The 57,242-nt window shown below is 65.9% G+C and carries 54 protein-coding genes (2 of these 54 only partly in view); 37 read left to right on the plus strand and 17 right to left on the minus strand.

Annotation, left to right across the window (positions count from 1 at the left end; translation table 11 throughout):
• The 4 genes from H7J73_RS16665 to H7J73_RS16680 form a co-directional block, all read left to right on the plus strand.
• Positions 1-412: the 3' end of an AurF N-oxygenase family protein gene (locus H7J73_RS16665; protein WP_264068619.1), read on the plus strand. Its footprint begins 605 nt before the window's first position; 412 of the gene's 1,017 nt are visible here — the last part of the coding sequence; its start codon lies beyond the left edge, outside the window; the stop codon is at positions 410-412.
• Positions 413-419: 7 nt separating this feature from the next.
• Positions 420-2,063, plus strand: coding sequence for a 4Fe-4S binding protein (locus H7J73_RS16670; RefSeq protein ID WP_264068620.1), 1,644 nt, complete (start codon positions 420-422; stop codon positions 2,061-2,063).
• Positions 2,064-2,385: 322 nt separating this feature from the next.
• Positions 2,386-2,832 (plus strand): MmpS family transport accessory protein, encoded by a 447-nt coding sequence (locus tag H7J73_RS16675; RefSeq protein ID WP_264068621.1) that lies wholly within the window; start codon positions 2,386-2,388, stop codon positions 2,830-2,832.
• Entirely contained in the window at positions 2,829-5,705 is a 2,877-nt protein-coding gene (locus H7J73_RS16680) for an MMPL/RND family transporter (protein WP_264068622.1), read from the plus strand. Before H7J73_RS16675 ends, H7J73_RS16680 begins: the two co-directional genes overlap by 4 nt.
• Here the strand turns inward: H7J73_RS16680 and H7J73_RS16685 are convergent.
• The gene (locus H7J73_RS16685; RefSeq protein WP_276031376.1) at positions 5,692-6,165 is read right to left on the minus strand and encodes a hypothetical protein; all 474 of its coding nucleotides are present in this window, start codon (positions 6,163-6,165) and stop codon (positions 5,692-5,694) included. The genes H7J73_RS16680 and H7J73_RS16685 overlap by 14 nt on opposite strands.
• 33 nt (positions 6,166-6,198) lie before the next feature.
• Positions 6,199-7,320, minus strand: coding sequence for a citrate synthase 2 (locus H7J73_RS16690; protein ID WP_264068623.1), 1,122 nt, complete (start codon positions 7,318-7,320; stop codon positions 6,199-6,201).
• A gap of 75 nt (positions 7,321-7,395) precedes the next feature.
• Here H7J73_RS16690 and pdxH point away from each other — a divergent pair, with 75 nt between their 5' ends.
• From pdxH to H7J73_RS16720, 6 genes are all read left to right on the plus strand, one after another.
• Complete coding sequence (gene pdxH, locus H7J73_RS16695; protein WP_264068875.1) at positions 7,396-8,022, plus strand: pyridoxamine 5'-phosphate oxidase; 627 nt, start codon at positions 7,396-7,398, stop codon at positions 8,020-8,022.
• On the plus strand, positions 8,019-9,308 hold the full coding sequence (locus H7J73_RS16700; RefSeq protein WP_264068624.1) for an MFS transporter: 1,290 nt from the start codon (positions 8,019-8,021) through the stop codon (positions 9,306-9,308). Before pdxH ends, H7J73_RS16700 begins: the two co-directional genes overlap by 4 nt.
• Positions 9,309-9,377: 69 nt before the next feature.
• Positions 9,378-10,022 carry a TetR/AcrR family transcriptional regulator gene (locus H7J73_RS16705; protein ID WP_264068625.1) on the plus strand — a complete coding sequence of 215 codons (645 nt, stop codon included), beginning with the start codon at positions 9,378-9,380 and terminating at the stop codon, positions 10,020-10,022.
• A gap of 155 nt (positions 10,023-10,177) precedes the next feature.
• Entirely contained in the window at positions 10,178-11,488 is a 1,311-nt protein-coding gene (locus tag H7J73_RS16710) for a citrate synthase (RefSeq protein ID WP_264068626.1), read from the plus strand.
• A 59-nt stretch (positions 11,489-11,547) separates the two neighbouring features.
• The gene (locus H7J73_RS16715) at positions 11,548-13,017 is read left to right on the plus strand and encodes an MFS transporter (protein ID WP_264068627.1); all 1,470 of its coding nucleotides are present in this window, start codon (positions 11,548-11,550) and stop codon (positions 13,015-13,017) included.
• Positions 12,995-13,429, plus strand: a complete 435-nt coding sequence (locus tag H7J73_RS16720; protein WP_264068628.1) for a MarR family winged helix-turn-helix transcriptional regulator — start codon at positions 12,995-12,997, stop codon at positions 13,427-13,429. Before H7J73_RS16715 ends, H7J73_RS16720 begins: the two co-directional genes overlap by 23 nt.
• Before the next feature lie 15 nt (positions 13,430-13,444).
• Here the strand turns inward: H7J73_RS16720 and H7J73_RS16725 are convergent, their stop codons facing one another.
• Positions 13,445-13,696: a DUF2630 family protein gene (locus tag H7J73_RS16725; protein ID WP_264068629.1), complete on the minus strand. Its 252-nt coding sequence runs from the start codon at positions 13,694-13,696 to the stop codon at positions 13,445-13,447.
• A gap of 28 nt (positions 13,697-13,724) precedes the next feature.
• Here H7J73_RS16725 and H7J73_RS16730 point away from each other — a divergent pair, with 28 nt between their 5' ends.
• Together H7J73_RS16730 and H7J73_RS16735 are read left to right on the plus strand one after the other, a co-directional pair.
• Positions 13,725-14,468, plus strand: coding sequence for an SDR family oxidoreductase (locus tag H7J73_RS16730; protein WP_264068630.1), 744 nt, complete (start codon positions 13,725-13,727; stop codon positions 14,466-14,468).
• A gap of 21 nt (positions 14,469-14,489) precedes the next feature.
• The gene (locus H7J73_RS16735; RefSeq protein WP_264068631.1) at positions 14,490-14,852 is read left to right on the plus strand and encodes an FKBP-type peptidyl-prolyl cis-trans isomerase; all 363 of its coding nucleotides are present in this window, start codon (positions 14,490-14,492) and stop codon (positions 14,850-14,852) included.
• A gap of 9 nt (positions 14,853-14,861) precedes the next feature.
• Here the strand turns inward: H7J73_RS16735 and prrA are convergent, their stop codons facing one another.
• Complete coding sequence (gene prrA, locus H7J73_RS16740; RefSeq protein WP_264068632.1) at positions 14,862-15,563, minus strand: two-component system response regulator PrrA; 702 nt, start codon at positions 15,561-15,563, stop codon at positions 14,862-14,864.
• A 101-nt stretch (positions 15,564-15,664) separates the two neighbouring features.
• Between prrA and H7J73_RS16745 the strand changes: the two genes are divergently transcribed.
• The 5 genes from H7J73_RS16745 (at position 15,665) to H7J73_RS16765 (ending at position 21,857) form a co-directional block, all read left to right on the plus strand.
• Positions 15,665-16,654 carry a phospholipase D-like domain-containing protein gene (locus tag H7J73_RS16745; RefSeq protein WP_264068633.1) on the plus strand — a complete coding sequence of 330 codons (990 nt, stop codon included), beginning with the start codon at positions 15,665-15,667 and terminating at the stop codon, positions 16,652-16,654.
• A complete protein-coding gene (locus tag H7J73_RS16750; protein ID WP_264068634.1) occupies positions 16,647-17,219 on the plus strand; it encodes a chromate transporter in 573 nt (190 codons plus the stop codon). Before H7J73_RS16745 ends, H7J73_RS16750 begins: the two co-directional genes overlap by 8 nt.
• Positions 17,216-17,761, plus strand: coding sequence for a chromate transporter (locus H7J73_RS16755; protein ID WP_264068635.1), 546 nt, complete (start codon positions 17,216-17,218; stop codon positions 17,759-17,761). Before H7J73_RS16750 ends, H7J73_RS16755 begins: the two co-directional genes overlap by 4 nt.
• Positions 17,762-18,120: 359 nt before the next feature.
• Positions 18,121-20,037: an ABC transporter ATP-binding protein gene (locus H7J73_RS16760; protein ID WP_435405514.1), complete on the plus strand. Its 1,917-nt coding sequence runs from the start codon at positions 18,121-18,123 to the stop codon at positions 20,035-20,037.
• Positions 20,034-21,857: an ABC transporter ATP-binding protein gene (locus tag H7J73_RS16765; RefSeq protein WP_264068638.1), complete on the plus strand. Its 1,824-nt coding sequence runs from the start codon at positions 20,034-20,036 to the stop codon at positions 21,855-21,857. The genes H7J73_RS16760 and H7J73_RS16765 overlap by 4 nt, the downstream gene beginning before the upstream one ends.
• A gap of 72 nt (positions 21,858-21,929) precedes the next feature.
• On the opposite strand, the gene H7J73_RS16770 is transcribed toward H7J73_RS16765, so the two are convergent.
• Positions 21,930-22,793 (minus strand): helix-turn-helix transcriptional regulator, encoded by an 864-nt coding sequence (locus H7J73_RS16770; RefSeq protein ID WP_264068639.1) that lies wholly within the window; start codon positions 22,791-22,793, stop codon positions 21,930-21,932.
• A gap of 58 nt (positions 22,794-22,851) precedes the next feature.
• Between H7J73_RS16770 and H7J73_RS16775 the strand changes: the two genes are divergently transcribed.
• Positions 22,852-24,549 (plus strand): AMP-binding protein, encoded by a 1,698-nt coding sequence (locus tag H7J73_RS16775; RefSeq protein ID WP_264068640.1) that lies wholly within the window; start codon positions 22,852-22,854, stop codon positions 24,547-24,549.
• Positions 24,550-24,551: 2 nt separating this feature from the next.
• Entirely contained in the window at positions 24,552-26,165 is a 1,614-nt protein-coding gene (locus H7J73_RS16780; protein WP_264068641.1) for an AMP-binding protein, read from the plus strand.
• 19 nt (positions 26,166-26,184) lie between these two features.
• Here H7J73_RS16780 and H7J73_RS16785 read toward each other — a convergent pair whose 3' ends face one another.
• Together H7J73_RS16785 and H7J73_RS16790 are read right to left on the minus strand one after the other, a co-directional pair.
• Entirely contained in the window at positions 26,185-26,937 is a 753-nt protein-coding gene (locus H7J73_RS16785; RefSeq protein ID WP_264068642.1) for an IclR family transcriptional regulator, read from the minus strand.
• On the minus strand, positions 26,934-28,391 hold the full coding sequence (locus H7J73_RS16790; RefSeq protein ID WP_435405515.1) for an APC family permease: 1,458 nt from the start codon (positions 28,389-28,391) through the stop codon (positions 26,934-26,936). The genes H7J73_RS16785 and H7J73_RS16790 overlap by 4 nt, the downstream gene beginning before the upstream one ends.
• Positions 28,392-28,645: 254 nt before the next feature.
• On the opposite strand from H7J73_RS16790, the gene H7J73_RS16795 reads away from it, so the two are divergent.
• The 4 genes from H7J73_RS16795 to H7J73_RS16810 all read left to right on the plus strand — a co-directional run bounded on the left by H7J73_RS16795 (position 28,646) and on the right by H7J73_RS16810 (position 34,657).
• A complete protein-coding gene (locus tag H7J73_RS16795) occupies positions 28,646-30,175 on the plus strand; it encodes an aldehyde dehydrogenase family protein (RefSeq protein ID WP_264068645.1) in 1,530 nt (509 codons plus the stop codon).
• 110 nt (positions 30,176-30,285) lie between these two features.
• A complete protein-coding gene (locus H7J73_RS16800) occupies positions 30,286-31,752 on the plus strand; it encodes an APC family permease (protein WP_264068646.1) in 1,467 nt (488 codons plus the stop codon).
• Complete coding sequence (locus H7J73_RS16805; protein WP_264068647.1) at positions 31,749-33,683, plus strand: primary-amine oxidase; 1,935 nt, start codon at positions 31,749-31,751, stop codon at positions 33,681-33,683. The genes H7J73_RS16800 and H7J73_RS16805 overlap by 4 nt, the downstream gene beginning before the upstream one ends.
• 116 nt (positions 33,684-33,799) lie before the next feature.
• Positions 33,800-34,657 (plus strand): DUF4344 domain-containing metallopeptidase, encoded by an 858-nt coding sequence (locus tag H7J73_RS16810; RefSeq protein WP_264068876.1) that lies wholly within the window; start codon positions 33,800-33,802, stop codon positions 34,655-34,657.
• 382 nt (positions 34,658-35,039) lie between these two features.
• Here H7J73_RS16810 and H7J73_RS16820 read toward each other — a convergent pair whose 3' ends face one another.
• Positions 35,040-35,180: a hypothetical protein gene (locus H7J73_RS16820; RefSeq protein ID WP_264068896.1), complete on the minus strand. Its 141-nt coding sequence runs from the start codon at positions 35,178-35,180 to the stop codon at positions 35,040-35,042.
• Positions 35,181-35,863: 683 nt separating this feature from the next.
• Positions 35,864-37,000, minus strand: coding sequence for an FAD-dependent oxidoreductase (locus tag H7J73_RS16830; RefSeq protein WP_264068649.1), 1,137 nt, complete (start codon positions 36,998-37,000; stop codon positions 35,864-35,866).
• Positions 37,001-37,101: 101 nt separating this feature from the next.
• On the opposite strand from H7J73_RS16830, the gene H7J73_RS16835 reads away from it, so the two are divergent.
• On the plus strand, positions 37,102-37,656 hold the full coding sequence (locus tag H7J73_RS16835) for a TetR/AcrR family transcriptional regulator (protein ID WP_264068650.1): 555 nt from the start codon (positions 37,102-37,104) through the stop codon (positions 37,654-37,656).
• On the opposite strand, the gene H7J73_RS16840 is transcribed toward H7J73_RS16835, so the two are convergent.
• Positions 37,626-39,113 (minus strand): carboxyl transferase domain-containing protein, encoded by a 1,488-nt coding sequence (locus H7J73_RS16840; protein WP_264068652.1) that lies wholly within the window; start codon positions 39,111-39,113, stop codon positions 37,626-37,628. The genes H7J73_RS16835 and H7J73_RS16840 overlap by 31 nt on opposite strands.
• 36 nt (positions 39,114-39,149) lie before the next feature.
• Here H7J73_RS16840 and H7J73_RS16845 point away from each other — a divergent pair, with 36 nt between their 5' ends.
• Genes H7J73_RS16845 through H7J73_RS16875 form a run of 7 tightly spaced genes read left to right on the plus strand, consistent with a single transcriptional unit; the run spans position 39,150 to position 46,870 of the window.
• Positions 39,150-39,881: an enoyl-CoA hydratase gene (locus tag H7J73_RS16845; RefSeq protein WP_264068653.1), complete on the plus strand. Its 732-nt coding sequence runs from the start codon at positions 39,150-39,152 to the stop codon at positions 39,879-39,881.
• Positions 39,881-40,996, plus strand: coding sequence for an MBL fold metallo-hydrolase (locus H7J73_RS16850; protein WP_264068877.1), 1,116 nt, complete (start codon positions 39,881-39,883; stop codon positions 40,994-40,996). The genes H7J73_RS16845 and H7J73_RS16850 overlap by 1 nt, the downstream gene beginning before the upstream one ends.
• Positions 40,997-41,015: 19 nt before the next feature.
• Positions 41,016-42,620 (plus strand): serine hydrolase, encoded by a 1,605-nt coding sequence (locus H7J73_RS16855; RefSeq protein WP_264068654.1) that lies wholly within the window; start codon positions 41,016-41,018, stop codon positions 42,618-42,620.
• Positions 42,617-44,995 carry a cation-translocating P-type ATPase gene (locus tag H7J73_RS16860; protein ID WP_264068655.1) on the plus strand — a complete coding sequence of 793 codons (2,379 nt, stop codon included), beginning with the start codon at positions 42,617-42,619 and terminating at the stop codon, positions 44,993-44,995. Before H7J73_RS16855 ends, H7J73_RS16860 begins: the two co-directional genes overlap by 4 nt.
• Positions 44,996-45,012: 17 nt before the next feature.
• Positions 45,013-45,204 carry an antitoxin gene (locus tag H7J73_RS16865; RefSeq protein WP_264068656.1) on the plus strand — a complete coding sequence of 64 codons (192 nt, stop codon included), beginning with the start codon at positions 45,013-45,015 and terminating at the stop codon, positions 45,202-45,204.
• A gap of 3 nt (positions 45,205-45,207) precedes the next feature.
• Positions 45,208-45,648, plus strand: a complete 441-nt coding sequence (locus H7J73_RS16870) for a type II toxin-antitoxin system Rv0910 family toxin (RefSeq protein ID WP_264068657.1) — start codon at positions 45,208-45,210, stop codon at positions 45,646-45,648.
• Between the two features lie 7 nt (positions 45,649-45,655).
• Positions 45,656-46,870: an SAM-dependent methyltransferase gene (locus tag H7J73_RS16875; RefSeq protein ID WP_264068658.1), complete on the plus strand. Its 1,215-nt coding sequence runs from the start codon at positions 45,656-45,658 to the stop codon at positions 46,868-46,870.
• Positions 46,871-46,875: 5 nt separating this feature from the next.
• Here H7J73_RS16875 and H7J73_RS16880 read toward each other — a convergent pair whose 3' ends face one another.
• Together H7J73_RS16880 and H7J73_RS16885 are read right to left on the minus strand one after the other, a co-directional pair.
• Positions 46,876-48,372, minus strand: coding sequence for a GAF domain-containing sensor histidine kinase (locus tag H7J73_RS16880; protein ID WP_264068660.1), 1,497 nt, complete (start codon positions 48,370-48,372; stop codon positions 46,876-46,878).
• Positions 48,365-49,018 (minus strand): response regulator transcription factor, encoded by a 654-nt coding sequence (locus H7J73_RS16885; protein WP_264068661.1) that lies wholly within the window; start codon positions 49,016-49,018, stop codon positions 48,365-48,367. Before H7J73_RS16885 ends, H7J73_RS16880 begins: the two co-directional genes overlap by 8 nt.
• 126 nt (positions 49,019-49,144) lie before the next feature.
• Between H7J73_RS16885 and H7J73_RS16890 the strand changes: the two genes are divergently transcribed.
• On the plus strand, positions 49,145-49,528 hold the full coding sequence (locus tag H7J73_RS16890) for a phage holin family protein (RefSeq protein ID WP_264068662.1): 384 nt from the start codon (positions 49,145-49,147) through the stop codon (positions 49,526-49,528).
• Here H7J73_RS16890 and H7J73_RS16895 read toward each other — a convergent pair.
• The 4 genes from H7J73_RS16895 to H7J73_RS16910 form a co-directional block, all read right to left on the minus strand.
• Positions 49,517-49,750 carry an SHOCT domain-containing protein gene (locus H7J73_RS16895; RefSeq protein WP_264068663.1) on the minus strand — a complete coding sequence of 78 codons (234 nt, stop codon included), beginning with the start codon at positions 49,748-49,750 and terminating at the stop codon, positions 49,517-49,519. The two genes, H7J73_RS16890 and H7J73_RS16895, sit on opposite strands and share 12 nt — an antisense overlap.
• 2 nt (positions 49,751-49,752) lie before the next feature.
• Complete coding sequence (locus H7J73_RS16900; RefSeq protein WP_264068664.1) at positions 49,753-50,163, minus strand: DUF6325 family protein; 411 nt, start codon at positions 50,161-50,163, stop codon at positions 49,753-49,755.
• Between the two features lie 160 nt (positions 50,164-50,323).
• Positions 50,324-51,325 (minus strand): IS481 family transposase, encoded by a 1,002-nt coding sequence (locus tag H7J73_RS16905; RefSeq protein WP_264068665.1) that lies wholly within the window; start codon positions 51,323-51,325, stop codon positions 50,324-50,326.
• A gap of 121 nt (positions 51,326-51,446) precedes the next feature.
• Complete coding sequence (locus tag H7J73_RS16910; RefSeq protein ID WP_264068666.1) at positions 51,447-53,147, minus strand: NAD-binding protein; 1,701 nt, start codon at positions 53,145-53,147, stop codon at positions 51,447-51,449.
• A 27-nt stretch (positions 53,148-53,174) separates the two neighbouring features.
• Between H7J73_RS16910 and H7J73_RS16915 the strand changes: the two genes are divergently transcribed.
• Positions 53,175-53,903, plus strand: a complete 729-nt coding sequence (locus H7J73_RS16915; protein WP_264068667.1) for a 3-keto-5-aminohexanoate cleavage protein — start codon at positions 53,175-53,177, stop codon at positions 53,901-53,903.
• Here the strand turns inward: H7J73_RS16915 and H7J73_RS16920 are convergent, their stop codons facing one another.
• Complete coding sequence (locus tag H7J73_RS16920) at positions 53,904-54,344, minus strand: cupin domain-containing protein (protein ID WP_264068668.1); 441 nt, start codon at positions 54,342-54,344, stop codon at positions 53,904-53,906. It lies immediately after the preceding gene.
• A gap of 173 nt (positions 54,345-54,517) precedes the next feature.
• Here H7J73_RS16920 and H7J73_RS16925 point away from each other — a divergent pair, with 173 nt between their 5' ends.
• The 4 genes in view from H7J73_RS16925 to H7J73_RS16940 are tightly spaced (at most 22 nt apart) and all read left to right on the plus strand, a layout consistent with a single transcriptional unit that may run on beyond the window.
• Positions 54,518-56,107, plus strand: coding sequence for an ABC-F family ATP-binding cassette domain-containing protein (locus H7J73_RS16925; RefSeq protein ID WP_264068879.1), 1,590 nt, complete (start codon positions 54,518-54,520; stop codon positions 56,105-56,107).
• 10 nt (positions 56,108-56,117) lie between these two features.
• The gene (locus H7J73_RS16930) at positions 56,118-56,546 is read left to right on the plus strand and encodes a hypothetical protein (protein ID WP_264068669.1); all 429 of its coding nucleotides are present in this window, start codon (positions 56,118-56,120) and stop codon (positions 56,544-56,546) included.
• Positions 56,543-57,142 carry a GNAT family N-acetyltransferase gene (locus tag H7J73_RS16935; protein ID WP_264068670.1) on the plus strand — a complete coding sequence of 200 codons (600 nt, stop codon included), beginning with the start codon at positions 56,543-56,545 and terminating at the stop codon, positions 57,140-57,142. Before H7J73_RS16930 ends, H7J73_RS16935 begins: the two co-directional genes overlap by 4 nt.
• A 22-nt stretch (positions 57,143-57,164) precedes the next feature.
• Positions 57,165-57,242, plus strand: partial view of an LpqN/LpqT family lipoprotein gene (locus H7J73_RS16940; protein WP_264068671.1) — the beginning only. It continues 519 nt past the right edge of the window; only the first 78 of its 597 coding nucleotides appear in the window; the start codon lies at positions 57,165-57,167; the stop codon falls past the right edge of the window.

Here is a 57,242-nt window from a genome sequence, read left to right on the forward strand (position 1 = left end):
GATCATGGAGCGCGTGATGGCCATTCACGTCGCCGAGGAGGCCAGGCACATCTCGTTCGCGCATGAGTACCTGCGCAAGCGGGTGCCGAACCTGCCGCGCCGCAAGCGGTTCTGGCTCTCGCTCTACGTGCCGGTGGTGATGAGGGTGCTGTGCTCGGCCATCATCGTGCCGCCGCGCGCATTCTGGAAAGAGTTCGACATCCCGCGCTCGGTGCGCAAGGAGATCTTCTTCAAGTCGCCCGAGTCCCGGCTCATGCTGCGCGACATGTTCGGCGACGTGCGGATGCTGGCCCACGACACCGGGCTGATGAACCCGGTGTCCAAACTGGTGTGGCGGATCTGCCGCATCAACGGCCGGCCCAGTCGGTTCCGCAGCGAGCCGGCCCGTCAGCACCTGGTTTCGGTGGCCTAGAGCCGGCATGCCTCATGTGATCACCCAGTCGTGTTGCAGCGACGGGTCCTGTGTCTACGCGTGCCCGGTGAACTGCATCCATCCCTCACCGGATGAGCCGGGCTTCGCGACGGCCGAGATGCTCTACATCGACCCCGTCGCTTGCGTGGATTGCGGAGCGTGTGTGTCGGCCTGCCCGGTCGGGGCCATTGCCCCGGATACCAAGCTCGAACCCGCGCAGCTGCCGTTCATCGAACTCAACGCTTCGTTCTACCCCAAGCGTGAGGGCAAGCTGCCGCCGACGTCGAAGCTGGCGCCCGTCATCCCCGCACCTGTCGTCCGGCGCGGGACGCGCCCGCTGACGGTGGCGGTGGTCGGTTCGGGACCCGCGGCGATGTACGCCGCCGACGAACTGCTCACCCAGGACGGCGTCCGGGTTAACATGTTCGAAAAGTTGCCCACGCCATATGGTTTGGTGCGCGCCGGGGTGGCGCCGGATCATCAGAGCACCAAACGGGTGACTCGGCTGTTCGACAAGATCGCGCGCAGGCGCGGTTTCACGTTCTATCTGAACACCGAGATCGGCAAGCATCTCAGTCATGCCGACCTGCTGGCTCACCATCACGCGGTGCTGTATGCCGTCGGCGCCCCCAATGACCGCCGCCTGGAGATCGACGGGATGGGCCTGCCGGGTACCGGAACCGCCACCGAGATCGTCGCGTGGTTTAATGGCCACCCCGAATTCGCAGACCTGCCAGTCGATCTGGGCCATGAGTCCGCCGTGATCGTCGGCAACGGCAATGTCGCATTCGACGTCGCCCGCATCCTGACCAGCGATCCCGACCACCTGGCCCATACCGATATTGCCGCGCACGCACTATCGGTGCTGCGGGAGTCGAAGGTACGCGAGGTCGTCATTGCCGCCAGGCGCGGACCGGCCGAGTCCGCGTTCACACTGCCGGAGCTGATCGGGCTCACTGCGAAATCTGATGTGGTGCTCGACGCCGACGACCACGCGTTGGTGGCCCGCGACCTCGCGAGCGCGGCCGACCCGTTGGTCCGCGCCAAACTGGAGATCCTGAGCAAGCTCGGGGACGCCTCGGCGCCTGCGACGCGACCCAGGATCCGACTGGCCTACCGGCTCACCCCCCAGCGCATCACCGACGGTCGTATCGAGTTCACTCGCACCGGTACCGACGACTGTGTCGGCATCGATGCCGGCTTGATCCTGACCTCAATCGGCTATCGGGGCAAACCAATTCGTGACCTCCCCTTCGATGACGACAGGGCTGTGGTGCCCAATGATGGCGGCCGGGTGGCGGCGGGCACGTACGTGGCCGGCTGGATCAAACGGGGTCCGACGGGTTTCATCGGCACCAACAAATCCTGTGCGTTGGAAACCGTGCAGAGTCTCGTCGACGATTTCAACGACGGTCGGCTCACCGACCCGGTCGGTGGAGCGGGCGCGCTGGCCAAACTTGTCCGCGAGCGCCAGCCCAAGGTCGTCGACGCCGCCGGCTGGCGGGCGATCGATGCCGCCGAGATCAGCAGGGGAGAGGCCGGCGATCGGCCGCGGCTGAAGTTCACCGAGGTGAGTGAGATGCTCGCTGCGGCCGCCACGGCACCGAAACCGACTGTGCGTCAACGTCTGCTTGCCGGCCTGCGGGACTGAGCGACTGAGGAACCGTCGCGGGTCCGATCATTCGGGTCCTGGACCGTGCCGTATCGGTGGCACCGCGCCGGTGTGCCGCCGGGCCCTGGAACCCGGGCCGGCCCAACCGCATTGAACGCGGCTATGTAGCAGTCGACGGCCCCGGCGGCACGTTCAGCAAGTTCACAGATACGGGCCGGCCGCGACGGTTCATGTCATTGAGTCCTGTTCAGTGTTGTGGTGTTCGGCCCCGTGTCGTACGGTCAACTTAGTTGATATCGACAATCCTGAGAGGGAATCCCCAACCGTCCGCGCCTGTCGCCGCTCATTGAAAGGGTCACGGATGCAGCGGGTTTCACTCGGACGCCGGCTGAGTAAACGCTGGATGCTGATCGTCGCGGTGGTGGTGCTGGTGGTGGCTGGTTTCGCTGTGTACCGGCTGCACAGTATTTTTGCCTCCCAGGACGTCACCTCCACGCCCAGCGGCGCCGGAAACGACATCGTGCCTTTCAACCCCAAACACGTGGTCATGGAGGTCTTCGGCCCCCCGGGAACGGTGGCAACCATCACCTACCTGGACGTCAACGCCCAACCGCAGCACGCCGACGCCGTCGCGCTGCCCTGGTCCTACGACACGACCACCACCCAGCCGGCGGTCTTCGTCAACGTCCAGGCACAGGGCAACACTGATTCGATCGGTTGCCGAATCAAGATTGACGACGCAGTCAAAGACGAGAGAACGGCGAACGAAGTGAACGCCTTCATTTACTGCCTGGACAAGTCCGGATGAGCGCCCAGCGAATTCCGGATCTGCTCCGCCGGTTCTCGGTTCTGATTGCGCTGTTCTGGCTGGGCCTTGCGGTGGTCACGAACGTTTTCGTGCCCCAGCTGGAGACGGTCGCCGAATCGCACAACGTATCGCTGAGTCCGCAGGATTCACCGTCGCTGCTGGCCAGTAAGCAGATCGGCAAGGTGTTCCAGGAGTTCGACTCCGACAGCTCGGCGATGATCGTCCTGGAGGGGGATCAGCCGCTGGGTGCCGAAGCGCACCACTATTACGACGGCCTGGTCGACAAGCTCGCCCAGGACACCAAGCACGTCGAACACATTCAGAACTTCTGGGGCGATCCGCTGACCGCGGCCGGCTCGCAGAGCGCCGACGGCAAGGCCGCCCTGGTGCAGCTCTACCTCGCCGGTAACCAGGGTGAGTCGCTGGCGAATGAGTCCGTCGACTCGGTGCGCAACATCGTCAACAACACACCGCCACCGCCAGGGCTGAAGGTCTACGTAACCGGGGCCGCACCCCTGGTGACCGACCAATTCGAGGTGGGCCGCCACGGCACCCTGAAAACCACCCTGATCACTCTCGGGGTGATCGCGCTGATGTTGTTCTGGCTCTACCGCCGGCTGACGACGGTGTTCCTCGTGATCTTCACCGTGATGATCGAGCTGACGGCATCGCGTGGTGTCGTGGCCGTACTGGCGAACGCCGGCATCATCGAATTGTCGACGTATTCGACCAACCTGCTGACGTTGTTGGTGATCGCCGCAGGCACCGACTATGCGATCTTCCTCCTCGGCCGCTTTCACGAGGCGCGGCAAATCGGTGAGGATCGGGTTTCGGCGTTCAACACGATGTACCACGGGACCGCGCACATCATCCTGGGGTCCGGTCTGACGATCGCCGGAGCGGTGCTCTGCCTGACCTTCACCCGGCTTCCGTACTTCCAGAGCCTTGGTGTCCCCGCCGGTATCGGCGTCCTGGTCGCCGTGGTGGCGGCGCTGACCCTGGCGCCGGCGCTGCTGGTCATCGGTCGCCATTTCGGCCTGTTTGATCCTGCACGACCGATGCGGACCCAGGGTTGGCGGCGGATCGGTACCGCCATCGTGCGCTGGCCCGGACCGGTTTTGGTGGCAACGGTCGCCATCGCCCTCATCGGTCTGCTCGCCCTGCCCAATTACAAGACGAGTTACGACGCGCGGCCCTACATGCCTGCCACCGCCCCGGCCAACGTCGGATACGCCGCCGCCGAGCGACACTTTTCCCAGGCTCGGCTGAACCCCGAACTGTTGATGATCCAAGCCGACCACGATCTGCGTAACCCCACCGACATGATCTTGCTGGAACGCGTCGCCAAGTCGGTCTTTCACACCGACGGCATCGCTCAGGTGCAGTCGATCACGCGCCCACTGGGCACGCCGCTGGACCACACGTCGATCCCGTTCCAGATCAGTGCGGGCAGCGCGTCGCAGATCAACAACCTGCCTTTTCAGCAGGCCCGCGGCGCCGATCTGCTCAAACAGGTGGACGTTATCAACAACTCGATCGACGTTCTGCGGCAACAGTATTCGTTGCAGCAGCAGTCCAGCGCCGTCACTGATGAGCAGACCAAGGCCTTTCAGAACACCGTCGCCACGGCGCAGGATCTGCGGGACAAGATCGCCAACTTCGACGATTTCTTCAGACCGCTGCGCAATTACTTCTATTGGGAGCCGCACTGTTTTGACATCCCGGTGTGTGCGGCGTTGCGCTCGCTTTTCGACGCACTCGACGGTATCGACGAGTTGACCGACCAACTGGCCGACGTGGCGGGCAGCATCGCCAAATTGGATGCGCTGCAACCGAAGCTGCTCGCATTGATCCCGCCGCAGATCGCCAGTCAGCAGACCAATCGCGACCTGACGTTGACGAACTACGCCACCACCTCGGGGATCAACGACCAGGCGCAGGCGGCACTGCAGAATTCCACCGCCCTTGGCCAGGCCTACGACGCGTCCAAAACCGACGACTCCTTCTATCTGCCGCCGGAGGCGTTCACCAACCCCGAATTTGTGCGTGGGACGAAGCTTTTCATGTCGCCGGACGGTAAGGCCGCCAGGATGATCATCACCCACGACGGTGATCCCGCTACGCCGGAAGGTATTTCGCATATCGAGTCCATCAGGCACGCCGCGCAGGAGGCGGTGAAGGGCACGCCGTTGGCCGGGTCCAAGATCTACATCGCCGGCACCGCGGCCACCTACAAGGACATCGCCGACGGCGCCAAGTACGACCTGATGATCGCCGGGATCGCAGCGCTGAGCCTGATTCTTCTGGTGATGATGTTCATCACCAGAAGCATCGTGGCGGCGTTCGTCATCGTGGGTACCGTGGCGCTGTCGCTGGGCGCCTCGTTCGGGCTTTCCGTACTGATCTGGCAGGACCTGCTCGGTATCGACCTGTACTGGATTGTGTTGGCGCTGGCCGTCATCCTGCTGTTGGCGGTGGGATCGGACTACAACCTGCTGTTGATCTCCCGGTTCAAGGAGGAGATCGGGGCCGGCCTGAACACCGGCATCATCCGGGCGATGGCGGGTTCCGGAGCGGTGGTGACGGCGGCCGGTCTGGTGTTCGCGGCCACCATGGCGTCGTTCGTCTTCGCCGATCTGCGGATTCTCGGTCAGATCGGGACGACGATCGCTCTCGGGCTGCTGTTCGACACGTTGATCGTGCGGTCGTTCATGACGCCGTCGATCGCCGCGCTACTGGGCCGCTGGTTCTGGTGGCCGCTGCGGGTGCGTCCCCGCCCGGCCAGTCAGATGCTGCAGCCTTACGGGTCACGCCAGGCGGTGCGTCAGCTGTTGCTGTGGGAGGACGACGACCCGGTGGTCAAACGCGGCTGAGTTCGTCGGCCGGTTGTGTCTCGGACACGGTGACTTTTGCGAGCCGCTTCTTCAGGGCGGCCACCTTGCGGAGCTGCACGGCCATGTTCATCGACGTCAGCATCGGGATGCCGCCGATGAATGTCCGGAAAGACGGATTGCCTCCGTCGAGGTGGAGCATGAACAGGCAGCCGACCACGTAGAAGAACCCGATGCAGAACAGTGTTGCCGGCATCGCGTACGCGAGCGGTGAGCGGGCATCGGTCACCAGTTCGGTCGCGTAGTCGACTTCATCCTGCGACATGGGTTCGCCCTTGCGCAGTTTGGCCAGCACCGCTTTGTGGGCGCCCACTTTTTCACCCAGCGGATGGGATGTCCGATTCTCCAACCTGGTGATGTAGATGAAGACACACGTGGCCAAGGCCAATGCCGCCAGTGCGTCGAGGATCGCCAAATCTCCCCATGGAAGAAAATTCACCATGGCAGAAACGCTACCTGAACTTAGTGAATCTATCTATCGGGTGGTGATCTGGTCCCAGCCTTCGACGGATTCGGGGCTGCGCGGTGCGGGTCCGACGTAGATGGCGGCGGGTCGGACCAGCTTGCCGAGCCGTTTCTGTTCCAGGATGTGGGCGCACCAGCCCGCGGTGCGGCCGCAGGTGAACATGGCGGGCATCATCCGGGCGGGGACGCCGGCGAAGTCGAGGATCACCGCGGCCCAGAATTCGACGTTGGTCTCGATGGCCCGGTCGGGACGACGTTCGCGCAGTTCGGTCAGCGCCGCCTGTTCGAGTGCGGCTGCGACTTCGAAGCGTGGCGCGTCGAGCCGCTTGGCGGTCGCCCGCAGGACCCGGGCCCGCGGGTCCTCGGCCTGGTAGACGCGGTGCCCGAAGCCCATCAGTTTCTCTTTGCGGTCGAGGATGCCCTTCACCAGCGCGCGGGCGTCGCCGGTGCGTTCGACTTCCTCGATCATCGGCAGCACCCGGGCCGGGGCGCCCCCGTGCAGCGGTCCGCTCATGGCCCCGACCGCGCCGGACAGTGCAGCCGCCACGTCGGCGCCGGTCGAGGCGATCACCCTGGCGGTGAACGTTGATGCGTTCATCCCGTGCTCGGCGGCCGATACCCAGTAGGCGTCGATGGCCTCGACGTGTCGGGGGTCCGGTTCACCCTGCCAGCGGGTCATGAATCGTGCTGTCACCGTGGTGCATTGGTCGATCATGCGTTGCGGCACGGCTGGCTGATAGATCCCGCGAGCGGACTGCGCGACGTAGGACAACGCCATCACCGACGCCCGGGCCAACTGGTCACGCGCGGTCTCGTCGTCGATGTCGAGCAGTGGGGCGAAACCCCAGATCGGAGCGAGCATGGCCAGGCCGGCCTGCACGTCGACCCGGACGTCACCGGTGTGGATGGGCAGGGGGAACGGCTCGGCGGGCGTCAGGCCGCGGCCGAATTTGGCGTCGACCAACAGTGCCCACACATCGCCGAAGGTGACGTGCTGCGATACCAGGTCCTCAATATCGACGCCCCGGTAGCGCAGTGCGCCGCCGTCCTTGTCCGGCTCGGCGATTTCGGTGGTGAACGCCACCACGCCGGCCAGGCCTTCGACGAAATCCTTGTGCACCGCGGAAGTCATGACCTCGATTGTTGCACCGTGGCTGGAGGTACCGTTGACCGCGTGGTTGACCCTGGCGGCGCGCACCTCGCAGGCATGCGTGTGGAATATGGCTCGGTGGAGAAGGACGGTAGTCCCGACCTCTCGGCCGATTGGCTCGATGAAGGTTGGCTTGCCTTGTTGCGCAAGTGGATTGGTGATGCCGAGCAAGCCGGCGTCGCGGAGCCCAACGCCATGGTGCTCGCCACGGTGGAGGCGGGAAGACCGGTCAGCCGGACGGTGTTGTGCAAGAGCGTGGATGAGACCGGAATCACGTTCTTCACCAACTACCACTCTGCCAAGGGTGCCGCCCTGGCCGTGACTCCCTACGCGTCGGTGACTTTCCCGTGGTTTCCGCTCGGCAGGCAGGTGCATGTGCGCGGTGCCGTTAGCAAGGTCAGTGCGGAGGCGACCGCCGAGTACTGGTCGCATCGGCCGCGCGGGTCGCAGCTGGGCGCCTGGGCCTCGCACCAGTCTCAGCCGATCGCCTCACGGGAGGTCCTACTGGACCAGCTGGCCGAGGTCACCGAACGCTTCGCCGGGCTCGCCGATGTGCCGGTGCCGCCGCACTGGGGCGGCTATCTGATCAGCCCGGAGACAATCGAATTCTGGCAGGGCCGGGAGAACCGGGTACACAACCGAATTCAGGTGACAGGCAGGCGCGTCGAGCGCTTGCAGCCGTGAGGCTGTTTGCCGATACCGCACCTCTGAGGCACCCCGACTTCCGTCGGCTGTGGTGGGCTGGTATCCCGACCGTCATCGGCGCGAACCTGACGATCTTCGCCGTGCCGGTACAGCTGTACATGCTCACGCAGAGTTCGGCCTATGTCGGGCTGGCCGGGGTGTTCGCCCTCGTGCCGCTGGTGGTGTTCGGCCTGTGGGGCGGCGCGCTGGCCGACGCCATGGACCGGCGCACGCTGCTGATCATCGCCTCGTGCGGGCTGGCCGTGGCATCGGTCTTGCTGTGGGCACAGGCCGCTCTGGCGCTCAACAACGTCTGGGTGGTGCTGTGCCTGCTCGCGGTCCAGCAGGCGTTCTTCGCGGTGAACTCGCCGACCAGGTCGGCGGCGATCCCACGGATGGTGCCCGAGGATCAACTGGCCGCCGCGAACTCGCTCAACATGACGGTGCAGCAGTTCGGGGCGATCGTCGGCCCGCTGCTCGCCGGTCTGATGTTGAGCTTCATGGACCTGTCCACCCTCTATCTGATCGACGCCGCCACCTGCCTGGCCCCGATCTGGGCGACGATGCGGGTCGCGAAGATGCCGCCCACCGGATCCGCCGAGGGCGCCTCGCGATGGGGTTTCGCGGCGGTCCTGGATGGCTTCCGCTATCTGGCCGGTAACACCGTCGTCCTGATGTCGTTCGTGGTCGATCTGATCGCGATGATCTTCGGGATGCCGCGGGCGCTGTTCCCGCAGATGGCGCACCAGAGTTTTGGTGGGCCTGTCGACGGCGGCACCACGATGGCGTTGCTGGCGGCCGCGATGTCGGTGGGTGCGGTGGCCGGTGGTGTGTTCTCCGGTTGGCTGCCCCGCGTCCGCAGGCAGGGGCTGTCGGTCGTGTTGATGATCGTCGTCTGGGGTTTGGCGATGGTGGGGTTCGGAGTGGCCGCGGGTTTTGCGCACGGGCATGCCGGCCCACTGTTGTGGGTTGCGCTGGCTTTCTTGGCCATCGGTGGGGCCGCCGACATGGTCTCCGCCGCGTTCCGGTCGACGATTCTGCAACAGGCAGCTTCCGATGATCTGCGCGGTCGGCTGCAGGGCGTGTTCATCGTCGTGGTGGCCGGCGGACCGCGCGTCGCGGACACGCTGCACGGCGCCGCGGCGGCGGCCATCGGGACGACCGCCGCGGCCGCCGGGGGCGGTGTGTTGGTGGTTCTGGGCGTGGTGTTTGCCGCGCTGGTGGTGCCCGCCTTCGTCCGGTACCGCGTCAGTGACCGACAAACTGCGGATACCGACAAAGTATGAGCACCGCGAAGTGCGCATATCGGCAGTTAGCGGGTGTGCCGATCCTGAACGGGGCTACGATTCGTGACTGTGGTTGATCTCCTTGGCGACGCCACCCCCGGGCTGCGTGAACGGAAGAAACAGCGGACGAGGGCGACTCTGATCGAGGCCGCGGTACGGCTTTGCCTGGAGCAGGGCTATGACAACACCACCGTCGAGCAGATCGCCGCCATCGCCGATGTCTCGCCCCGAACCTTCAGTCGCTACTTCGCCACCAAAGACGCAGTGGTCATGACCCTGCTCGAGGATCTGGTCGACGCCGTCGCCGTGGAGTTCGCCCAGGTCCCCAACGATGTCCCGGTGTTAGAAGCGATGCGCTACGCCCACGTCGCCGTGCTGAGTCGGGTGCGCTCCGGCCAGGTCCCCGGCGTGACCGCCGACCGGGTCGTGCTGATGTTGCGGATCGTCAACTCGACCCCGGGTCTGAAGATGGCCGCCACCGAATTCCGCCCGCATGCCACGACGCTCGCCGTAGCCGAGCGCCTCGGAGTCGGGCTCGCCGACCGCAGACTGCACCTGGTGCTCGCCGTCTGGTCGGCCATCATCGTCACCGCCTGTGGCGACCTCGTCGTCGATGTCGATGGCGTGGAACTGGGCCCGGAACTGATGGTCACCCGGATCGACGCGGCGTTCGATCAGTTCGTCACGATGACCGCGGACCTGCCCAGTAGCTGACGGTAGGGGACCGACACCGTCGGTGCCGTCACGCGGTTACGGGCGCCGTGGGAGCCAAACGGGCAACCCCCCGCAGGCGCGTCGAGGGGATAGCGACTACCTTCACCTAGTGACAGACAGCGTGGTCGCTGCCGAAGAGTGCAGAAGGGGTTCCTGTGGCCAGTAGTACCTCCCCAGATCCATCTCTGGACACCGCCACTCTCCAGTACCCGGGTGGTGAGCTGGACCTGGAGATCGTCCATGCCACCGAGGGTTCCGACGGTATTGCCCTGGGTCCGCTGCTGGCCAAGACGGGCTACACGACGTTCGACGGCGGGTTCGTCAACACCTCGGCGACCAAGTCGGCGATCACCTATATCGACGGTGACGCCGGGATCCTGCGTTACCGCGGGTACCCGATCGAGCAGCTTGCCGAGAAGTCGACGTTCATCGAGGTCAGCTATCTGTTGATCTACGGCGAACTTCCCTCGGCCGAGGAACTGGACGCATTCACCAACCAGATCCAACGGCACACCCTGCTGCACGAGGACCTCAAGCGGTTCTTCGATGGTTTTCCGCGCAATGCGCACCCGATGCCGGTGCTGTCGAGCGCCGCCAACGCGTTGAGCGCGTACTACCAGGATTCGCTGGACCCACTGGACAAGGAACAGGTCGAGCTGTCGACGATCCGGCTGCTGGCCAAGCTGCCGACCATCGCCGCCTATGCCTACAAGAAGTCGGTCGGTCAGCCTTTCCTGTACCCGGACAACACGTTGACCCTCGTCGAGAACTTCCTGCGGATGACATTCGGACTGCCCGCCGAGCCGTACGAGGTGGATCCCGAGATTGTCCGGGCTCTGGATCTGTTGCTGATCCTGCACGCCGACCACGAGCAGAACTGCTCGACGTCGACGGTGCGGTTGGTGGGCTCCTCGCAGGCCAACCTCTTCACGTCGATCTCCGGCGGCATCAACGCCTTGTGGGGCCCGCTGCACGGCGGTGCTAACCAGGCCGTGCTGGAGATGCTGCAGGGCATCAAGGAGAGTGGCGGCGACGTCCAGGAGTTCGTCCGCAAGGTCAAGAACCGCGAGGATGGCGTGAAGCTGATGGGCTTTGGGCACCGCGTGTACAAGAACTACGACCCGCGGGCGCGCATTGTCAAAGAGCAGGCCGACAAGATCCTCGGCAAGCTCGGCGTGCAGGACGAGATGCTCGATATCGCCAAGCAGCTCGAGGAGATCGCGCTGACCGACGATTTCTTCGTCGAGCGCAAGCTCTACCCGAACGTCGACTACTACACCGGCGTGATCTATCGGGCGATGGGCTTCCCGACCCGCATGTTCACCGTGCTCTTCGCCCTCGGCCGGCTGCCCGGCTGGATTGCGCACTGGCGGGAGATGCACGAGGAGCCCAGCAAGATCGGTCGGCCGCGTCAGATCTACACCGGATATACCGAGCGGGACTATGTCGCGATGGGCACCCGGTAGTCGAGGCCTGAAACACCGGGAACTTGCCAAAGCAACAGTTGTAGTTTAACAATTGTTGTGTGATTGAAACTGTTAGTGGGCTCAGTCGTGGCCGTAAGGCCATCATTCTGGTCTCGTGTTGTCTGAGCCTGCTGATCGTCTCGATGGACGCGACGATCGTGAACGTCGCGATCCCCGCCATCCGCTCCGACCTACACGCTTCCGCTCAGGACATTCAGTGGGTCATCGATATCTACACCCTGGTGCTTGCGTCATTGCTGCTGCTCTCCGGCGCCACGGCCGACCGGTTCGGCCGCCGCCGGGTCTTCCAGATCGGCCTGCTGGTCTTCGCCGCAGGCTCGCTACTGTGCAGCCTCGCACCCTCGATAGACATGCTGATCGGCGCGCGGTTACTGCAGGCCGTCGGCGGCTCCATGCTGAACCCGGTGGCCATGTCGATCATCACCCAGGTGTTCACCGGTCGCGTGGAACGTGCTCGGGCCATCGGGGTCTGGGGTGGGGTGGTCGGCATCTCGATGGCGCTCGGCCCGATCGTCGGCGGCGCGCTGATCGAATTCGTCGGATGGCGCTCGGTGTTCTGGATCAACCTGCCGATCTGCGCGCTGGCGATGGTGCTGACCGCCCTTTTCGTCCCGGAGAGCAAGTCGATCACGATGCGGAACATCGACCCCATCGGACAGGCGCTGGGCGTGACGTTCCTGTTCGGCATCGTGTTCGTCCTGATCGAGGGGCGCGGGTTCGGCTGGACCAGCCCCGTCACACTGGGGGTTCTGGCCGCGTCCCTGGTCGCCCTGGCCGCTTTCCTGCGCTATGAATCCCGCCGCAGCGACCCGTTCATCGACCTACGTTTCTTCCGCAGCATCCCGTTCGCCTCGGCGACGGTGACCGCGGTGTGCGCCTTCGCCTCGTGGGGCGCCTTCCTGTTCATGATGTCGCTGTATCTGCAGGGCTATCGCGGGTTCTCGGCGCTGCACACCGGCCTGCTCTACTTACCGATTGCCGTTGGTGCGCTGATCTTTTCGCCGCTGTCGGGTCGGATGGTCGGCCGGTTCGGCGCCCGGCCCTCGCTGCTGACCGCCGGCGTGCTGATCACCGCGGCCACCGTCATGCTGTCGTTCCTGACGGCACACACCTCGGTGTGGGCGCTGGTGGGAATCTTCGCGGTCTTCGGTATCGGCTTCAGCGTGGTGAATGCCCCGATCACCAACGCGGCGGTCAGCGGTATGCCGACCGACCGTGCCGGTGCGGCATCCGCGGTCGCCTCGACCAGCAGGCAGATCGGGGTGAGTCTCGGTGTGGCGCTGTGCGGTTCGATCGCGGCGTCCGCCCTGGCGGACACCAGGGTGGATTTCGCGGCTGCCGCGCGCCCGCTGTGGCTGGTCTGCGCGGTGCTCGGCCTGGTGGTCTTCGGTCTTGGTATCTTCGCTACGTCTGAGCGGGCCATGCGCTCGGCGGAGCGGTTGGCCCCGCTGATCGCCGGACCGGCGCACGGGGTCGGGAGGGCTCATGCAACGCAACCAACAGGGTGACAACGCCTTGGCCGACGCGGTCTGGCGTGACCTGTCCCGCTTCGTCTTCGACAACAGGGACACCTGGCGCCGGGCGGTCGTCGATCAGACCGGCCTGCCGTTCAGTCGGATCCGGATCCTCAAACGCCTTGCCCGCAGCCCACTTACGGTCAAAGAAGTGGCCCACAGCGCGACCATAGACGCGCCGGCGGCCACCGTCGCGGTCAATGATCTGGAAGAGCGCGGGCTGGTGGTGCGTGAGATCGACCCGGCGAACCGACGGTCGAAACTGGTCTCGCTGACCGAGGCCGGGCGCGCTGTCGTCGCCGGGATCGATGCCGCAGACGATCCCGCGCCGGAACAGTTGGCCGCGCTGGCCGATGACGACCTCAAGGCGCTGCGCGTCATCCTGGACCGGATCGCCCGCCGCTAGCGCCGGGGGATCGCCTCAGCCGAGGTAACCCTCCACCTCATCGGCCGGCCGCACGCTGGCGTCCTTGGGATCGCCACCGGTCTCCCGCAGGGCGCGGCGCTGCCGCAGCAGATCCCAGCACTGGTCGAGAGCGACCTCGATGGTGCGTAGGCGCTCGTGCTCCTCGGATTCGGTGATCTCGTGATGTTGCAGCTTCGCCCGCAGCTCCTTCTCCTCGCTGACGAGGTCGTGGATGCGTGCCAGGGTGTCGCCGTCATGTTCTGCCATCGCTCCAGTGTGCCAGTAGCCTGCGCGAGTGAATCCAACCCGTAGCGCGATTGTCACCGGTAGTTCCAGCGGGATCGGCCTGGCTGTGGTCCAGATGCTCCGCGAAGAGGGATATGGGGTGACGATGGTCGCCCGTCGTGCGGAAAAGCTCTCCACCGCAGAGCAATTGGTGTCTTCTGTACCGGGGCCCCCGGTGCACGCGCTGGCCGGGTCGGTGGCCGAGGAGGGATTCCTCGACGAAGTGGTGCAGTTCCACACGGCAACCTTCGGCGCACTGGATCTCCTGATGAACAATGCGGGTATCGCCTCGCGTACGCCGGTGGCAGATATCACCGCCGAGTTGCTCGACGAGCACTACGCCGTCAACACCCGCGCCGTGCTGTTGTTGACGAGCAAGAGCCTGCCTCTGCTGCAGGCGGCCGTCGCGGCGCGCGGAACCGCCCAGGTGGTCAACACGTCGTCCAACGCGGGCAAGCGAGGCGAGGCGAACCTGGGTGCGTACTCGGCCACCAAGGCCGCGGTCCTCGGCTTCACCGAGGCGCTGCACCAGGAGCTGTCGACCGCAGGCATCAAGGCCACCGCGATCTGTCCCGGGCTCGTCGACACCCCGATGGCCGATGACACCCGCGACGTGGTCTCGCCCTCGGAGATGATCGCGCCGCGCGATATCGCCGAGGCGGTGCGGATGACCACGCGGCTGTCCGCGTCGTGCACCGTGCCGGAGATCATCCTGCTGCGGCCGACGGATTGGATCCTTCCCCCCGACGCCTGAGCCGCCCGATAGTGTGTCCGGGTGACTTCAAAACCTGAGATCGAGTTTCCGGAGGGGCCGGCACCGGCCGACCTGGTCATCGAGGACATCGTGGTCGGCGACGGAGCCGAGGCGGTGCCGGGCGGCACGGTCGAGGTGCACTACGTCGGCGTCGAGTACGACACCGGCGAGGAGTTCGACAGCTCCTGGGACCGCAAGCAGTCCATCGAGTTTCCGCTGCGCGGCCTCATCCAGGGCTGGCAGGACGGTATCCCGGGGATGAAGGTCGGCGGCCGCCGCAAGCTCACCATCCCGCCGGAGTCGGCCTACGGTCCGGCCGGCGGCGGTCACCGGCTCTCGGGCAAGACGCTGATCTTCGTGATCGATCTGCTCGGCGTCCGCTGAGCAGGGGCCCTACTGGGTCCGCAGCACGAACCCGACGCCGCGCACGGTGTGCAGAAGTCGGGGTGCGCCACCGGCTTCCAGCTTTCGCCGCAGATAGCCGATGAACACGTCGACGACATTGGTGTCGGCGGCGAAGTCGTAACCCCAGACCAGTTCAAGCAACTGTGCCCGTGAGAGGACCGCGGTCTTGTGTTCGGCGAGCACCGCCAGTAGGTCGAATTCGCGTTTGGTCAGATCGACATCGACCCCGTTGACCCGGGCGCGCCGGCCCGGAATGTCCACCTCAAGGGGGCCCACCGCGATCGTCTCCGAGGAGAGGGTGGCCGTCGATCCGCGGCGGCGTAGCAGCGCGCGTACCCGAGCCACCAGTTCGGCCAGCACGAAAGGCTTGACGAGGTAGTCGTCGGCGCCGGCTTCCAGGCCGGCGACCCGATCGTCGACCGAGCTGCGGGCACTGAGCACGCAGACGGGGACGTCGTTGTCCATTGCGCGCAACGCGGTGACGACGCTGACGCCGTCGAGGATCGGCATGTTGATGTCCAGGATGATCGCGTCGGGGCGGGTCTCGGTGGCGCTGCGCAGAGCCTCGGCCCCGTCGACGGCGGTGGTGACCTCGAAACCGGACAACCGCAGTCCACGCTCCAGGGACGCGAGCACGTCGGCATCGTCGTCCACCACCAGCACTCGGGGCGAGGCCACACCACTGTCCATGCCGCCATCTTGCCTGATGGCGGCGACGGTCCGCGGTAGGCGCGAAGAGTTCATCTCATCGCGAAGCGCTGAGATTGGCTGGGTGCTAACGTTCGACCCTTATGCTCCCGAACACGTCCCGTTTGATTGTCGAGCCCGATGACGGCATGACGCCGGTGCTCGAATTCTTCGCCTCGGCGCAGGAATCGCTGCTGATAAAGCAGTTCACTTTCACCGAAGATCGATTCATCGACGCGGTGATCGAGCGCAAGAATGCCGGCCTCGACGTTCGGGTGATGCTCAACGCCAAACGTTCCGGCGGTGACCGCGCCAATGACGACACCTTCGAGCGATTCGTGAACGCCGGGATCGCGGTTCAGTGGTCCAGTCCGAGTTTCTACGTGACGCACGAGAAGTCGGTCGTGGTCGACGGGAAAGCTGCATTGGTCGCCACGTTCAACATGTGCGAGAAGTACTTCACATTGACCCGCGACTACGGTGTGATCACCTACGACCCGGTGCATGTGGCGCAGATCATCGACGTGTTCAATGCCGACTGGGAGCACCGGGAGTGGACGCCGGCGGCATTCGAGGGTCTGCTGTGGAGTAACTCCAATTCGCGCCTGCACATGGCTCACTTCATCGATTCGGCCCAGCATCGCCTCGATATTCAGCACCCCAAATATGTGGACGCGGTAATTCTCGACCACATCGCCGCGGCAGCCGATCGAGGTGTGAAAGTCCACGTCCTGTGCGGCGGTAAGCACGGCATCAGTGAATGGGACATTCTCGATACGTTCGCCTCGTTGCGGACGTTGCGCCGATTCGGTGTCAAGGTGCACAAGCAGAAGAACCTGCGCGTACACGCGAAGCTGTTGATCGCCGACAGCGAACGAGCTCTGGTCGGGTCGATGAACATCGATCGCAGCGCCTTCGATCTGCGCCGCGAGTTGGGCATCCTGGAAAGCGATCCCGTGGTGGTCGGTCGTTTGAAGACGATCTTCGATTTCGACTGGGACCTCTCCCATCAGTACGAGCCGCCGGATCCGATCGATGCCGCCAACCATGTAGAGGACGACTTTCCGCACGACGCGGAACTCGTTCATGAGTGAGGTCGAATCGGCGGAACCGAAGGTTTCGCTGTTCGAGATGGCTTTGACGTTCAACCACATCGCACTGGCGTCGTTCGGCGGCGGCCTTTCGGCCTGGTCCCGTGAAATAGTGGTCGTCGAGAAGAAGTGGATGGACGACGCCGAGTTTCTGTCCGCTATGACGATGTGCCGAATCATGCCCGGCGCCAACCAGGTGAACATGGCGGTGTTCGTCGGGTCCAAAATGCGTGGCCTCCCCGGTGTCGGCGCCGCTCTCGTCGGGCTGTGTTTCATGCCAATGGTTTTCGTACTGGCGATGGCGTTCCTGTATTTCCGCTTCAAGGAGATCCCGGCGGTCAAGGGGGTGCTGCACGGCGCCTCCGCCGCCGCCGTCGCGCTCACCGTCGCGATGGTGATCAAGACCGGCAAGCAATGTCTGACCGGCGTGGTTCCCGTGCTGCTGTTCGGTACGGCTTTCGTGCTGAACGGGGTGGTGCGGTTGCCGTTGCTGGAGACCCTGGCGATCCTGGCGCCGCTGAGCCTGATCTGGGCCTGGCCCCGTAAGTCGAAGCAAAAGACCGCGTGAGCACCTACCTGCAGCTGATCTCGCTATTCGGCATGTTGTCACTGTTGTCGATCGGCGGCGGCAATGCCGTCCTGCCGGAGATGCACCTGCGGGCCGTGCACGGTCAGCACTGGCTGTCGGATTCGCAGTTCGCCGATATCTTCTCGATCTCGCAGACGGCGCCGGGACCGAGCATCCTGATCGTCACGATGGTCGGCTACGCCGCCGGCCTGCACGTGGCGGGCATCCCCACCGCGATCCTCGGCGGCGTGATCGCCACCGTCGCGATGATCGTCCCGGCGGCCTCGCTGATGTACGTCGTGACGCTGTTCTGGCAGAAGGCACAGAAATCGAAGTGGCGGATCGCGGTCGAGAAGGGTTTCGCGCCGCTGACCGTGGGCCTGATCCTGGCCACGTCGCTGGTGATGAGCAAGGCCGCCGATCACGACTGGCGGGCGTACATCCTGACCGCGATCTGTACGCTGATCTTCGTTCGCAGCAAGATCAATCCATTGTTCATCGTCGGCATTGCCGGACTGATCGGTTACTTCGGAATTGTGTAGCGAATTAATTGCGGTAGCTATTCGCTGATCATGTGACGGGGAGTTGTTTTGTCTCCCAGTATGTTCCGCTAAGCTGGCCGGTCTCGGTTCGATCCTGGCCTGACCGTCGATAGGTGAGCTCACGCGGACCGAGCCACCCAGGGTGGTGACGTGGCCGGTGTGCCGGTGCTGCACACCCCAGAGTCGGCGGCGCGCCCACCGCGGAATCAGATTGACCTCGTTCTTTGTTGAGGTTTTACCGTGGGCACTGTGAGTGCAAAAAGCTGAGTTCAGAAACCATCGCCGGGCACAGCCGGTCGGGCGAGTCGAAAGTCGGTTGCTGGACGCGATGTCATAGGTGTGGGATAGACAAGATAGTGATGGGTGACTCGATGCACACGGATGAGACGGGGCTTCGCTCCGAGCCGGTGATCGCGCCGCCGCCGCGCCGGATCAGGTCGTCATCGGACATTCTCCGTCTGCTGCCGTACTTGAAGCCCTACCGCGTGCGGTGGATCGCGATGCTCGTCGCCGCGCTGCTCAGCCTGGTCGCCACCGTGGTCATCCCACTGATGACGAAGGCCGTGATCGACGGACCGGTACGCCACCAGGACCAGCAGCAGCTGTGGGTGCTGGGCGCCGCGGCGATGGCCGTCCTGGTCTCGGAAGCTGTGCTGTGGTTCATTCGGCGCTGGCTGGTCGCCCGCGCGACGATGGGCGTTGAGGCCGACATCCGCAAGGATCTCTACGCCCGCCTGCAGATCCTGCCGATGGCGTTTCACGGCAGGTGGCAGTCGGGCCAGTTGCTGTCCCGGGTGATGAACGACCTGAGCACCATCCGGTCCTTCCTGTCCTTCGGGCTGCTGTTCCTGTTGCTCAACGTGGTCCAGATCATCGTGGTGACGGGCATCCTGCTGGCGATGTACTGGCCGCTGGGTGTCGTGGTGGTGGTCTCGATCGTGCCGATCACCGCGACCGTGCTGCACTTTCAGCGGCAGTACACCAAGCTGTCGCGGGCCGCGCAGGACCAGTCCGGCAACGTCGCCACGCACGTAGAGGAGCAGGCACTCGGGCTGCGGGTGGTCAAGGCGTTCGGCCGGGAGGAGTACGCCTACGACCGGTTCGACCAGCGCGCCACCACCCTGTTCGACACCGAGGTGCGCAAGGTGATGGTGTCGGCGAAGTTCTGGACGCTGCTTGAGGCCATCCCCAGCGTCAGCCTGATCATCGTGCTGGGCCTGGGGGCCTACGCGGCGGGCAGCGGTCTGGTCACCATGGGCACCCTGGTCGCGTTCATCACGATGATGCTGTCGTTGGTATGGCCCATCTCGTCGCTGGGCTTTCTGCTGTCGATGACGCAGGAGGCCATGACGGCGGCCAACCGGGTCGCCGAGATCTTCGACGCCCCGCGGGAGATCACCGACGGGCCCGAGCGCGCCGCGCCCCGCGGCGGCCGCCTGGAGCTCGTCGACGTCGGTTTTCGGTTCCCGTCGGACAGTTCGGGCGGCGCGGACCAATGGGCGCTGCGGCACGTCAACCTCACCGTCGAGGCCGGCGAGACGCTGGCTCTGGTCGGGGCGACCGGATCGGGCAAATCCGTTCTGGTGTCGCTGCTTTCGCGGCTCTACGACGTCACCGAGGGCGCGATCCTGATCGACGGGCGCGATATCCGCGAACTCTCGCTGCCGGCGCTGCGGAACGCGGTGGCCACCGCATTCGAGGATCCGACGCTGTTCTCGATGTCGGTGGCGGAGAACATCCGGCTCGGTCGGCCCGACGCCGGTGAGATGGAGCTCGCGCAGGCCATCGACGTGGCTGCCGCCGACTTCGTCTACCAGCTGCCATTCGGGCTGGAGACCCGCATCGGGGAACAGGGTATGAGTCTGTCCGGTGGGCAGCGCCAACGCCTCTCGCTGGCTCGGGCGTTGTTGGCCGCACCGTCGATCCTGGTGCTCGACGACACGCTCTCGGCGCTGGACGTGCACACCGAAGCCAAGGTCACCGAAGCCCTGCAGCGGGTGTTGGCGTCGGTCACCGGCGTCGTGGTGGCCAACCGGGCGTCGACCGTGCTGCTGGCGGACCGGGTGGCGCTGCTCGAAGGTGGCACCATCACCCGTGTCGGCAGGCATGTCGAGTTGCTCGCCGATGCGCCCGAATACCGCTACCTGCTCGCCGCGGACAGTGACCTCCTCGACCCAGACGACCCGACCGAGCGCGACTGCGACTGGGAGCAGGACGACGACCGAAGACGGCTCGATCATCTGTATCTGGAACGTGAAGCGGCGGACCGCCTGTGAGCACCACGGACTGGCGCGGCCGGGCGGTCAGCAACGATGACGACGACTTGCCCGTCGACGAGTCGATCTCGCGGCGCCGCGAGGCGCGCACCCTGCTGGGTTCGCTGTTGCGGCCCTACGCCGCCGCGGTGGCGCTGTTGGCGATCGTCGTGGTGGCCGAGAACGCCGCCCGGCTGTCGGTGCCGCTGCTGGTGCAGCGGGGGATCGACCATGGCATCCCGCCGATCGTCGACGGTGGATCGGTCCGCGAGCTCCTGCTGATCGTCGCGGCATTGTGCGGCGTGGTGCTGGTCCAGGCCAGCAGCCGGATGTTCTTCCTGCGGCGTTCCGGGCGCATCGGCCAGGAAGTCCTGCTTGAGTTGCGCCGCAGGATTTTTCGGCACTTCCAGCGCCTCGACGTGGCCTTTCACGACCGCTACACCTCTGGGCGGGTGGTGGCCCGCTCGACCAACGACGTCGAAGCCATCCAGGAGATGCTGGAGACCGGGTTCGACGGTCTGATCACCGCCATCCTGACGCTGTTGGGAACATCGGTGCTACTCGTCGTGCTCGACCCCAAACTCGGCCTGACGTGTCTGGGCGCGTTCCCCGTTCTGGTGCTGCTGGTGTGGTGGTTTCGCACCCAGTCCGCCAAGACGTACAAGAAGGTGCGCGAGAGCGCGGCGTTGGTGATCGTGCAGTTCGTGGAGACGATGACCGGTATCAAAGCCGTGCAGGCCTACCGCCGCGAGCCGCGCAACCAGGAGATCTTCACCGACGTCGCCGACGAGTACAAGAACATCAACGAGCGGGCGTTCAAGTTGTTGGCGGTGTTCATGCCCGGTGTCCGGCTGGTCGGCAACATCACCACCGGGATGGTATTGCTCTACGGCGGCTACCGCGTGCTGCACGGCGAGATGACGCTCGGCACGCTGACCGCCTTCCTGTTGTATCTGCGGATCTTCTTCGAGCCGATGCAGGAGATCTCGCAGTTCCTCAACACCTTCCAGTCGGCCGCCGCCGCGCTGGAGAAGATCGCCGGTGTACTGGCCGAGGTCCCCGGCATCCAGGACCCGGCTCAGCCGGTGGCGCTGTCGAAGGTGAAGGGCGACATCCGGTTTCACGACGTGACCTTCGCCTACGTGCCGGATCGGCCGGTGCTGCCCAATCTCTCGCTGGACGTCCCGGCGGGGCAGACCGTCGCACTGGTGGGCACCACCGGCGCCGGTAAGACCACGATCGCCAAATTGATCGCACGCTTCTACGACCCGACGTCGGGGGCGATCACCCTGGACGGGGTCGACCTGCGGGATCTGGCGCAGCCCGAGCTGCGCCGGCACGTGGTGATGGTGACGCAGGAGAACTTCATGTTCGAGGGCACCGTCGCCGACAACATCCGGTTCGGCCGGCCCGACGCCACCGACGACGAAGTGCGGGGCGCGGCGGAGGCGGTCGGCGCGGACCGTTTCATCGACCTGCTGCCCGAGGGGTACGAGACCGATGTCGCCAAGCGGGGCGGTCGGTTGTCGGCCGGACAGCGACAGCTCGTCGCGTTCGCGCGCGCGTTCCTGGCGGATCCGGCCGTGCTGATCCTCGACGAGGCGACGTCATCGCTGGACATTCCCAGCGAGCGGATGGTGCAGCGCGCGTTGGCGCGGGTGCTGGCCGACCGGACCGCCCTGGTCATCGCACACCGCCTGTCCACCGTTGAGGTCGCCGACCGGGTGCTGGTCCTCGAGCACGGCCGCATCATCGAGGACGGCCCGCCAGCCGAGCTGATCGAACGCAACGACGGCCGGTACGCGGCGCTGCACAGCGCCTGGGTCGAATCGCTGGCCTGACCGTTGACGCTGAACCAACTGCGCGCCTTCATCGAAGCGCACCGGCTCGGGGCGCGTCGCGCCGGTCGAGACCTAGGGGATCAGCCGGGCGCGACGTGCTCGCGAGACCGATTCGTATCTGGTCTTGGTACCGAGTTTGGCTGCGGCGCTGCGCAAGTAGCTCTTCACCGTCTCCGGTTTCAGGGAAAGTCGTTGGGCGGCTTCACTGTTGGTGCACCCCATGGCGACTTGCGCCAGTACGTCCAGCTCACGAGCGGTCAACGGTGCACTCACCGCGGTTTGCTCGGCGCTGATCGCCCCGACCAGCCGATCGGCGAGGCGCCGCAGTTGTGCCGCGGTACCGGGCGCCACGGTGCTGTCCGACGCCAGACGGCGCAGGTGGGCATGCACGGCCCGGATGTCCTCTGGCGCGGCCACCGTTTCCCCGAAGCCGGCCAGGTGCGCCTCACGCAGTCGCAGGCGGCGGTCGACCTCGTCGCGCACCTTGAATTCCATGCTCAATCGGCGCGCGGAGGCGACCATCAGACCGGCCGTCCGGTCACCGATCGGGCCGCCCACCCGGTAGGCGCCGTAAAGCATTGCCCTGGCCACGCCGTCCACCAGAACGGGCACCGCCAGGATCGACCGAATGCCTTCGCAAAGCACCGGCGCGTCGTAATCGTGGGTGATGCTGGAGGCGCTGCGGTAGTCCGTCACCGACATCGGCCGACCCGCGACCATGCTGGCGCCGCCGAGCCCTGAGCTCGATCGGACCCCCAACCCACGCAGCATGGCGGTCCTGGTGCCGAGGAATTCACTGAGCAGCAGGGTGTCTCCGTGCACCTCGCCGCCGAACAGCACCGGGACCGAGCCCACGGTGGCCACCTGGCGCAGTTCGGCGCGCAGCGCGTCGGTATCGCGCGGCCGGAGCAGGGCGTCCGCCTTTCCGGGAGCCATGACAGTCCCCTCCTTCGGGGGTAGCGGGCGGGCAGCTGTGACGTAGATCCTATCTGGCATGGGGACCAATACCGACCTGTACCGCGGCGCCCGCGACCAGCTCGTCGCTCTGATCAGCGATTACGACAGGGCCGTCGAGGAATTCTGCTGGCCGAGCGTGACCGGCACCTTCAACTGGGCCACCGATTGGTTCGACGTCATCGCTCGTGACTCCGACACCGCAGACCGCACCGCTTTGTGGATCGTCGAGCAGGACGGCTCCGAACAGAAGGTGACGTTCGCCGAGATGGCGCAGCGGTCCGACCGCGTTGCGGCGTGGCTCGAACGGCTCGGCGTCGGCAAAGGCGACCGGGTCATCCTGATGCTCGGCAATCAGGTCGAGCTGTGGGAGTCGATGCTGGCCGTGGCCAAGCTCGGCGCCGTCGTCATGCCGACCACCAGCGCGCTCGGACCGGCCGACCTCACCGACCGGATTGCCAGGGGCGGGGCGCGGTTCGTCATCGCCAACACCGGCGATACCGCCAAGTTCGACGACGTACCCGGCGACTACGGGCGCATCGTGGTCGGCGCTCCGGTGCCCGGGTGGCACGGCTACGCCGACGCTTACGTGCTCCCGGCCGAGCCGCGGGCGGCCGTCACCACCGTGGATGACCCGCTGCTGGTGTACTTCACCTCGGGCACCACCAGCAGGCCCAAACTCGTCGAGCACACGCAGATCAGCTACCCCGTCGGCCACATGTCGACGATGGCGTGGATCGGCGTACGCCCCGGCGACGTGCACCTGGCGATCAGTTCACCCGGCTGGGCCAAACACGCCTGGAGTTGCTTCTTCGCGCCGTGGATCGCGGAAGCGACGATCTTCGTCTACAACTACGGCCGGTTCGACGCCGCCGCCCTGTTGCATCAGATCCGCCGCGCGGGGGTGTCGACGTTTTGCGCGCCGCCGACGGTCTGGCGGATGCTCATCCAGGCCGATCTCGGCGCGAAACCCGAAGGGCTGCGCGAGATCCTCGGCGCCGGTGAACCGCTCAACCCCGACGTCATCGCGCAGGTCGAGAAGGCGTGGGGGCTGACCATCCGGGACGGTTTCGGGCAGACGGAGACCACCCTGTCGGTGGGGAACACCCCCGGCCAGCCCGTCAAGGCCGGATCGATGGGCCGGCCGATGCCAGGTGTCCCGGTGGTGCTGGTGAATCCGGTGACCGGTGAGCTTGCCGACGAGGGCGAGATCTGCCTGGACCTGCGGGAGCGGCCGCTGAGCCTGATGACCGGCTATCTCGGTGATCCGGAGCGCAACGAAGCCGTGATGGCCGGTGGGTACTACCACACCGGCGATGTCGCCAGCCGCGACGAGGACGGTTACATCACCTTCATCGGCCGCACCGACGACGTCTTCAAATGCTCGGATTACAAGGTCTCGCCGTTCGAGCTGGAAAGCGTCCTGATCGAGCATCCGGCCGTCGTCGAGGCCGCGGTGGTCCCGCAACCCCACCACACCAAACTGGCTGTGCCCAAGGCGTATATCGCGTTGGCTGACGGCTGGGAGGCTGGCGCCGACACCGCTCGGGCCATCCTCGAGCATGCCCGCGATCACCTCGCCCCGTACCTGAAGGTCCGCCGCGTCGAGTTTTTCGAACTGCCGAAGACCATCTCGGGCAAGATCCGGCGCGTCGAACTGCGCAGGCGCGAAGAGGACGCACACAACGCGGGCACCGCGATCGACACCGAGTACCGCTACGAAGATCTGGTGGACTGACGATGGAGTCTTACGACGCCGGCCCGACCGACACCCCGGTCCTCGAAGAGACCATCGGTGCCAACTTGGCCCGGATCGCCGCCGCCCACCCCGATATCGAGGCGCTCGTCGACGTGGCGGCGGGCACTCGGTGGACGTACGCCGAACTGGATGCCGAAACCGATCTGGTAGCCCGGGGTTTGATGGCGCTGGGGATCGACAAGGGTGACCGGGTGGGCATCTGGGCGCCCAACCGCGCCGAATGGACCATCGTGCAGTACGCGTCTGCCAAGATCGGCGCGATCCTGGTCAACGTCAACCCCGCCTACCGGACCCACGAATTGGCCTATGTGCTCAACCAGTCAGGGGTGCGGACCCTGATCTCCGCGACCACCTTCAAGACGTCGGACTACCGCGACATGGTCGAGCAGGTGCGCCCGGAAACGCCTGCGCTGCAGCAGGTGATCTTCCTCGACACCGATGACTGGGCACACCTGCGGGCCGGCGCCGCTTCGGTCGCTGTGGAAGCGCTGGCCGCGCGGCTGTCGGAGCTGACCAACGCCGATCCGATCAATATCCAATACACCTCGGGGACAACGGGATTCCCCAAGGGTGCGACGCTGTCACACCGCAACATCCTCAACAACGGGTACTTTGTCACCGACCTGATCAACCTGACCCCCGGTGACCGGCTGTGCATTCCGGTGCCCTTCTACCACTGCTTCGGCATGGTGATGGGGAACCTGGGCTGCACGACGCACGCAGCGACGATGGTCATCCCGGCGCCGGGTTTCGATCCGGGTGCGACGCTGGCGGCGGTCGAGAAGGAACGGTGTACCGGCGTCTACGGCGTCCCCACCATGTTCATCGCGATGCTCGGCCATCCCGAGTTCGCCGACTACGACCTGTCCTCGTTGCGCACCGGGATCATGGCCGGCGCAGTCTGCCCGATCGAAGTGATGAAACGTTGCGTCAACGACATGCACATGACCGAGGTGGCGATCGCCTACGGCATGACCGAGACCTCACCGGTGTCGTGCCAGACCCTGATCGACGATGACGAGGAGCGGCGCACTTCGTCGATCGGCCGGGCCCATCCGCATATCGAGGTCAAGATCGTCGACCCGGCGACCGGGGAGGTCGTGGAGCGTGGACAGCCGGGGGAGTTCTGCACCCGCGGTTACTCGGTGATGTTGGGGTACTGGAACGATCTCGAAAAGACCGCCGAAGCAATCGATTCCGAGGGCTGGATGCACACCGGCGACCTGGCGGTGATGCGCGACGACGGCTATTGCACGGTCGTCGGCCGCATCAAGGATATGGTCATCCGAGGGGGCGAGAACGTCTACCCACGAGAGATCGAGGAGTTCCTCTACACCCATCCCGATGTCGACGACGCCCAGGTGATCGGCGTACCGGATGCCAAATACGGTGAAGAGATCTGCGCCTGGATCCGGATGCGCGCCGGGGCGGCACGATTGGACGCCGACGCGGTGCGCTCGTTCGCCAAAGGCAAGCTGGCCCACTACAAGATCCCGCGGTATGTGCACATCGTCGAGGAATTCCCCATGACGGTGACGGGCAAGATCCGCAAGGTCGACATGCGTGCCGAGATGGTGCGGTTGCTCGGGCTCTAGCGTCGTGACCGGATACAGCTCAGGCCAGTAGCGGACTGAGCCGGTCCGCGCAGTCGACCAGGGTGGGCACCTGCCGTTGCAGCAGTTCGTGCTGGTCGGCGCGGCCCGACATCGCCAGGGCGGCCACCAGCGCGCCGGCCGGGGCCCGGACCGGCACGGCCACACACGCCGATCCGTCGCGCAGTTCACCCGTCTGGGTTGCGATACCCCGGTCTCTGACCACCTCAAGCTGTTCGGCCAGTACGGTTTTGGACGTCACTGTCTGCTCGGTCAGTGCGGCGAGCGGGGCCGTCAGCAATCCGTCGATATCGCTCTTCTCGGCCAGTAACAACTTCCCGACGGCGCACGCGTGCAGATTGCGGTTCAGTACCGCCTCGTCGGCCGGTGGCGGGAATTCGGCGTCGGCGTCCGCGGTCCGCACCGCGGTGTTGGTGAAATAGAACAGGTGCACACCGAATCGGACGGACAGGCGCAGTTCCGCGAGGACTTCGCGGGCGGCGGTGCACACCGTGGGTGTCACGGCAGCGTCGATCAGCAACCCCATCCGGCGGCCGAGGGAGAAGCCGGACAGATCCGGTAACCGTACGATGTAGCCGTCGGCCACAAGGAGATTGAGTAGCCGGTAGGTGGTCGCGGACGGTAGCGAGAGGTGCTCGGCGATCTCCTTCGCGGTCACCCCGACACCGGCACGGGCGACTTCCTCGAGGACCCGCAGCGCACTCTGTACGGCCTTGGGTTGCCGGCCCGACAGTGAGCCGTCGGCGGGGCTCATCGACGGACCTCCCACGGGTTGTAGTCGGCGAACACATCCGAGGTCACGGTCTCGTCGAAGACGCCGACCCGCTCGGACAGGTCCGGTACGACGCGCCGCCGCACCACGAACAGTGCGATCCCGGCTGTCAGCAGCCCACCGTATACGGCGGTCGCGATCCACACCGGGGAATCGACGGTCAGTGCCGCCCATACCACCACGGCGATCATCAGTGCGGCGGTGATCAGGCCGACACACAGTGGCGTACGGGTCAATTCGCCGATCCGGCGGAGAAAGGCCGGTGTCGCCAAGCACACCAGCAGGTAGGCGCCGACGTAACCGTGGGCGGACAGGGCGAGTAGCCCGATCAGCACGTCGCGGCTGGATCCCGCGATGAACAGGTACGCCACCGGCACGCCGACGATCACCGGCATCGCGACACACAGCGCGATGTGCGGCGTGCGATATCGGCGGTGCGCCAGCCCCATCCGGTGTGAGACCACACCTTCGCGGCCCATTGCGAACAATGTCCGCGACAGCGCGGTGGTCGAGCCGATGACGCAGGCGAACCACGACGCGGTGATACCGAGTTCCAGCGCGATCGACAACACGGTCGACCCCGCGCCCGCGGAGGCGGGCAGCGCCAAAACGATTGGTAGCGAGCTGAGTCCGCCGCGGACGGTCCCGCCCAGCTGCATGGCCGCGGCGAAGGTGTACAGCACCCCCAGGGCGACGGGTGTCCATCGGATGGCGCGGGGCACGGAGACGAACGGGTTGCGGGCCTCACGGGCCACTGTGCCCGCGCTCTCGAACCCCACGTAGGAGACGATGGCCAGCAGCAACGCGAAACCGAATGCCGAATGTGTTTCCGGTGCTGCCGGTTGCGGCGGGTCGTGGCCGCGGGCTACCGACGAGGTGAACGCGATGATCAGCACCGTCGCGGCGACGACGATCGCGAACACCTCGACCGTCAGGGAAGTCCTGGCGGACAGGCGAATACCCCGGATCATCAGCGTCAGGGCAACTGCACCGACGGCGACCGCGAGCACCGCGATCGTCGCCGCGCCGTCGGGAACACCGACCCGGCCCAGCAACGCGGTCAGGTAGCTTGCGGCGCCCAGTGTGCTGGCCATGGCGGCCCCCGCGTAGCCGACGACCACCGACCAGCCCGCCGCGATTCCCGGCACCGGTCCCAGTCCTTTGACGGTGTAGCTGTAGAGGCCGCTGACCGCAACCATCCGGGTGGCGAACTGACTGACGCAGTAGCCGACCGCGGCCATCAGCAGCGCGGCGACGACGAACGCGGCCAGCGTCCAGCGTCCGGCTGCGGGGATCACCAGGGCGGGCAGGGTCACCATCACCGCCGACGGTGCGACCGCCGAGACGGACTGCCCGAGTACCTGGGCGAAGGACAGCTGTGCCCGCTGCAGGCCCGATACGGGCGAGCTGCTCCTCATGGCCCGTCTGTCGCCCATTCGTCGGAAGGTAGCCCATCGCCGGTCGTATCGAGTGTTTTCGGGATGAAATTCTGAGGATCGTCAAATGAGAATCGGCCGCGGAGAGGCTCGCGGTTGGGTCGGTTTTTCCGCCTACTGCATGGTGTCATCTGCTGTGATCGCCGCTCGGAAATGAGAATTCTCCGGTGTCGTCGAATGAGAATTCCGTGCGCTTCAATATCCATTCGAATAAGGTGGTGACGCGCACCACATTCGGGCGTAGTTTCTGCGCTATGCCAACTCTGATCAGTGCTAATTCTGATGCCAGTCGAGATACCAACGTTGATCTGGATCCGCGAGTGGTCGACTTTGTCTCGGCACCGAGGCAGATGTACATCGACGGTCTGTGGGTCGACGCGCTGTCCGGCGCTCGCTTCGACACCGTGGACCCGGCCACCGAACAGGTGATCACCGCTGTTCCGCGCAGTGGAGCCGAAGACGTCGAGCGGGCTGTCCGCGCAGCACGCCGGGCCTTCGACGAGGGGCCGTGGCCCTCGATGACGCCGGCTGAGCGGCAACGGATGATCTGGCGCATCGGTGAGGGCATCACGGCCCGGGCGGATATGTTCGCGCAGTTGGAGACCATCGACAACGGCAAGTCGGTGGCCGTCGCGCGGGCGGTGGACGTCACGTGGGCTGCGGAGATCTTCTACTACTACGCCGGCTGGGCCACCAAGATCGAGGGCCGCACCGTCCCGGTCTCGGTGCCGTGGGCTCCCGGCGGCCGGTTCCACGCCTTCACGCTGCGCGAGCCGGTCGGGGTGTGCGCCCAGATCGTGCCGTGGAACTTCCCGCTGGTGATGGCGGCGTTCAAGGTCGCACCCGCCCTGGCCTGCGGGAATACCGTAATCCTCAAGCCTGCCGAGCAGACCCCGCTGACCGCGCTGCTGCTCGCCGAAGTGATCGCCGAGGCCGGCGTGCCCGACGGGGTGGTCAACGTGCTGACCGGATTCGGGGACGTCGGCGCCGCATTGTCAGCCCACCCGGGAGTGGACAAGGTGGCGTTCACCGGGTCGACCGAGGTCGGCAAGAAGATCGTCAACGCGGCGTCGGGGAATCTCAAGAAGGTCTCGCTGGAACTCGGCGGCAAGAGCCCGCAGGTGGTTTTCGCCGACGCGGACCTCGAGGCCGCGATCCCCGGTGCGGCCGGCGGCTTCCTGTTCAATCACGGCCAGACCTGCACCGCGGGCACCCGCCTGCTGGTCGAGGACAGCATTTTCGAGGAGTTCACCCAGGGTGTCGCGGAGTTCGCCCGCGCCCAGAAGATCGGGCCCGGGCTCGACCCGACCAACGACATCGGCCCGTTGGTCTCTCGCGAGCAGTTCACCAAGGTCACCGGATATCTCGACGCCGGGATCGGCCAAGGTGCCCGCGCTTTGGCGGGCGGGGGCCGGCACGGGGATACCGGCTTCTACGTACAGCCGACCCTGTTGGTGGACGTCGAGCGCGATTTCAGCGTCTATCAGGAGGAGATCTTCGGGCCGGTCGCCGTCGCGGTGCCGTTCAACCGCGAGCGGGGGGTGCGCTTTGCGGCGAACGACACGCCGTACGGGTTGGCCGCGAGCGTGTGGACCCGTGATGTGTCGACGGCGCATGAGGTGGCGGCTCAGATCAAGGCGGGCACCGTATGGGTCAACTGCCATAACGCCTTCGACACCGCCCTGCCCTTCGGCGGCTACAAGCAATCCGGTTGGGGCCGGGAACTCGGTGAAGGAGCCATTGCTGAATACACCCAGACGAAGGCTGTGAATATCGCGCTGTAGTTCTCAGGCGCTCGAATGGGAATTCGGGCGCACGCCATTCTCATTTGAGCTTCGAAAAAGCTAACGGCCCCGCAACCAATGATCATCCGCCTTAGATGAAAGTAAATGCCATGACAACTGATGCGTTACTGCCCGGGGCCACCGCCGCCGGGCAGGAACACCACAAACTGGCGGGCAAGCTCGGCCCGACCGCGATCGTCTTCATGGTCGTCGCCGCGGCCGCGCCGCTCACCGTCGTCGCGGGCACGTTTCCGATCGGGATCGCGGCAGGCAACGGCGCGGCGTTCCCCGCCTCCTACATCGTGTGTACCGCGGTGCTGCTGCTGTTCGCGGTCGGCTTCACCACGATGGCCCGCCACATCCGCGGCGCGGGCGCGTTCTACACCTATATTGCGCATGGTTTCGGCCGTCATGCCGGCCTCGGTTCGGCGTTCCTGGCGCTGTTGTCGTACACCGCCGTGCAGGTCGGGGTCTACGGCTACATCGGTGCCACGCTCAACGACCTGGTCACGTCTCACGGCGGACCTGCCGTGCCCTGGTACCTGTACGCGCTGGTGATGATGGCGGTGGTGGCCATGCTGGGCTATCGGCATATCGAACTGTCCGGCAAGGTGCTCGGCGTTCTGCTGATCTGCGAGGTCGGCATCGTGATGGTCGTCAACATCGCGGTCATCGGCCACGGTGGTGGCGACGCGGGCCTGTCCAGTGCCGCGCTGCATCCAAGCGAGTTCTTCTCGGGTGCCCCGGGTATCGCACTGATCTTCGCGTTGGCCGGCTACATCGGCTTCGAGGCGACGGCCGTCTTCCGTGACGAGGCGCGTGATCCGGCCCGCACCATTCCCCGCGCCACTTATGCCGCACTGTTGCTGATCGGAGGGTTTTACGCGCTGAGCAGCTGGGCCATGGTCAGCGCCTGGGGCGACGACGATGCGGTGTCGACGGCGACGAACAGCCCGGCGACGATGCTGACTGAGACGGCCACCCGCTACGTCGGCTCGGTGGCCGGGGACCTGGTCCAGATCTTCCTCGTGACAAGCCTTTTCGCGGCTCTGCTGTCTTTCCATAACGTGTTGACCCGTTACATCTTCGCCCTCGGGAACACCAGGGCACTGCCGCGACGGTGCGGACGCTCGCATGTGCGCCACGCGTCGCCCTACATCGCCTCGGTGGTGCAGACCATCTCGGCGTTGGTCGTACTCGTCGCTTGCGTGCTGGCCGGGCTCGATCCGGTGCTGCAGGTGTTCACCTGGTTCGTTGGGGCGGCCTCGGTCGGGATCGTCATACTGATGACGCTGACGTCCGCAGCGGTGGTGGTGTACTTCCGTCGGACCAAGTTCGACACCCGGCGCTGGCACACCCTTATCGCGCCCAGCTTGGGCTTCATCGGGCTGGCCCTGCTGTCGGTGATGACAGCGGTCAACCTGCCGTTGCTGGTCGGCGGGTCCGACACGCTCGCCGCCATCATCGGCGTGCTACTCGCCGGCGCTTTCCTCGGCGGGGCCGCGGTCGCGGTCCTGCGCCCACACGCCGGTCGCCAAGATTCTGATTCTGATTCCGAAAAGGAGATTTCCCGATGAGCACCGCTACCGTCGAAACCGCCGATCCTGCCGCCTCGACAGCGCCGGACCACCCACTGACCCCACTCAGTGCTGACGAAATCCTCTCTGCGCGAAAGATTATCGACGACAACGGCTTGCTCGGCGAGAGCGTGAGATTCGTCTTCGTCGCACTCGACGAGCCGCACAAGAAGATCGTGCAGACCTTCGAGCCCGGCGATCCGATCGACCGGTGTGCGCGGGTGCTGCTGCTGGACCGGGCAACCGGGCAGGGCAGTGACCTGGTGGTGTCGATCACCGCGGAGCGGATCGTCAGCCGGGTTGCCATCAACTCCGAAGCCGACGGCCACGTACCCATCCTCGACCAGGAATTCGAGGACATCGAAGCATTCCTGCTGGAGTGCCCCGAATGGCTCGAGGCGATGCGCAAACGCGACCTCAAACCCACCGATGTGCGTGCAGTTCCGTTGTCGGCCGGGGTGTTCGGGCACGAGGACGAAGTCGGCCGGCGCATCGTCCGCGTGCTGGCGTTCTACCAGTACGACGAAGCCGATCTGCCCTGGGCACACCCGATCGACGGCGTCGTCGCCTATGTGGACCTGACAGCGCGCACGGTCGTCAAGGTGATTGACGAGATGACCCTGCCGTTGCCGACCGAGCGCGGTGAGTGGGACGCCGAGCCGCACGCGGTGCCGGCGCGGACCGACCTGAAGCCCATCGAGATCACCCAGCCCGAGGGGGCCAGCTTCACTGTCGACGGCAACCAGATCACCTGGGCTGATTGGTCTTTCCGCTTCGGATTCGATGTACGTGAGGGCCTGACGTTGCATCAGCTGTCGATCGACGGCAGGCCGGTGGTGTACCGCGCGTCGATCGCCGAGATGGTCGTGCCCTACGCAGACCCGTCGCCGGTGCGCTACTGGCAGAACTATTTCGACCAGGGCGAGTACCTGTTCGGCCGCTACACCAATTCCCTCGAACTGGGCTGCGACTGTTTGGGCGAGATCAAGTACTTCGATGTCACCATCGCCGACGAGGACGGCCGGCCCAAGGTGATGAAGAACGCGATCTGTCTGCACGAGGAGGACTACGGCGTGCTGTGGAAGCACACCGACATGTTCAACGGCATGGCCGAAACCCGGCGGTCCCGTCGGCTCGTCATCTCGTTCTTCCTGACCATCGGTAACTACGACTACGGTTTCTACTGGTACCTCTACCTCGACGGCACGATTCAGTTGGAGGCCAAGGCCACCGGCATCGTGTTCGCCTCTGCCTACCGCGGACCGGACGGTTACTCGACCGAGATGGCTCCTGGCCTTGGTGCCCCGTTCCATCAGCACATGTTTTCCGCCAGGTTGGATATGGCTGTGGACGGTGATGTCAACGTAGTCGAGGAAGTCGACGCTGTTGCGGTTCCTATCGGCCCGGACAACCCGTGGGGCAACGCATTTCGTCCGCAGAAGACCAGACTGAGCCGCGAGTCCGAGGCCATGCGGATCGCCGACAACCTCAAGGCCCGAGTCTGGCATATCACCAATCCGACCAAGCAGAATCGGTTGGGCCAGGACGTCGGGTACGCGCTGCATCCGGAAGGGCAACCGGTGTTGTTGGCCGACCCGTCCAGTTCGATCGCGCAGCGGGCGGCATTCGCGACCAAGCATCTGTGGGTCACCCAGTACGACCCGTCGGAACGCTATCCGGCCGGTCAGTTCGTCAACCAGCATCCCGGGGACGGCGGGCTGCCCTCGTTCATCGCGCACGATCGGGATATCGACGGCCAGGACATCGTGGTCTGGCACACCTTCGGGCTGACGCACTTCCCGCGGCCCGAGGACTGGCCGGTCATGCCGGTGGACTACGCCGGCTTCAAGTTGAAGCCGGTCGGCTTCTTCGATCGCAACCCGGCCCTGAACGTTCCGGCGGCACCGAAGTCGCACTGCTGCGAGAGTTGAGTCCACCGGTGCTGCGTCACCACGCCCGCGATTGGGCCCGCGGCGCCATTGCCTAAGTGGTTGAATAAGCCGTGGGGATTTGGGCGCGGACGGCGTTCGCAATTGTGACCGTGACCATGCTCGTCAGTGCGTGTGGACGTGACGAGAAAGCGAAATCGGAGGAGCTGCCGGAGTCGTCGGTGAGCACGGCCCAGGCGGCACCCGCCTCGCCGACCAACACCGATGTAAACCACAACGGAATACCGGACGCCGAGGACAACGACTGGCCGGGCAAGATGATCCCCGACTACCAGGCTGCGACCTCGCCGGACGCGGTCAGGGGCCGGGACCTCATCCAACAGGCGCATTTGTTGGAGGATATGGCCGACAGCATCAACGAGTCCCTCAAGCTGCCCTTCGACATTCCGCTGATCGGTAAACAGTGCGATACCGCCAACGCTTTCTGGGATCCGAACGACAACACGGTCACCATTTGTTACGAGGATGCGGCGGATGGTCTGGACATTTACACCAAGGCCGGTGACGCGGACCCTCGGGCGTCGGCGATCAATGCCGAAGTGGCGACTTTCTATCACGAGACCGGTCACATGGTGGTCAGCATTTACGACCTGCCGGCCACCGGCCGCGAAGAGGATGTCGCCGACCAGCTTTCGGCCTACATCCTGTTGACGCCCGGACCCGACGGTAAAGCCGATCCCGACAATATTCGTGCGGTGAAGGACTTCGCCCGCGAATTCGAGGGTTACGCCGACGCCGGTGGTGAGGTCGACGATGACGCGCTCGCAGACACTCACTCTCCCAACAAGACTCGGATGTACAACCTTGAGTGCTGGGTCTACGGCTCCGACCCGGAGGCCAATGCCGACCTCGTGGGCGGTGACCAGTTGCCGCAGGATCGGGCCGACGGTTGCCAGGAGGAGTACGAGAAGATGAGTCACGCCTGGGACACGTTGCTCGCCCCCTACCTGAAATAGCCTCGCCCGCCGGCGCATCAGAAGGGTGGGGGTTCGGCGCGGGTGTGTTCGCGGGTGGGCATCATCAGCGCGCGGCGGGGGTGGGGCGGTACTTCCGAGGGCAGCACGAGGGTGCCGGTCGGCTTCGCCAACTGTGGAAAGAACAGGGCCCCACCGGGTGTGGTGGTCCAGAGGTGCCCGGTCGGGGAGGTCCACTCGATGGTCCCGTCGGGGTGTTGGCGATCGGACCAGCCGCCCGGGCCGGTGTGGAAGGTTTTGAGTAGGTGGTGGTGGCGGCACAGGCATGCGAGGTTGGAGGCGTGGTTGGGTCCGGCGGGCCAGGGGACGGTGTGGTCGATACCGCACCGCGCTGCGGGGACGTCGCAGTAGGGGAATCGACACGTCAGGTCCCGGATGCGGATGAACTCGGCCAGCGCGGTCGAGGGCCGATACCGCGGACGGCCTCGGCGGGAATCGGGCCGTAGCCGGGCACGTAGCCCGGGGTGTCGCAGGCCCCGGTGAGGGTTTCTTTCTCGGCCAGCACGTGCACGACGACCGTGCTGACGGCTGGCGGACGGTGTCGGCCAGCTCGCAGAGGCGAGCGTCGAGGGCGATCGCGTCGGGGGCGCGCAGCCTGCCACAAATCTGGGCGGTGCCGCACGGGTCGGGGCCGATGTCGATGTAGCGGTCTTCGTCACGCGTGCGGGCGTCTTTTTTGGCCAGGAGGTCGACCTCGGTGACACCACCCGTGCTCGCCCGGGCAACAAGAACGACGGCTGCCATGTCGAGCAAAAAAACTGGGCAGTGGTCCGCACCGTCGTCAGATACCACCGCTATGACACCGCCTCAGAGTTGTTGTTAATCAACGAGATTTGACAGATCCAGTCCAAACTCACCAATTACTTCTACCCGCAACAGAAGCTGATATCTAAAACCCGGCACGGCGCCAAGGTGTCCACAAAAACATGACACCGCGGCCACCGCGTTTCACCGAGCGATCAATCACCGGGCCATGACCGTCGACTGCATAGCTGCGTTGGCTCGCAACCGCTCCCGAATCAACCCCGCGGCCATCCAACGCCGAATCCGAGCCCTCACCGAACAACTACGCGGCATCACCCTCAGCAAACCCAGCGCCCGTGTCAACAGACGCGCACCATGGCACGTCTCACCCACCAGCCCTACGCGCGTATCTTGACCTGAGGCAACAGGTCTAACTGGGGATAACTACCGGTAGACCAGGCCTGACAGCCGCATCGCCAGACTCCGACGCACTGCAGGCACGTGACCCGCGCCGCCGATCAGCACGTTGCGGACCGGCCGGATGGCGGCCGGCAGCGTCGCCAGCCTGGTCAGGCGTCCGGTCAGCGCCAGCACCTGTTGGGCGACCGCGCGCCGCGCAGGACCGTAGGCGTCAAGCGCGCTATCGGAGCCGGCCAGCGACTCTGCCAGCGCTTCTGCCAACACCACCGCGTCCTGGATGCCGAGGTTCATGCCCTGGCCGCCGGCGGGGCTGTGCACGTGGGCGGCATCGCCCGCAAGCAGCAGGCGGCCGGACCGATAGGTGTCGGCGACCCGGTGATGGATTCGGAACCGCGAACCCCAGACCAACTCGGTGACCGTCATCCGGCCTGTGCCGAGTCCGCGGTCGTCGAGCAGCTCCTGAACAATTGCGACAGAGGGTATTTCGGGTGCAACGGCCATCGGCGCGACTATGCGATAGATACCGCCGGGCATCGGTGCGATGACGGTCAGGCCGGCCCGCGCCCAGAACAGGATCACCTGATCGTCGGGGGCCTCGCCGGTGAGGCGGACGTCGGCCAGCAGGAACGACTCGGCGTATTCACTACCGCTGAAACCGATGCCCGCCTGCTCGCGGACCAGACTGCGGATTCCGTCGGCGCCGACGGCGAATCGCGCTCGGACCGTCGATCCGTTCTCCAGTAACGCTTCTACGCCGTCGTCATCCTGCGCCATCGAGGTCAGTCGATTGGGCCGCGACACGCTGCCGCCCAGCTCGCTAAACCGCTCCGTCAGCAAATTCTCGGTCTCGGACTGCGGTAGCCCCAGCGTGTAGGGGTAGGCGGTGGGCAGCGTGCTGAAGTCGATCGCGATCAGGGTGTGAGCGTGGTCGCGGACGGTGAACTGCGGCAGCTGCAGGCCGGCCTTGACCAGCCGCCGGGATAGGTCCAGCTCCTCCAGTACCTCCAGCGTGCGGCCATTGATCGCGGCGGCGCGGGAGGTGTTGGCTCCCGCGGGCTGCATGTCGATGATCATCGCGTCGAACCCGCGGGCGGCCAGCGCCGTCCCCAGCGTGAGTCCGGTCGGGCCTGCCCCCACGATCAGGACGTCGGCGTCGAACATGGTCTTCTCCTGTCCGTAGCTATGCCAACGAGTGTTGGCATAGCTTCAGACTGCGCCGCCATAGGCGATAAGTCAACACGCGTTGGCCTACAATTGTTGGCATGCGAAGATCCTCCGACCAGACCAAGGCGGTGATCCTGGCCGCCGCCAAGGAGCAGTTCGCCGCCGGCGGATTCGACGGGGCCACCATTCGCAGCATCGCGATCGCCGCCGATATCGACCCGTCGATGGTGATGCGGTACTTCGGCACCAAGGATCAGCTGTTCGCCGCTGCGGCCGAATTCGATCTCCGGTTTCCCGATGTCTCGCAGGTACCGGTTGGCGAACTGGGCGCCGTGCTGGTCGGTCACTTTCTCGACCGGTGGGAGAGTGACGACGCACTGACCGTGCTACTGCGCTCGGCGACCACCAATACCGTTGCTGCGCAACGTATGCAGGAGATTTTCAGTGCGCAGCTGGGTCCCGCGGTGGCCGCGATCGCACCCGGCGACGCGCCACGGCGGGCCGGGTTGATTGCCTCTCAGATGCTGGGGATGGCGTTGTGCCGGTTAGTGTTACAACTACCGCCGATGGTCGAGCTGACCCGGGAGGAAATGATCGACTGGCTGGGACCGACGATCCAGCGCTACCTGACCGGAAGTCCGATTCTTCGATAGCGGGCCAGTCTGGCGCCGAGGCGCTCTGCGGCCGGCTGCAGCCGCAGCGTGGCCACCTCGGCCGCGATGGCCGCGGACAACCGCGCCGCGAACGCCAGCGGTTCGTCGGCGGCGTCGTGAGATTCGCCGTATTCACCGACGATGACGTCGACGATTCCGTTGTGGAGCAGATCGGCAGACCGAATTCCTTGCGCCGCAGCAAGTTCTGGTGCGTGGTCGGTGTCTCGAAAGACGATCGCGCTGGCACCCTCCGGTGGCAACGGGGCCAGCCAGCCATGTAACGCGGCCAGTACGCGATCCGCCGGCACCATCGCCAGCGCCGGTCCGCCGCTGCCCTGACCGAGCAGTACCGACACCGTCGGCGTGTCCAGCGTGACCAACTCGGCCAGACAGTTGGCGATCTCGCCGGCCAGCCCACCCTCTTCGGCCTCCTGCGACAGGGCGGGCCCCGCGGTGTCGATGACGAGCACCAGCGGTAACTGCAGTCCGGCGGCGAGCGCCATCCCGCGGCGGGCCTCGCGCAGCGCGGCCGGCCCCACCACGCCTCCGACGAGGTGTTCCTGTCCGAGTAGCACCACTGGTTGGCCGCCGAACCGAGCCAGCGCCAAAAGGGTCGTCGCGGCTTCACCCTGGCCGGTCCCGGACAGCAATACCCGTTCGGTCGCGCCGTGGCGCAGCAGATATCCGACGCCCGGGCGCTCGGGGCGGCGCGATGCCTCCACAGAGGTCCAGGCCGGCACCTCCGGCACCGGCTCCGCCTGCACCGGAGGGGGAGCCGGGGCGGGTCGGTCGGATACGACCGTCAACGCCCGGTCCAGGGTCCGGCGCAGCTGCGGCAGCGGCACCACCCCGTCGATCACCCCGTGGCGCTGCAGATTCTCGGCGGTCTGCACGCCGGGGGGGAACGGCTCGCCGTAGAGGTGCTCATACACGCGCGGGCCGAGGAAGCCGATCAGCGCGCCGGGCTCGGCGACGGTGATGTGCCCGAGCGATCCCCAGGACGCGAACACCCCGCCGGTGGTCGGATGGCGCAGGTAGACGAGGTACGGCAGGTGGGCCTGTTTGTGCAGGGTGACGGCCGCCGCAATCTTGACCATCTGCAGAAACGCGACGGTGCCCTCCTGCATACGGGTGCCGCCCGAACTCGGCGACGCCAGCAGCGGCAACTTCAGGGAGGTTGCCCGTTCGACCGCCGCGGTGATGCGTTCGGCCGCCGCAACACCGATCGAGCCCGCCAGGAAATCGAATTCGCAGGCCACGACGGCCACCCGGCGGCAGAACACCGTGCCCTCACCGGTCACCACCGACTCGTCCAGCCCGGTGGCGGCTGCGGCGGCAGCGAGTTCGTCCGCGTACTGCTGGTTCTTCGCCACCTCGATGGGCGGCGAATCCCAGCTGCGGAACGAACCCGGGTCCAGTACGGCGTCACGAAGTTCACCTGCGCTGATGCGGCTCACGGGACGAGGGTAACGGTCGATAAGTAGGGTGAGCCCATGATCGGTATCACCCGCGACGGGCCCGTCACGACCTTGGAACTCCAGCGACCCGAGCGCCGCAATGCGCTCAACACCGACCTTGTGGACAGCCTGCGGGAAGCGATCGAGGCGATCGACCCCGACGAGGTTCGCGCCATTGTGCTCACGGGAGCAGGCACCGTCTTCTGCGCAGGTGCCGACCTGTCCGGCGATGTTTTCGCCGCCGACTTTCCCGATAAGGCGATCGCGCTGAACATGGCGATCGACAAAGTGCCCGTTCCGGTGATCGCCGCCATCAACGGCCCCGCGATCGGTGCGGGCGTGCAGTTGGCGATGATCTCCGACCTGCGGGTCGTCGCGCCAGAGGCGTTCTTCCAGTTCCCGATCGCCAAATATGGCCTGGCGCTGGATAACTGGAGCATCCGCAGGTTGTCCTCCCTGGTCGGATACGGGCGGGCCCGGGCCATGCTGATCGCCGCGGAGAAGTTGACCGCCGAGACCGCGCTGCAGACGGGGATGGCCAACCGGATCGGCACGCTCGCCGACGCGCAGGCGTGGGCGGCGGAGATCGCGGGCTACGCACCGCTATCCGTGCGGCACAGCAAGCGAGTGCTCAACGACGACGGCGCCTACGAGGAGCAGTGGGAAGCCCACAAGGCCGGTTTCGAGAAGGCGTGGTCCAGCCAGGACGTCATCGAAGCCCAGGTGGCCCGAATCGAGAAGCGGCCCCCGAACTTCCAGGGCGCATGATGTTGCGCGGCGCGGTCCGGTTCGTCGGTGGTACCGCGACGTTGGCGACGGGCGGCTGGTTGCTGCGCGCTCTGCACGGCGCGCCGGCTGCGCTCGGGGCGGGTCCGGGGGCGATCGCGGCCGTCGCGGGCGCTTCCCCGCATTTCCACGAGGGCGCCTTCGTCAACCTGGAACCGGCCTCGGGTGTCAGCCTCAGCGCCCAGGAACAGGCCATACTGCTGCGCGACGTGCTGCTCGGCCGCGGTACCGCCCGACCGGGTGGTCCGATCCCGTTGGTGACGCCGACGGTCGGTCTGGAAGCCACGGATCTCGCGGTGACCTGGTACGGGCATTCCTCGGCAGTGATCGAGGTCGACGGGTACCGGGTCTTGGCCGACCCGGTGTGGAGTGATCGGTGTTCCCCATCTGATGTCGTCGGGCCGCAGCGGCTGCATCCGGTGCCCGCTCCGCTGGAGGCGTTGCCGGCGATCGACGCAGTGATCATCAGCCACGACCACTACGACCACCTCGATATCGACACCATCAGACAGCTCGCCCGCACGCAGCGGGCCGTGTTCTTCGTTCCGCTCGGCGTCGGGTCGCACCTGCGGGAATGGCAGGTACCGGAGAACCGGATCGTCGAACTCGACTGGGGTCAGGCCGGTCACCTCGGTGACCTGAAACTGGTCTGTACCCCCGCCCGGCACTTCTCCGGCCGGTTCCTGGCCCGCAACACCACCCTGTGGTCGTCGTGGGCGCTTCTGGGCCCGCGCCACCGCGTGTTCTTCGGCGGGGACACCGGCTACACCAGCAGTTTCACCGATATCGGTGCGGAACACGGTCCCTTCGACCTGACGCTGATGCCGGTCGGGGCGTATCACTCCGGGTGGCCGGATATCCACATGAATCCCGAAGAGGCGATTCGCGCGCACCAGGACATGACGGATTCGGGTAAGGGCCTGTTCGTGCCCATCCACTGGGCGACCTTCCGCCTCGCCCCGCACCCGTGGTCCGAACCGATCGAACGGATGCTGACCGCGGCCGCCGGAGCCAACGTCAGCGCCGCGGTGCCACGGCCGGGGGAGCGGGTCGATCCCGCGCTGGTAGCCGAGATAGACCAGTGGTGGCGGTTCTAGCCCATAGGGTTGCGTTGTGATGACCGCTGTGGCGAGAAGCCTGGGTGTCGGACTGCTGGTGGCCGCGCTCGCCGCGTGCTCCTCCGACAAGCGCCCGGAGACGACGCCGGCTCCGCCGCCGACCGTGAACGCCGAGGTCCCACCGCCGCTGGTGGCCGCGGTGCCGCTTCCGGACCACGCCGTGGACAACGCGGTCGGCCGGCTCGACGGGATCGCCGAGGAGCTGATGAAATCCTCCGGCATCCCAGGGATGGCGATCGCGGTGGTGCACGGCGGAAAGACGGTGTATGCCAAGGGTTTCGGTGTCAAAGATGCGACCAAAGGCAGTCGTGCCGCGCAACCGGAAAACGCAGTCGATCCAGACACCGTCTTCCAGCTCGCGTCGTTGTCCAAACCGCTAGGTGCGACGGTGGTGGCGCATCAGGTCAGTCAGGGTGCGATCGGCTGGGACACCCCGGTGGTGTCAAAGCTGCCGTGGTTCGCGCTGTCCGATCCGGCAGTGACGCAGATGGTCACGGTCGGCGATCTCTATTCGCATCGATCGGGACTGCCCGACCACGCGGGGGACCAGCTCGAGGACCTGGGCTACAGCCGCAGGGATGTACTGGAGCGCCTTCGACAGCTGCCGTTGGATCCTTTCCGAATCTCCTACGCCTACACCAACTTCGGCCTGACTGCGGCCGCAGAGGCGGTAGCCGCCGGCGCCGGGAAGTCCTGGGAGGACCTCAGTGACCAGGCGTTGTACAAACCGCTGGGGATGGCCTCGACCAGCTCTCGCTTCGCCGACTATGAGGCTCGGCCGGACAAAGCGCTCGGCCATATCCACATCGACGGAAAATACGAGCCGCTCTACCAACGCAACGCCGATCAGGAAGCGCCGGCAGGCGGCGTCAGCTCGTCCGTCAACGATATGGCGCACTGGCTGACCATGGTGCTGGGCAACGGCACGTACAACGGGACCACGATCGCCGACCCGAAAGCGTTGCTGCCGGCGATGTCTCCGCAAGTCGTCTCCAGCCCGGCGAGCGAGCCGGCCATGCGCAGCGGTTTCTACGGGTACGGCTTCAACGTCGGGACCACATCGGCGGCCCGGATGTCGATGAGTCACTCGGGTGCGTTCGAACTCGGCGCGGGCACCAACTTCGTCATCATCCCGTCTGCCGATGTGGCGATCGTGGTGCTGACGAATGCGACGCCGTCGGGTATCCCCGAGACGCTCACCGCCGAGTTCTCCGACCTGGTGCAGTTCGGTGAGGTCAGGGAGGATTGGCGCACACTCTACGGCGACGCGTTCGCGGCGATGGACAAGCCTGTTGGGTCACTTGTCGGTCAGGCCCCGCCGGTCGACCCCGCACCGTCGGCGCCGCTACAGACCTACACCGGGACCTACGACAACGACTACTGGGGGCCGGCCAAGGTCACCGAGAAAGACGGCCGGTTAGCGCTGTCACTCGGCCCCAATGCCACAGTCTGGCCGCTGACTCATTGGGATGGAAGCACTTTCACGTTCAGCTTCGTCGCAGAGAACTCCCCGCCCGGCAGCATCTCGAAGGCGACGTTCGACGGGGACCGGCTCACCTTGGAGTGCTACGACACCGAACACAGGGGGACGTTCCAGAGATGACGACCTCAGGCCTGACCGATACTGAGGTCGCGCAGCGGATTGCCGAGGGTAAGACCAACGATGTTCCGAGCAGAGCGGCGCGCAGCGTCTCGGAGATCATCCGGGCCAACGTCTTCACCCGGATCAATGCCATTCTCGGGGTGCTGCTGATCATCGTGCTGGCCACCGGATCATTGATCAACGGGCTCTTCGGGCTCCTCATCATCGCCAACAGCGGTATCGGCATCATCCAGGAGATCAGAGCCAAACAGACCCTGGACAAGCTGGCGATCGTCGGGCAGGCCAAACCCACGGTGCGGCGCGCCTCGGCCACCAAGGAGTTGTCGCCCAGCGAGGTTGTCCTCGACGACATCATCGAGCTCGGACCCGGCGATCAGATCGTCGTCGACGGCGATCTTCTCGAAGAGGCCAACCTGGAAGTCGACGAGTCCCTGCTCACCGGCGAAGCCGACCCGATCGCCAAGGATGTCGGCGACAAGGTGATGTCGGGCAGTTTCGTGGTGGCCGGTAGCGGCGCCTACCGGGCCACCAAAGTCGGCCGCGAGGCCTACGCTGCGAAACTCGCCGAAGAAGCCAGCAAGTTCACCTTGGTGAAATCCGAACTGCGGTCAGGGATCAACAAGATTCTGCAGTTCATCACCTACCTGCTGGTGCCGGCCGGCCTGCTGATCATCTACACGCAGCTGTTCACCACCGATGTCGGCTGGCGAGACTCGGTGCTGCGTATGGTCGGTGCGCTGGTCCCGATGGTGCCCGAAGGCCTGGTACTGATGACGTCGCTGGCGTTCGCCGTCGGTGTGGTCCGGCTGGGGCGGCGGCAGTGCCTCGTTCAGGAGCTGCCCGCAATCGAAGGGCTGGCCCGCGTCGATGTGGTGTGTGCCGACAAAACCGGGACGCTGACCGAGAACGGTATGCGAGTCAGCGATCTCCACGCGCTCGGCACCCAGGCACACGTGCACGAGGCGCTGGCTTCGCTGGCCGCCGACGATCCGCGCCCGAACGCCAGTATGGCCGCCATCGCAGAAGCCTTTGGCGCACAAGCTCCGGCTCCTCCGTGGCAAGCAACCGCCGTGGCGCCGTTCAAGTCGGCGACCAAGTGGAGCGGCACGTCTTATGGGGAACACGGCAACTGGGTCATCGGTGCACCCGATGTCCTGCTCGACTCGCAGAGCTCGGCCGCGGAACAAGCCGAGCAGATCGGCGCCAAAGGTCTGCGGGTGCTGATGCTCGGGACCAGCGACCGGTCGGTGGACGCGCCGGATGCGCCCGGGCAGGTCACGCCCGTGGCTCTGGTGATCCTCGAACAGAAGGTCCGCCCCGACGCCAGGGAAACGCTGGAATACTTTGCCGAGCAGAAGGTTTCGGTCAAGGTCATTTCCGGTGACAATGCGGTGTCCGTTGGTGCGGTGGCCGACTCGCTCGGCCTGCACGGCCACACGATGGACGCCCGCCAGCTGCCGACGGACAACGGGGCGCTGGCCGATGTCCTCGCCGAATGCACGACCTTCGGTCGGGTGCGCCCCGACCAGAAGCGAGCGATGGTGCATGCGCTGCAATCGCGCGGGCACACCGTCGCGATGACCGGTGATGGGGTGAACGACGTGCTGGCCCTCAAGGATGCCGACATCGGCGTGGCGATGGGTGCGGGTAGCCCCGCATCGCGTGCGGTGGCCCAGATTGTGTTGTTGGACAACAAGTTCGCCACACTGCCCTATGTCGTGGGCGAGGGCAGGCGGGTGATCGGCAATATCGAGCGGGTGTCCAACCTCTTCCTCACCAAGACGGTGTATTCGGTTCTGCTGGCGCTACTGGTGGGACTCGCCGGACTGGCGTCGAAGATCTTCGGTACCGATCCTCTGCTGTATCCGTTCCAACCGATCCACGTGACCATCGCCGCCTGGTTCACCATCGGCATTCCCGCGTTCGTCCTGTCGCTGGCGCCGAATAACGAACGCGCGCAAAGCGGATTCGTCCGCAGGGTGATGACGGCCGCGCTACCCTCGGGCATCGTCGTGGGGTTGACGACGTTCGCGTCGTATCTGCTGGCTTACGGTGGCCGTGATTCCACTGCCGAGCAACAGACCCAGGCGTCGACAGCGGCGCTGATCACCCTGCTCGTCGGCGCACTGTGGGTCCTGGCCACGGTGGCCAGGCCCTACCAGTGGTGGCGAGTCGGGTTGGTGTTGTTCTCCGCGCTGGCGTATGTGGTCATCTTCGCGCTCCCGTGGGCGCGGGAGAAGTTCATGCTCGACCCGGGCAATGTTGCCCTGACATCGGTGGCGGTCGGGTTGGGCGTCCTCGCCGCGGTCGTCATCGAGGTGTTGTGGTGGGTCCAGGGCCGCGTCCTCGGTGAGCAGCGGCGGCTGTGGCGATAGCTGGCACAATGGCGGCTATGGGATTCCTCGACAAGGCCAAAGACCTGCTCTCGCAGAATGCCGACAAAGTGGAACAGGTGATAGACAAAGCCGGAGATATCGTCGACCAGAAGACGCAGGGCAAATACGCCGGCACGGTCGACAAGGTCCAGGACGCGGCCAAGAAGGCCGCGGAAAAGGCCACGGACAAGGGCGAGCCGAAGTCGTAACCGATGGCAAAGATCTCCGTCTCCGTTGATGTCCCCCTGCCACCGGAACAGGCCTGGGACTGTGCCGCTGACCTGTCCCGCTTCAAGGAGTGGCTGACCATCCACCGGGTGTGGCGTAGCGAGCTGCCCGAGACCCTGGAAAAGGGCACGTCGATCGAGTCCATCGTCGAGGTCAAGGGCATGTACAGCCGGATCAAGTGGACGATCGTCAACTACAAGCCGCCGGAGTCGATGACGCTCGACGGCGACGGCCGCGGCGGCGTCAAGATCAAGCTGATCGCCAGAGTCAAGCCCGGCCAGGAAGCCTCGAAGGTCTCGTTGGACGTCCATCTCGGTGGCCCAGCCTTGTTCGGGCCCATCGGCATGCTGGTGGCCGGCGCGCTCAAGAGCGATATCCAAGCGTCACTGGATCAGTTCGTCGCGGTCTTCGCGCCGGCAGTGTAGGCCGCCGATGACCGCAGCGACCCGGCTCGCCGACCTCATCAGGGAGGGTGCGGGTATCGACTTACCGGTGCGGCTGCGCGCTTGGGATGGCAGCGAAGCCGGCCCGCGCGACGCTCCGGTGCTGATCATCCGCAACCGTCGCGCGCTGCGCCGATTGCTCTGGGCGCCAGGTGAACTGGGGCTCGCGCGGGCGTATGTCACGGGTGACGTCGACGTCGAAGGCGACCTCGCCGAGGGATTCCGCAGCGCGTGGCGCGCCGCACCGGCTCAGCCGCACAAGCCGCGTAAGGCGCGGGCACTCGCCGCTGCGGCCAAGCTGGGGGCGCTCGGGCCGCCGCCGAAGCCGCCCGCCTCGGAAGCCCGGCTGTCGGGCAGGTTGCACACCCGTCGGCGCGATCGTGCCGCGATCGCGCATCACTACGACCTGTCGAACGACTTCTACCAGTTGCTGCTCGACGACCAGATGGCGTACTCGTCGGCCTACTACACCGAGCCCGACCAGTCGCTGCACGATGCGCAGACCGCGAAACTCGATCTCATCTGCCACAAGCTCGAGCTGAAACCCGGGATGCGACTGTTGGACGTCGGCTGCGGCTGGGGCTCCTTGATCCTGCACGCCGCCCAGCACTACGGGGTGCAGGCGACCGGGATCACGCTCTCGGCCCAGCAGCGCGCGTTCATCACGGCCAGGGTGGTCGAGCGCGGCCTGGCCGACACGGTCGAGGTGCGGCTGCAGGACTACCGAGAATTCGGCGAACTCCCCGAAGCCGCAGGAACATTCGATGCCGTCAGCTCGATCGAGATGGGCGAGCACGTCGGGCAACAGCAATACCCGACCTATGCCGCGATCATGTTCGACGCGCTGCGACCGGGGGGCCGGCTACTGCTGCAGCAGATGTCGCGACGAGCGGACGCCGCGCCCGGTGGTGGTGCGTTCATCGAGCGCTACATCGCACCGGATATGCACATGCGACCGTTGTGGCAGACGTTGCGCTTTCTGCAGAACGAGGGCTTCGAGGTGCTCGGCGTCGAGGCGATGCGCGAACACTACGTGCGCACCGTCGAACACTGGATCGAGACGTTCGAGGCCAACTTCGACCGGTTCGTCGCGCTTCAGGGTGAAGAAGTGGCCCGGGTCTGGCGGCTCTACCTCGTCGGCGGTGGGTTGGCGTTCGAAGAGGGCCGGATGGGCGTCGACCAGATCCTTTCCGCCAAGCCGTGACTCGGTCAGGGCAGCGGCACCGACCACACCAGCCGGGTACCGCCACCCGCTGCGGGTCCCACATCCAGGCTGCCGCCGCACTGTTCGGCGCGACTGGCCAGATTCGCCAGGCCGCTGTGCGTCGTCTCCACCGGGAACCCGATGCCGTCGTCGGTCACGGTCACCGTGAGGTCGTCGTCCACCGTGACACCGACATTCAGGGTATGGGCCACAGCGTGCCGCACAGCGTTGCTGACGGCTTCGCGCACTACCGCCTCGGCATGATCGGCGAGCGTGGCGTCGACCACCGACAGCGGACCGCTGACATGCAGGGTCGGCCGAACCTCCGAATCGGTGGTCATCCGCGTGACTGCCTGCTCCAGACGCTGGCCGAGGCGGGTGATGCTCCCACCGTGCAAATCGAAGATGGCCGTGCGGATTTCCTGCACCACGTCCTGCAGGTCGTCCAGCGCGGCAGAAATTCGCCGCGGGGTATCGGCGGCCTCCCCGCCGCGCGCGCCCTGCAATGACAGGCCGATCGCGAACAGTCGCTGAATCACGTGGTCGTGCAGATCGCGGGCGATGCGGTCCCGGTCGGCCAGCAGTACCGCACTGGCCTGCGTCCGGGCCAGATGCAGCGCCAGGCCGGCCTGATCGGCGAAGGCCGCCATCATGTCCAATTGTTCGTCGCTGAACAACAATCCGCCGGCCGGAACGCAGACCAGCACACCGGAGAGTGCGTCGGGTTCGCGCAGCGGCAGCACCAGGGCGGTGGGGTTCGCGGTGCGTAACGACTGCAGCGTCGCACCGGCCAGCTCGGGACGTGTGGTGGCGGTGACCTCCAGGTCCCCGGTGCGGCCGGGCAGTAGCAGTGCGCTGAACGCGCTACCGGTGAGTTCGGCCGCGCGAGTGACGATCTGGGTGTGCACGACCGCCGGATCCTCGCCGGCGAGCAGGTTGGTGGTGATGTCCTGGGTGGCTTCGATCCACAACTGCCGCGTCCTCGCGGTCTGATAGAGCCGGGCGTTGTCGATTGCGATCCCGGCGGCGCCGGCCAGCGCCTGCACCAGGAGTTCGTCATCGGCGCTGAACACGGCACCGTTCGCCTTTTCGGTCAGATATAGGTTGCCGAATACCTGGTTGCGGATCCGGATCGGCACACCGAGGAACGTACGCATCGGTGGGTGATTGGGCGGAAATCCGACTGAGGACGGGTGATGTGAAAGATTCTCGATCCGAACGGGTTCCGGGCTCTCGATGAGCAGCCCGAGCACGCCGAGACCGCCGGGCAGCGGCCCGATCTTTGCGCGGGTTTCGTCGTCGATACCGTGATAGACGAAGCGTTCCAACGCATGTCCGGTTCCAGTACCCAGCACTCCGAGTGCGCCGTAGCGGGCCTCGACCAACTCCATCGCCGTGCGCACGATGGTTTCCAGCGTCCGTTCCAGGTCCAGCCCGGACGTGATGGCGAACATCGCATCGATCAGGCCGTCGCGGATGTGCCCGTCGTGGGTGTCACCCATCGTGCTGTTGGCGTAGTTCCGCCGCGAGTAACGCGGCCTGAGTGCGACGGTGCATGCCCAGTTTCGCCAGCAGCCGGGAGACATAGTTCTTGACCGTCTTCTCCGCCAGGAACATCCGCTGGCCGATCTCCCGGTTGGTCAGCCCCTCGCCGAGCAGTTCCAGCAGGGTGCGTTCGGTCGGGGAGAGGTCGCGGACGCGGGCGTCCTCGCTCGCCTCGGTCTCGGTGGAGCTCCTGAGTTTCGCCATCAGCGCGGCCGCGGCGCGGTTGTCCAACAACGACTTTCCGGAACCGACCGCCTTGATCGCCTCGGCCAGCTCCATCCCCCGGATGTCCTTGACCACGTAGCCGCTCGCCCCGGCCAGGATCGCATCGAGCATGGACTGTTCGTCGGTGAACGAGGTCAGGATCAGACAGCGCAGCTCGTCGTGGGCGGCCAGCAGGTCCCGGCACAGGTCGATGCCGTTGCCGTCGGGGAGTCGGACGTCGAGCACGGCCACATCCGGGCGCGCGGCGGGAATGCGGGCCATCGCCTCGCTGACCGAACCGGCTTCACCGACCACTGTCAGTTCAGGGTCACCGCTGAGTAGGTCGGCGAGGCCGCGGCGGACCACCTCATGGTCGTCGACGAGGAATACGGTGATCACGTTTCCCACACTAGTGCTGGGCAGATAGGGCCAAGGTAGGGACTTTGGTCCCTGGAATCGCGACCGGACTGCCGGATCCCTGCGGATGAGCCCGGATTGGTGATCGGCACGCACTAGGCTCACACCGTGATCAGGTTTCTCCTGCGTGCGGTGGTATTCCTCGGTTCTGCAGCGATCGGTCTACTGGTCGCGGCGTGGTTGGTCCCCGGTGTCTCGGTGTCGATTTCGGGTTTTGTCGCAGCGGTGGTGATCTTCTCGGTAGCCCAGGCGATCCTGTCGCCGTTCTTCCTGAAGATGGCCAGCAGGTACGCCAGCGCCTTCCTCGGCGGGATCGGCCTGGTGTCGACGCTGGCGGCACTGGTCCTCGCGTCGGTGTTGACGCACGGGTTGTCGATCCGTGGGATCGGATCCTGGGTGATCGCGACCATCGTCGTCTGGTTGGTGACAGCCCTGGCGACGGTGTTGCTGCCGGTACTCGTCATCAAGCGCAAAGCGGGCTCAGCCCAGTAGTCGTGCCTTCTGGGACGCGAACTCGTCGTCGGACAGCACACCGCTGTCACGGAGTTGACCGAGCCGCTCCAGCTGGCTCAGCAGATCGCCCGGTTCTGTCACGGCGGGTTGGGCAGCGGGCGCCGCAGGCTGGGCAGCCCACCGCTCGTGCTGACGCCGTTGCACCTTGCCGTGTACGGCACTGGCGACGGCGGCGCGGCGGACGGTTCGCAACAGGCTCATGGTCAGGCTTCCTCTAGCGCGGCGTCGATATCGTCGATGTCGACCGGTCCCTCGGAGAGAATCTTCGCACCGCCGGACTCCCAGGCGTCGAGCACTTCGGTGATGGACAGCTCCTCGTACACCAGCACCGCCGCCGTCGCACCGTGCGTGAGATCGGCGGCCACGGTGTCGAGGTCGTGGCGATCGAGCAGTCCTGATGCCGCACCGTCGAACTCGGCCAGTTCCTTGGCAACGCGGTGGGCCGGAATCGTGCTCGCGACACCGTCGATGCTGTGAATGAACTCCAGGTCGAGCACGCGGATGCGTCCGCTGTCGACAAGGGTGACAAGCCGGTCGAATCCAGACCGGACGGAGGCGGCATCGGTGAACTCGACGACAACATAGTCAACGGGCCCCAGGTGAGTTTCTGACACGCTTACTGTGTACCAGGTGTCCGAGTTCGGGATCGACTTCGCCGCCGTGGACGGCATCGACTTCCACTGACGACGAGCCGGCGCAGCGGTTGATCGACCGGGCCACCCGCAACGCCGATGCCGGCGTACCCGCCTTGTTCCATCCGCGCGGGATCGTCGGCTAATTGTATGAGGCCATGACGTTGGTGACGCCGGTGGCGAGTCGCGATGCTGGGGGCTGGCCTGCGGCGGCAGAGTGTGGTCGATGGTAGTTGAAGTGGATGTTCCAGACCTTGAGTGCTTCGCTGCGTTGGGCCTCTGAGGTCCAGGTTCGGGCGTAGAGGAACTCCTCGGTGAGGATGCGGTTGTAGCGTTCGACCTTGCCGTTGTGGCGCGGGGTGTAGGGCGTGATGAATTGGTGTCGGGCGCCGTGCAGGACGTGGGCGAAGTCCTTGGCGTGGTAGCAGGAGCCGTTGTCGGTGACGATCCGTTGAATGTGGGTTATGCCGTGCGCGGCGAACCACACCCGGGCGCGGTGCATGAAACCGATTGCGGTGACGGCTCTTTCGTTGTCAAGAGCCTCGGTGTAGGCGAGCCGGGAGAATCCGTCGACGGCGGAATGCAGGTACACATAGCCGGCCCGAACCCCGGCTTTGGTGGCTGAGGCTACTGCCTTGGCTTGGGCGCTGCCCTTGCCGTGCACCCGCCAGCCACCACCATCGGGGATGCGGCCGACCTTCTTGACATCGACGTGCACCATGTGACCGGGCCGGCGCGCCACGATGGGACGGGGCACCCGGTTGGACTCACCCGTGGGGTCGATGAACCGGCGCCGGTTCAGTCCCAGCGCCACAAGATGCCTGCTCACCGTTCGCTGGCTGATCGCTACGCCGTGGCGTTCCAGCTCGAAGGTGATCCGCGACGCCGACCACTTCCGGGTCCGTCGCATCGCCTCGATCTCGGCGAGGACCTCTGCCGGGGTCGCGGTGGGTTGGCGGTGCGGAGCACACGAGCGATCCAGCAGGCCGAGCTCGCCGAACCGGCGGAACCGGTTGACCCACTTGCTGGCACAGGCCCGCGAAATTCCCATCTCAGCGGCTACATGGGCAATCGGGCGATCAGCGCATCGAGCGACGAGGCGACGACGCCCTTCAACGGACAACGGGGCATTACCGTGGGTCACGGACGGGTTCCTTCGGTTGTCAGGACGAGGGGTTTGGCGATTTCTCATCCTGCCGCCGAAGAACCCGTCCCCCAGACACCTCGACCCGTGTCGACGTCTACAACGTCATGACCCGCAACAGCTAATCAGCCCAAATCGGGTGGACGCGTTGCCCTTTGCGCAATGTATCCAGCAACTCCCGGTACGGCCCCACCAGGTAGGCCGTGTCGCCCGCATTCAGGCGGGTGTCGCGGCGGGGGTGCAATGTCGTCGGTTCACCTGGCCGCGAGATCGCGATCACCCGGGTCAGGGTAGACATCTCCACCATCGCCATCCCGTCGAGCTCGCTACCGGTTTGGACCTGGACGCCGCCAACCATGAACGAGCGCTGGCCCACCGAGAAGGTACCGATCACCTCCAACCCCAGTGATGCGCCGATGAACCACGGAGTGCCCAAATCGACTGTCGACCGGACATTCTCGAACCCGAAGCGGTGCGCCACCGCCGCACCGAGAGCCCGGTCGTAGACCCGCAGCACCACCGGAACCCCGGGGTGGTCGGCGGACCGCATCCACCGCGCACCCAGTAATTCGCGCAGCACGATTCCGGTCTCGATGTTGATCATGTCGTCGGGTGTGAGCACGGCGACGGCGGTCGCCTGGTCGACCCCGGCGGCCTCCAGCGTCTGACGCAAGGTGGCGTCACCGAAGATCACCGGCACGTCGAGGTCGGCGACCGCTGCCAGATAGCGGTTGGTTTCGTTGCGTTCGATCACCACCACGTCCTGCCCGGCGGCCTTGAGGTCGGCGACCACCCGGATCCCGAAGGAACCAAGGCCGACGACGATGATGTGCGCCCTGAGATCGCGGACCTTGCGCCGGCCCGCGTTGCGGCCGATGCGCCGCGACAGCAGCAGATCGGCCACGAAGGCCATCACCACCGCGGTGGTGGTGACGCCGGCGAACATCAGCAGAATGCCGAACAGCCGCAGCCAGGTCGGCTGGTTCTGGAAGCTGAAGTCGCCGTAGCCGACTGTGGCGATGGTCTCGGAGGAGAAGTACAGCGCATCGACCCAGCTCATGCCGGGTCGGTTATAGGTGAGCCTGAGCAGGATGGCTGATCCGAACAACAGCGTGAGGGACGCGGCCAGCGCGCGATAGAACAACGGGTTGACGTCGTCGCGGAAGGCGCGAAGGCCGTTGAGCAGGCGAGTGGGTAAGGGGCGACCGTGGTGTGCTGGCGCCGTCGCCTGGGGGGCGACGGCGATGCCTTGCGCCTCGAGTTCGTCTCGGGTGCCGATCATCGCCGTCCAATCGCCCTGGCGGACCCTGAGGTCACGACCGGGGCAGGCCACCACTTCGCCGGGGGTCAACGAATTCTCACCGTGGACGACGGCCACCGGCGCCAAATCGCCGTAGATCTCCCGCAGCGTGCCGTTGCGAAGAGCGTCCGTGCCGGAGACCACGAAGTCGACGCCCGCTGCCGTGATCGTGTGGGTGGTGCGGTTCAGTAGCGCCTCGACTACCGACGGTGAGGCCAGATCCGCGACGTCCAAGATGGCGCCGGGGCCGTTACCGGCAGCCACCGCCTCGCGCAGCACCCCGTTCGCGAGCCGCGCCACCACTCGTACAGTTGGGCTGAGTTCTCTTGCCAGTAGGGCGATTTCGAGATTGAGGGCGTCGTCGTCGGCGGCGCAGATGACAGCGGTGGCGTCCTCGACGCCGGCGCCGGCCAACTCGACGGCGCTGTCGACGATGACGACGTCGGTGCCCGCGTTCTGCAACTCCTCGATGATGCGCAGGCCAAGGGCATCGTCGCCGCAGACAATGGTATGGCCGGCCATGGTGAGAGGTTAAGCGAAAATGGGCGTATGAGCGGATCGAAGATCTTCGTCGAGGCAGCTATCAACGGTGCTCGGACCCCGGACGCGCACCCTAATCTGCCGATCACCCCCGAACAGTTGGCGGCCGAGGCGGTGGCCGCCCACGCCGCCGGCGCGCAGGTGGTGCACCTGCATCCCAAGTCCGCCGACGGGCAGGACTCGCTGCTGCCCGAGACCGTCGCGGCGGCGGTGACCGCAGTTCGACAGGCCAAGCCGGGACTACCGGTGGGTGTCACGACTGGCTTCTGGGCGCTGCCCGACGCGGCGGAGCGCCTGGCCGCCATCCAGGCCTGGACGGTGCTGCCGGATTTCACCTCGCTGAACTGGCACGAACCCGGTTCCCCCGAGCTGGCGGAGGTTCTCCTCGGCATGGGAATGGGGGTCGAGGTCGGTATCTTCCACGCGGAGGCGGCGCAGTCCTGGGCGGCCTCCGATATCTCCAGGCATTGCCTGCGGGTGATGCTCGAACTGCAACCCGATGCGGATTCCGACCTGGCCGACGAGCTTCTCGAGTTGGTGGCCAGCGCCAATTCACCGGCGCCGACGCTGCTGCACGGGCTCGACGGCAGCTGCTGGCCGCTGCTCGAGCACGCCGGGCGGCGCGGGGTACAGACCCGGATCGGGATGGAGGACACCCTGTTGCTCCCGGACGGCTCGGTCACCCCGGGGAACGCCGCGCTGGTCGCGGCCGCCGTCGAGATACTCCAGCGCTACTAGTCAGGGCGCGTGTAAGGCGAAGTCCGCGAAATCGAAGCCGGGTACCACGACACAGCTGACCAGGCAGGGTTCATCGTCGCGGGGGACGGCGCGCTGCCAATGTCCCGGTGGCACCAGCACTTGGGGCTGTTCGCCGGCGGCAATGTCGCTGCCGAGTAGATGTGTTGTGGCACTGGCCTGTTCGGGTCCGACCTCCAGCAGCAGTGGGCCGCCGCGGTGGTAGAACCACAGTTCGGCGCTGCGCACCGTGTGCCAGGCCGACTGCTGACCTGGCATGAGCAGGAACAGGATTGCGGTGCCGGCGCTGCGCGGGCCGGTGTAATCCGGCGGCAGGGTCGATGGGCCGATGCTCAACTCGCTGCGCCAGGTCTCGCGAAACCAGCCGCCTTCGGGATGCGGTGCCAGCTCCAGATCCTGCGCCCACTCGGGGAGGTCGCTCATCAGACGAGCGTAAACCGGTTGCGGCCCGGCGCGACCCACGGTTACGGTGGAAAACATGACAGGTATCAACGGTTCTGCGCCGTCCGCGCGCTGAAACACCGTCGATACCTGGGATCTCCCAAGCTCCGGCTGTTCAGCGCATTCTCATCTGAACCTCGGGGAGCACTGTGTCCATCACCGCCACCGGCATCATTCTCAATGACCTCGGCTACACCTGGCCCGACGGCGACGTCGCGTTGTCCGGTGTCACCGGCGCCTTCGGCACCGGGCGCACCGGCCTGGTCGGCGCCAACGGCTCAGGCAAATCGACCTTGCTGCGACTGATCGCGGGTGAGCTGGCTCCGACCACCGGTGCCATTCACACCGCGGGCACGGTGTCCTACCTGCCGCAGACCCTGACGTTGCAGGCCGAGACGACCGTCGCCGAACTCCTGGGGATCAGCGCAAAGCTCGCCGCGCTCCAGGCCATCGAGAACGGGGATGCCGCCGACGCCCACTTCGAGACCATCGGCGAAGACTGGGACATCGAGGCCAGGGCGCAGGCCGGCCTGCACGAGGTCGGCCTCGGTGCCGTCGGACTGGAGCGGCCCGTCGCTGCGGTATCCGGCGGTGAGGCGATGCTGGTGGCCATCACCGGTCTGCGGTTGCTGCGCGCCCCGATCACGCTCCTCGACGAGCCGACCAACAATCTGGACCGGGAAGCCAAGGCGGCGTTGTCGCACACCCTGCCCGGCTGGCCCGGCACGCTCGTCGTGGTCAGCCACGACACCGCTCTGCTGGACGAGATGGACAACACCGCCGAACTGCACGACGGCACGCTCACCGTGTTCGGCGGGCCGTACACCGTATGGCGTCAGCACCTGGACAACGAACAGACTGCCGCCGCCGCGGCGGCCCGCACCGCCGAGCAGGCGGTCAAGGTCGAGAAACGCCAGCGCGTCGAGGCCGAAACCAAACTGGCCAGCCGCAACCGCACCGCGAAGAAGGCCTACGAGCAAAAGCGGGTGCCCAAGATCGTCGCCAACCTGCGTGCCTCCGCAGCCCAGGTATCCGCCGGCCGACTGCGAACCGGGCACGACGATCGGTTGCACAGTGCCCAGGCAGCGCTCGACGAAGCGTCGGCGCGCGTCCGCGATGACGCTCACATCGGCGTCGAGCTGCCCGATCCGGATGTGCCCGCCGGTCGCAAGATCGCCGAGCTCGGCGGCACTGGGACCGGCGCCGGTGGCTTCGTCGTGCAGGGCCCGGAACGGATTGCGATCGTCGGTCCCAACGGTGTCGGTAAGACGACGTTCCTGAAGGCGCTGCTGCGCTCCGACGAGCAGGCGGCAGGCCGGCTCTTCACCGACCGGGTGGGATATCTGCCGCAGCGTCTCGACGGCTTGCGCGACGACCTCACCGTGCTCGACACCGTCCGGGCGTCCGCGCCGGAGGCCGACTCCGAACGGATCCGCGGGCAGCTGGCCCGGTTCCTGTTGCGCGGTGACAGCGTGCACCGGATGGTGGCGAGTCTGTCTGGTGGAGAGCGGTTTCGGGTTGCGCTGGCCCGTCTGCTGCTGGCCGAACCCACACCCCAGCTCGTCGTGCTCGACGAACCGACGAACAACCTCGATATCACCAGCGTCGACCAGCTGGTCGACGCCCTGGTCGCCTACCGCGGTGCCCTGATCGTCGTCAGCCACGACGACACCTTCCTCGCCCGGCTCGAACTGATGAGGACACTGACCATGGCGCGCCCGGGTCAACTCGTCGAAGCCAGATAGGGTCACTGCTATGGCCCGCCTGCGTCCCGGTTGGTTAGTCACCCTGTGTGCAGCCATCCTCGCCGTCAGCGTGTGGTTGCCGTGGCTGACGACATCGGCTCTGGGCGGCGGCCGCGCCAATGCGATCGGCGGTACGGTCGGCAGCCTGCAACTGAGCCGTGGCTTCGGGGCGGGCCAGCTGATCGTGCTGCTGACGTCCACGCTGCTGGTCGCCGGGGCGATGACGGCCCGCGGTCTGTCGGCGCGGATGGCTTCGATTGGTGCACTGGTCATTTCGCTGCTGATCGCAGTGTTGACCGGCTGGTATTTCCATCTGTACGTCAGTCCACCGGTGTCGGCGTCCTACGGGTTCTACCTGGGCGCGTCCGGTGCCGCCGGCGCGATCCTGTGCTCGCTCTGGGCGCTCATCGACGCACTGATATCGGAGCGGCGGCGGTGAGCCGGTTCGTAGAACCGGTCGTCCTGACCGGGCAGCGCTGGGTGCGGCTGGAGCCGTTATCCGAGGACCACATTCCCGAGATCGCCTCAGCGGCCGGTGACGGTGACGGCGGATCACTGTGGTTCACCACGGCACCGTCGCCGGACACCGCGGACGCCTGGGTGCATCGCCTGCTCGCCGTCCAGGCCGGTGATCAGGGTGTGACGTATGTGATTCGGCGGCTGGCCGACGATGTGCTGGTCGGCTCGTCGAGCTTCTTCCATGTCGACGCGCCCAACCGGCGCCTGGAGATCGGGCACACCTGGTATTCGGGCTCGGCGCGCCGCACCGGGGTGAACACCGAGACCAAGCTGTTGATGCTGAGCCACGCTTTCGACACGCTCGACTGCGTGGCGGTCGAGTTCCGCACGCATTTCTTCAATTCGACCAGCCGCGCCGCGATCGAGCGCCTCGGCGCGAAACTCGACGGTGTGCTGCGCAGCCAGCAGTTACTGCCCGACGGCTCCCGCCGTGACACCGTGGTCTATTCGATCCTCGACATCGAATGGCCCGCGGTCCGCAACAATCTGAGCTTCCGACTGGCTCGCCACCAGTAGCTGTTGTGGTCTGATGGCAGGTATGCGATTTGTCTTGCTGGGCGTTGCTGCGGCGACGCTGACCTTGGTGACCGGATGCGGGACGACGACGGCTGGCACC

The organism is Mycolicibacterium komossense (genome assembly GCF_025822605.1).
Classification (GTDB): domain Bacteria; phylum Actinomycetota; class Actinomycetes; order Mycobacteriales; family Mycobacteriaceae; genus Mycobacterium; species Mycobacterium komossense.

Excerpts from the sequence above, each read along its gene's own strand:
- H7J73_RS16670 (WP_264068620.1), top strand. The coding sequence starts at position 420 with ATGCCTCATGTGATCACCCAGTCGTGTTGCAGCGACGGGTCCTGTGTC.
- H7J73_RS16675 (WP_264068621.1), top strand. The coding sequence starts at position 2,386 with ATGCAGCGGGTTTCACTCGGACGCCGGCTGAGTAAACGCTGGATGCTG.
- H7J73_RS16680 (WP_264068622.1), top strand. The coding sequence starts at position 2,829 with ATGAGCGCCCAGCGAATTCCGGATCTGCTCCGCCGGTTCTCGGTTCTG.
- H7J73_RS16685 (WP_276031376.1), bottom strand. The coding sequence starts at position 6,165 with ATGGTGAATTTTCTTCCATGGGGAGATTTGGCGATCCTCGACGCACTG.
- H7J73_RS16690 (WP_264068623.1), bottom strand. The coding sequence starts at position 7,320 with ATGACTTCCGCGGTGCACAAGGATTTCGTCGAAGGCCTGGCCGGCGTG.
- pdxH (WP_264068875.1), top strand. The coding sequence starts at position 7,396 with ATGCGTGTGGAATATGGCTCGGTGGAGAAGGACGGTAGTCCCGACCTC.
- H7J73_RS16720 (WP_264068628.1), top strand. The coding sequence starts at position 12,995 with ATGCAACGCAACCAACAGGGTGACAACGCCTTGGCCGACGCGGTCTGG.
- H7J73_RS16725 (WP_264068629.1), bottom strand. The coding sequence starts at position 13,696 with ATGGCAGAACATGACGGCGACACCCTGGCACGCATCCACGACCTCGTC.
- prrA (WP_264068632.1), bottom strand. The coding sequence starts at position 15,563 with ATGGACAGTGGTGTGGCCTCGCCCCGAGTGCTGGTGGTGGACGACGAT.
- H7J73_RS16745 (WP_264068633.1), top strand. The coding sequence starts at position 15,665 with ATGCTCCCGAACACGTCCCGTTTGATTGTCGAGCCCGATGACGGCATG.
- H7J73_RS16750 (WP_264068634.1), top strand. The coding sequence starts at position 16,647 with ATGAGTGAGGTCGAATCGGCGGAACCGAAGGTTTCGCTGTTCGAGATG.
- H7J73_RS16760 (WP_435405514.1), top strand. The coding sequence starts at position 18,121 with ATGGGTGACTCGATGCACACGGATGAGACGGGGCTTCGCTCCGAGCCG.
- H7J73_RS16770 (WP_264068639.1), bottom strand. The coding sequence starts at position 22,793 with ATGGCTCCCGGAAAGGCGGACGCCCTGCTCCGGCCGCGCGATACCGAC.
- H7J73_RS16775 (WP_264068640.1), top strand. The coding sequence starts at position 22,852 with ATGGGGACCAATACCGACCTGTACCGCGGCGCCCGCGACCAGCTCGTC.
- H7J73_RS16780 (WP_264068641.1), top strand. The coding sequence starts at position 24,552 with ATGGAGTCTTACGACGCCGGCCCGACCGACACCCCGGTCCTCGAAGAG.
- H7J73_RS16785 (WP_264068642.1), bottom strand. The coding sequence starts at position 26,937 with ATGAGCCCCGCCGACGGCTCACTGTCGGGCCGGCAACCCAAGGCCGTA.
- H7J73_RS16790 (WP_435405515.1), bottom strand. The coding sequence starts at position 28,391 with ATGGGCGACAGACGGGCCATGAGGAGCAGCTCGCCCGTATCGGGCCTG.
- H7J73_RS16795 (WP_264068645.1), top strand. The coding sequence starts at position 28,646 with ATGCCAACTCTGATCAGTGCTAATTCTGATGCCAGTCGAGATACCAAC.
- H7J73_RS16800 (WP_264068646.1), top strand. The coding sequence starts at position 30,286 with ATGACAACTGATGCGTTACTGCCCGGGGCCACCGCCGCCGGGCAGGAA.
- H7J73_RS16805 (WP_264068647.1), top strand. The coding sequence starts at position 31,749 with ATGAGCACCGCTACCGTCGAAACCGCCGATCCTGCCGCCTCGACAGCG.
- H7J73_RS16810 (WP_264068876.1), top strand. The coding sequence starts at position 33,800 with ATGCTCGTCAGTGCGTGTGGACGTGACGAGAAAGCGAAATCGGAGGAG.
- H7J73_RS16830 (WP_264068649.1), bottom strand. The coding sequence starts at position 37,000 with ATGTTCGACGCCGACGTCCTGATCGTGGGGGCAGGCCCGACCGGACTC.
- H7J73_RS16835 (WP_264068650.1), top strand. The coding sequence starts at position 37,102 with ATGCGAAGATCCTCCGACCAGACCAAGGCGGTGATCCTGGCCGCCGCC.
- H7J73_RS16845 (WP_264068653.1), top strand. The coding sequence starts at position 39,150 with ATGATCGGTATCACCCGCGACGGGCCCGTCACGACCTTGGAACTCCAG.
- H7J73_RS16850 (WP_264068877.1), top strand. The coding sequence starts at position 39,881 with ATGTTGCGCGGCGCGGTCCGGTTCGTCGGTGGTACCGCGACGTTGGCG.
- H7J73_RS16855 (WP_264068654.1), top strand. The coding sequence starts at position 41,016 with ATGACCGCTGTGGCGAGAAGCCTGGGTGTCGGACTGCTGGTGGCCGCG.
- H7J73_RS16860 (WP_264068655.1), top strand. The coding sequence starts at position 42,617 with ATGACGACCTCAGGCCTGACCGATACTGAGGTCGCGCAGCGGATTGCC.
- H7J73_RS16865 (WP_264068656.1), top strand. The coding sequence starts at position 45,013 with ATGGGATTCCTCGACAAGGCCAAAGACCTGCTCTCGCAGAATGCCGAC.
- H7J73_RS16870 (WP_264068657.1), top strand. The coding sequence starts at position 45,208 with ATGGCAAAGATCTCCGTCTCCGTTGATGTCCCCCTGCCACCGGAACAG.
- H7J73_RS16875 (WP_264068658.1), top strand. The coding sequence starts at position 45,656 with ATGACCGCAGCGACCCGGCTCGCCGACCTCATCAGGGAGGGTGCGGGT.
- H7J73_RS16880 (WP_264068660.1), bottom strand. The coding sequence starts at position 48,372 with ATGGGTGACACCCACGACGGGCACATCCGCGACGGCCTGATCGATGCG.
- H7J73_RS16895 (WP_264068663.1), bottom strand. The coding sequence starts at position 49,750 with ATGAGCCTGTTGCGAACCGTCCGCCGCGCCGCCGTCGCCAGTGCCGTA.
- H7J73_RS16910 (WP_264068666.1), bottom strand. The coding sequence starts at position 53,147 with ATGGCCGGCCATACCATTGTCTGCGGCGACGATGCCCTTGGCCTGCGC.
- H7J73_RS16915 (WP_264068667.1), top strand. The coding sequence starts at position 53,175 with ATGAGCGGATCGAAGATCTTCGTCGAGGCAGCTATCAACGGTGCTCGG.
- H7J73_RS16920 (WP_264068668.1), bottom strand. The coding sequence starts at position 54,344 with ATGAGCGACCTCCCCGAGTGGGCGCAGGATCTGGAGCTGGCACCGCAT.
- H7J73_RS16930 (WP_264068669.1), top strand. The coding sequence starts at position 56,118 with ATGGCCCGCCTGCGTCCCGGTTGGTTAGTCACCCTGTGTGCAGCCATC.